We start from the raw sequence: 57,671 nt of genomic DNA, 5'->3' as shown, positions 1-57,671 counted from the left end.
GTCGACAATGGCCAGGATTACAATAGCTGGCGCACCAGCTTCTTTTCACCCATTGCGGCGCTGGCCAGCTCAGTGCCTCTGTACCCGGCTCCCGGCAATCATGAACGCGATACGCCCACTTACTTTAAATACTTCCGCCTGCCGGAAAACGGCACGCCGGGCTATGAAGAGCACTGGTGGTATCAGGATCATTCCAATATTCGAGTACTGTCGCTCGACACCAATACCAATTACCGCATTGATGAACAGCTCGTCTGGCTGGACAAGGTACTGGCCGAAACCTGCCTGCGTGCGCAAACCGATTTTGTCTTTGCCCAGATGCACCACCCGCATAAATCAGAAATGTGGATAGCCGGCGAGACCGACTACAGCGGTAAAATTGTTGAACGCCTGGAGGCCTTTTCAACACGCTGCAACAAACCGAGTATTCACTTTTTTGGTCACACACATGCCTATTCACGCGGCACCAGCCGGGATCACAATCACACTATGGTGAATGTGGCGTCCGCCGGGGGCAACCTGGATTATTTTGGTGAGTTTGCCCAGCGCGACTACACCGAGTTTTCGGTCAGTGAAGACGAATACGGCTTTGTGGTGGTCGATGTTACCGCAGGTGACGACCCGGCCTTTGAGCTCAAGCGCATTTCAATGGGCGATGAGCAGGTGCCACTGAACAGCCAAGTCAAGGACACCCTGACTGTAAGATTAAATAACACCGCACCGTTTACGCCTGAAATATTGGCCCCCGCAGGACAAATACCGGCCAGCTGTGCCAACGCAGTCGCCACCTTATTTGCCGATCCCGACAAAGACCTGTTTGGCGCTGCTCACTGGCAACTCAGTAACCACTGTGACGATTTCAGCCAGCCGCTGTTGGATACCTGGTATCAGCATGAAAATATCTGGGACGGCGTTGATACGCGAGCCGCTCTGGCACCCAACCGCTTTGCACTCGGTCAGCTGGCACCCGGCGCTCAATACTGCGTGCGCATGCGTATGCGGGACCGCTCACTGGCCTGGAGTGACTGGTCACAGCCACACCCATTTACCACCACAGACAGCACACACCTGACCGATAACCTGCTGCAAAACCCCGGTGCAGAGCTGGGCACCGACAGCTGGCAAGGCGCAGGACCGCTGGAAAGCCTGGCAGATAAAGCCTGTGGTTCCGTTTCTCCTTATCAGGGTGAACGCTTCTTTGCCGTCGGGGGCGTGTGTGACAATGAAGGCAAAAGTGGCCGCGCATATCAGCGTGTTGATGTCAGCAACTGGGCGGCCAGCATAGACAATGGCACACTCAAAGCCCTGTACGCAGGCTGGCTGCGTAGCTGGGGTGGCAGCGATATCCCTGCTTTTGCGCTCGAATTTCGCGATGCAGATCTGGCGCTGCTGAGCACCACCACCGAGGTCACAGGCGCTACGGCCAGCTGGCAACGCTATGCTAAGGGAACGGCGCTACCAGCTAATACCCGTTATATTGATTTTGTACTGACGGGCCTGCGCACCAGCGGCACCGACAACGACAGCTATTTTGACAATCTGGAGCTAAGACTGGCTGAGCAAAGCGACTGCGCCACAGTCTCAGACAGAGGGCCTGATGGCGTGGCGGACGACTTCATTACTCAGCAACCAGGCAATTCAGGCAATCTACTACAAAACCCGGGCGCAGAAGCCGGTATTCAGGGCTGGAGCGGCACCGGCCCGGTGGAGTCTTTAACTGATAAACAATGTGACTCTATTCCCCCGGCAACTGGTGAGCGGTTTTTCGCCGTCGGCGGTATCTGCAATGGAGAGTCGGCTCAGGGCCAGATAGGCCAAACAATCTCGGTGCAGCACTACAGCCGGTTAATTGCAGCGGGCCGGGTTAGCGCCCGTTATGGTGGCCAACTGCGTAACTACAGCGGCAAAGATATCCCCGCACTACAACTGCGCTACCTGGATAACCGTGGTCAGCTACTGGGTGAAAGTGAAAAGCTCAGCACCACAGCGGCACAGTGGACAACGCTATCCGGGCAAACACAACTGCCCAAAGACACAGCCTACATCGAGTTTGTTCTGCTGGGAACACGTAATCATGGCAGCGATAACGACAGCTATTTTGATGACTTGATATTGCAGATACTGGTGGATTAACCCAAGCGCCGCCGAGCCCATCGGCGGCATCTTGAACTTTTCGCATCATGACACTTTTTTGCTTGTTTTTTACACTCACCCGGTCCTATATCTGATACATTCAAACTGCACAAAGAACAACCAGGTTACATTCACCCACTGTTACAACATAAAAAAGGATGTGTTTATGAAACAAGACAAAAAGCAGTCAGGTATCAACCACGATGTCACTTCCAGACGTCAATTTCTCAAATCGTCTCTGGCAATCGGTGGTGCAATGGGTGCCGCCCCCTTAATGCTTAGCCATTCTGCCGCCGCTCACTCGCAGTATGATCAGTACCATAAAGTGTTTGCCGACGATCCCAGATATGATTCTATGCTGACGGGCTCTAACCTGCGGTTTCCCAACCAACCTGGTTATATTGCGGTGTGTAGTTCTGCTTATGAAGTTTATATGGCAGCCAGAGAAGCCATCGCAAACGACCATCGCATCACAGTGCGCTCTGGCGGTCACTGCTATGAAGGGTTTGTGGTTAATGACAAGGGTGTCGTTATCGATCTCAGCAACATGGATCGCATCTATCGCAGCAATGGCCACTATGTCGTCGAAGCGGGCGCTTCTTTAGGGCATACCTACAAAACCCTGTTTAAGGAATTTGGCGTGATCATGCCTGGTGGTTCCTGCTTTGGCGTGGGCGTTGGTGGCCACGTTTGTGGTGGCGGGTTTGGTATTCATTCCCGGCAATATGGCCTGAGTAGCGATTATCTGGTTGGTGTGGAGCTTATCACTTTTAACGAGTGGGGCGGACAGGCCAATTATCCGCGCACCTACTTTAAAGGCCAGTCGGCAATCGCAGATGAGATTATCTGGGCACACCAGGGCGGAGGGGGCGGTAACTTTGGGGTAGTCACTAAATACTTTTTCAGAGACTTACCTCAGGTACCTGAATCTCTGCACTTGCAGGAAATCGCCCTGCCCTGGCACCTGTTTGATTATGAGCAGTTTGCCAGCTTACTGCGCAACTATGGTGAGTTCTGGCAACAGCATAACGGCCCACATAGTCGCTTTAACGCGCTGCATTCATCAATGGCTATTCCTAACTCAGTGGGCGGCAGCGGTGAAATTCGACTCTCTCTTTATTGTAGCGGCGACCCCAATCTGATTGATGAGTTTATCGACGCCCTGTTCACCCCCGAACAACTTCAGGGTGCTAAAAAAGGCTTACGCACCACCAATCATATGGGCTTGCAGGAGCAGGAGAACGCGCCGCAGCGACCGGTACCGCCGGGCAGTTATTTCAGTATGCCCTGGTGGTATGGCACCCAGTATGGCGCGGGCACTTTAGTGGGAGCCCGGGGCAAAAATAAATCCGCATACATGAAACAGCCATTTCCGGAGGCGCAAATACAAACGCTCTGGCAGACACTGCGCCATGGCGACTATCTGAGCCCCGCCGGGATGCTGCAATTGTCCTCTTATGGCGGGCAGATAAACGCCCTGTCAGAATCCGATACCGCCGTGGCACATCGTGATTCGATCATGAAATTGCAATATCAAACCTACTGGTTTGAGGCCGTGCAGGACCCTTATCATATTGGCTGGATCAATGGCTTTTATCATGCCATGTATGGCGCACAAGGCCCGGTGCCCGATGAGGTGATGGATGGCTGTTATGTCAATTATGCCGATATCGATATCCCGAACTGGCAGCATTTATACTACAAACACAACTACAGCAGGCTTAAACAGGTGAAGCGTAGGCTGGATCCGCATAACCGACTTCATCATGCTCAATCTATCGAGCTGTAAGTCTTTCCACTTGCGTTCAAAGAGATCATAACCAACGTTATAATAACCAATGTTGAGCCCAGCTCCTCCCCATGGGCTCACTAAACAAATGATAAAAAGCCAACCAAAACATAAGCTTATATAAAAACCTCAAAAAGCTTAGTTGACTCACCCCCACCAGAATGTAAATATAAATACGCACTAGATGCAAAAATGATAAATAAGGAAATGAAAATGAAACTTAAAATATCTAAAAAGAAACTTAAAAGTTTATCGAAAGACCTGACAACTATCCCGGCGACAAAAACAGCCGAAATCGGCGGTGGTGACAAGTGGTCACATTACGGTTACTGTGAGCCCACACGCGTTGTATACTGTGGTTCGTTCGACTGTCCGTCGGACCCGAATGACACCAACTGTGGCACATATACCTGCCACTAAGTTTAAAGCAATGATGCGACTTCGTCGCATCATTTTAGTTCTCTCACATTGCTTGCCAGCCAACAAAAAACATTAGCCAGCATAGTGTTCGATATTAAACCCACAGCATTGCTAATGTGCCTGAGCCATATAATCCAGCGTAAACTCGGTCAACGCCCGCGTGCCTAATTTAAACGCCGATTCATCAGCAATAAAGTAGGGTGAATGGTTACTGGCCGCCTCTCTTGGGTCGCTCCCTTTGGCTGTGCCACCTAAAAACACGAATAACCCTGGCACTTCCATGGCGTAAAACGAGAAGTCCTCAGCGCCGGTCACTTTAGGCATTTCAATCATACCCTGTGCGCCGAATACCTTCTCCAGGGTGGGCAACATTTGCGCAGTCAGGGCCGGGTCGTTCACCGTCACCGGATAACCCTCAATGATCTTTACATCAGCCTTGTTGCCGGAAGCTAAAGCAATATGCTCGGCGGTATGGGTGATCTTTGCAAAGATCTGCGCACGGTTGTCCATATCAAAATTACGTATGGTACCGACCATATTTACCTCTTCGGGAATGATGTTGTTACGCACCCCTCCGGCAATTTTACCGAACGAGACTATCGCCGGCTCTTTGGTTATATTGATCTGACGACTAACAATGTGGTTTACCCCAGACACTATCTGCGCCGCAGCAGCAATTGGATCGGCGCCGGCCCAGGGCGTCGAGCCATGGGTTTGCTCGCCTTTAACACTGATCTCGAAGCGATCAGCACTGGCCATGGTTGGGCCACTGCGATATCCAAGCTGCCCCACATTGAGCTTAGAAGTAATGTGCAAACCAAACGCCACATCGGGCTGGTACTTTTTAAAGATCCCTTCTTTGAGCATTAACTCCGCACCGCCCTCTTCGCCTTCAGGTGCACCTTCTTCGGCAGGCTGGAAGACAAACATTACATTGCCTGCGAGCTCATCACGCATGCCAGCCAGCACCTCAGCCGCGCCCATCAACATGGCCACATGGGTATCATGACCACAGGCATGCATAATGCCCACATCCACTCCCCGGTAATTGGTGGTTTTGGTGGATTTAAACGGCAGGTCATTCTTCTCGGTCACCGGTAGCGCATCCATATCGGCACGCAGCATCACAGTTGGCCCAGGCTTAGCGCCTTTAAGCATGCCCACCACTCCGGTGTAAGCAATCCCGGTTTCCACTTCCATACCCAGCGCTTTAAGATGTTTAGCCACTTTAGCTGCGGTGCGCACCTCACGATTTCCCAGCTCAGGGTTTTGGTGAATATCCCGGCGCCACTCAATCACTTTAGGCTCCACCTGCTTAAGTAAACTGGCATGATCCGCCGCCTGAGCGCCTATAGTCACGGCTCCCAGAATCGATGCCAAACTCAGACTCAGTATAGATTTGTTCATACCCCTTCCTCTTATATTTGTTATTAGTCGTCAAACAAAATAACAGACAAAGTTATTAGAGAAAGGGATTTGCGACAGGGCAGGAATGAGCGCGATGAGCTAGGCTGAACAGGGAATTAAGCCATTTCAGTACATCATACAGGCTTTGGTTTGGGTGTCGCTGACGTGCTTCACTCGTTGCACAGTGTAATAGTTCGTAATGTTTATTTAGCCCTCATTATCGTAATTTTAACGATGCTAATGGCGATGCCAGTGCATACGGTGCACATTCAATTTCCAATCAGCGTGGCTGACTCACGGTATTCGTCTTTTATTCAATTACAACGGTAAGAGGACAAAACAATGGGTGTTTCTGAACAAGTAGCAAACTTTAAAACAGATTTTGCAGGTGAGTATATTGCTGAAGGACTGTTAGGAATGGGTGGCTTCCTATTCTATTATCTGGGCTGCCTATTCTTCGTCGATGATCCTGAAAATCCGACAGTGCGTTTTCATGCGGATGGCTTTGGGGATGACTTTGTCATTGACACCACTGAACTGGTCGGTGCATTTAACAAATCGCCGCAAGAATTAGTCAAACACGACAGCGGAAAATGTACCTACACACTCAAAGATGCTGAATTAGAGGAAGGCGTCATGATACTTAGTATTTTTCAAGACGATATCAAGGTCGGGGAATTTAAGGGAGAATCTGAAGGCGTGGGCGAAGCATTTAACACCCAAAGACCTGGAAAGCTGACCATACCAAAACCCAAAGAACACAAAAATAATTTCTATTTCAAAGGTTCAAGTGGCATTGAGTCCATCAACTTTTATTATGGCAACGTTAACTCAGTGACTCCCGGACAACCCTGGGGGGAGATAACTTCAACGCAAGAGAACCACAACAAAACGGTCAAGATCGTTGTAGACTCTGGTCGAAAAGCTGATAAAGCGAACGCAAAGTGGTTCAACGAAACCGTCAATAGTGATGGAAACAAGATGTTTCACACACGCGGTGGTGACAATGTACCAAGTAAACTCAATTTTGCAATCAAAGGAATACTGGAAATCAATGGTGAACAATTTAATGTTTGCCTGGGTCAGGGAACATCTGGTACTTACAATAACTGGCACCTTGCCTCTGAAGATATCACTTCACCTCACCCACATAAAGCAGGAGACATCGGAGACTTTCATTTGACACAAAGTGGCTCCGATGAGTTTATTGTGAGAAAGAAATAGTCAAAACATGCGGAGTGACACTGTGACTCCGCTTCTTTCGAACAAACAGGCAGACACTGCATGACCTTAGCTGTTCGTTTCTCTGGGCAATAACGGTGCACAGAAACGTGGCGCGAGCCACTTACAACTTAAACAACGGCTTGCCCTTGTCCCGATAGAGTCCAATGGGTGTCAGGCTGGTTTTGCCTTCTGCTACATTGAGCTGGTAGTAGTTCTGCGTGCATTCAAACGAAAACGCGTTGTTGGCTCTGGCGATGAGTTTACGTTTTTCGCCTTTCCCTTTTTGCCCGTACAGAATCCCCTCTTCAAATGTCACTGTCAGCTGCTGACCAGCTGACTGATACTCGCCAACTAAAGTTTTAGCAAAATGGCTCACCTTCACATCTGGTAATGGCTTTGGCGTAATATTCAGGTGCTGCGCAACCATGTCCAGAAGTGCAGGTCCCGGGTGCAAGGTGTCCTGGTTGCTGAGCGCAATGGCGAACAAGTCTGCCTCGGGAAAATACGCCGACATGGCCAGGAATCCGGGTACACCTCCCTCGTGGAAATAGCTTGTTTGTCCGGCCAGGGGACGAAGATAGAAGCCATAGCCATAAGTGGCTGGGGAGCCATCGTTCAGAATAGCACTGGTCACCATCGCCCGATATGAAGCAGGCTTGACGACTTTTCCAGTTTTCAAGCCATGATGCCAGCGGCTCATATCGGCCAGGGTTGTTTCTATGCCACCGGCAGAATAAATCCAACTGCGATCAACATGAAATGGAGCAACAGGTGCCCTTGTGCTGTCTACTGAGCTATAGCCTTTTACTTCATCGCCGCCCGTACCTTTGGTGAGCACCTGCGAGTGTTTCATGCCCAGTGGCGTAAAGATATGCTGTTGCAGGTAGTCTTTGTAGCTCAACCCGGATACCTGCTCAATGATTTTACCTAGCAGCAGGTAGCCGGTATTGGAATACGTATGGCCTTCACCCGAAGGGTACAATACGGGTGTCTGTACAATCTCTGTCAGGATCTGATCTAAACTACGATAGTGCGCCATTTTGGCACCAATCTCAGGGCCTTCGTTGTAATTTGGTAATCCTGCGGTATGCGACAATACCCGATCGATAGTCAGTTTGGCATAGTCAGGGCTCAGGGACGGGAGGTATTTTCCCAGCGGATCCTGTATTGACAGCTTTTTTATGTCAGCCAGTTGCAAAATGGCCGCGGCCGTAAATTGCTTGGTGATGGAGCCAATCTGAAAAACCTGCTCGGTATTGAGTGGCAACTTGCTCTTGATATCCGCCAGACCCGCAGCCCCGCTGTAAATCAGCTTGTTGCCCTGCTCCAGCCGCACGGCGATGCCGGGCTGCTGTGCTTGTGTATAGCACGCCAGCGTGGCGTCGAACTCTTGATTGCCAGCCTGTACACCGGTGCTCAGTGCATATAAAACGATACCTGCCTGAAGCGGTTTAACCGTCATAACGAATTCCTTGTGGTTGTTTTTATTTTTGGTCCGAACTAACACTAACAAAATGACCGAATGGTGACAATGTGCACTGATTTAATCGCCATTACCTTATGTGTACGATTTTTGCTTCGTATATCTAAGTTAAAGTGCCACCTATCACGTAAGGAAATGAGAGATGAAAGTCGACGGTTTAAATACCACATACGCCCAGCCTGCAAAGCAAAGCACCACTATGGAGGCGACAAACGGCAACGCGTTGCCACAGAGCGCAACACCACCACACAGTGAAGCCAGAGCTGTAGATATGAATCGCTTTGGCCTGAATGAGCTCAATGCACTGATCCAGGCAACCGGAGATGAGCGACTCCTCTTCAGACTGCCCCATAATACGTTTAAGTTAGTTGATGGTGAGCTTCAGGGCTCACAAAGCACAGGGTTTTTATCGCAAATTGAACGAGAGATTGCCTTTGAGCGCAGCATAGGCAAAGACACTCAGGAGTTAGAGAGTTTTTTGGATGTGTTAAAGGGCTATCAAGGTTACCCTCTCCAGCCTAACATTGATGCCAAAGCTTAAAGTTTATTTAATTGAAATCGCTCCAGTAACCAGATGGGGACACAATGGAGCTTGATGATACTGTTAACTGCTCACTTTGAGGTCCAAAGAAGTCGTAATAATATAGAAACCCTGTCACGGTCTGACCAGCACTACAGTTACTTAAGGTACTCAATGGACCACACAGTTATTTTTATAGGTCCACCCACGCCAACATACTGGCCAGGTACTCACAACGTTGTATTGTTTTTAACCGAGTAATTTGTTGTGAGGATGTCTTGAGGATAAACACCATGCCCAGGTATTGTCGTTCACAGGAACGCAGTGAGGCTTCTAAAACATATTCTGCCGTTAGCCTGTTCAACGAAAACAACACACAGGACGACTAAGTCCATGGGCAGAATTCACAGCGTATTTCAAAATTCAACTGGTCATCTTGACTTGAAGATAAATATCCGTTAAAAATGTTAATGAAGATCAAAACATAGATCTTTAGCTCTAAAAAACACTGCAAAGGAAATATTGCTATGAAATTAAAAAAAGTGAAACTCAAGAACCTCAGCCCGGCAGTACACAGTCTGCATAATGCCAACACTCCTCATATCGCAGGTGGTGCCGGTGGCTGGTCTAACCTTAACCGCTGCTATACTGATGTAGGTGATATCTGTAAGTTTCCAAAAACGGTGAAACGCTGTATGCCGATGGAATCAGATAATTCCAGATGTCCAGAATGCGATGATATGATGTAAAAAGTCACACACTGTTGCGAGCAACAGACACAAAAAACCCGGCCTATTTAAGCCGGGTTTTTCAGTTCAATAAGAAGCGTGAATTACTTCTTCTTGACTGCCTTTTTGTTAGGCAGGTCAGTGATTGAACCTTCGAAGATCTCAGCCGCCAGGCCGATTGACTCGTTCAGCGTTGGGTGAGCGTGGATAGTCAGTGCCACGTCTTCTGCGTCTGCACCCATCTCTACTGCCAGGCCGATCTCGCCCAGCATTTCACCGGCGTTGATACCAACCATTGCACCACCGATCACGCGACCAGTCTCTTTGTCGAAGATCATCTTAGTCTGACCTTCAGTACGTGCAGAAGCAATTGCACGGCCAGAAGCTGCCCACGGGAATACCGCAGTTTCAATGCTCAGACCTTGCTCTTTCGCTTCTTTCTCAGTCACACCAACCCATGCGATTTCTGGATCTGTGTAGGCGATTGAAGGAATGCACTTAGGATCGAAGTAGTGTTTCTTACCAGAGATCACTTCAGCCGCAACGTGTGCTTCGTGAACCGCTTTGTGCGCAAGCATAGGCTGACCTACGATGTCACCAATCGCGTAGATGTGGTTTACGTTAGTCTTCATTTGCTTGTCTGTGTTGATAAAGCCACGCTCATCAACCGCAACGCCCGCTTTGTCTGCGTCAAGCAGTTTACCGTTAGGTGTACGACCAACCGCAACCAATACTTTGTCGTAACGTACCTGGCCTTCTGGCGCTTGCTTGCCTTCGAATGAAACGTAGATACCGTCTTCTTTCGCTTCAACCGCAACAACCTTAGTAGACAGCATTACGTTGAACTTGTCTTTCACATACTTCTGGTAAATCTTGATTACGTCTTTGTCAGCCGCAGGAACCAGTTGGTCTGCAAACTCAACCACGTCGATTTGAGAACCCAGTGCACGGTACACAGTCCCCATCTCAAGACCGATGATACCACCACCCAGAACAAGTAGTTTTTCTGGTACGTCTTTGAGCTCAAGTGCGCCAGTTGAGTCAATGATACGCTCATCTTGTGGGATGAAAGGCAGGTTTACAGGCTGAGAGCCCGCTGCGATGATGGCGTTGTCGAAGTTGACAGTCGTTGTGCCGTCAGCACCTTCCACTGCGATAGAGTTAGAGCCGGTGAATTTACCGTAACCACTAACCACTTTCACTTTACGCATTTTCGCCATGCCAGACAGACCGCCTGTCAGCTGACCAATTACAGACTCTTTCCAGCTACGGATTTTGTCCAGGTCGATTTGAGGAGCACCGAAAGTTACACCGTGTGAAGCCATTTCAGCTGCGTCGTCGATTACCTTAGCCACGTGTAAAAGTGCTTTTGAAGGAATACAACCTACGTTCAAGCACACACCACCCAGGGTATCGCGAGATTCGATCAATGTAACTTCTAAACCTAGGTCTGCTGCACGGAATGCTGCAGAGTAACCACCAGGACCACCGCCTAGTACAACAACTTGAGTTTTGATTTCGTTGCTCATGTTATTACCTTAACTATTATTCGAACGGGACTCTACTCGAGTGAGTATCCGCACCCAATGTGCCTGATCATCGGCAAGCGCTGCCACCAACAACCAGAGAGAGTTTTTTGTTGCGCGAAAGTGTATCATTCGCACCCACAGATGTCCCGCCCAAATATCAGACAGGACAGTAAAAATATGACAAAACCGCACAACCTGGGGTCATGCGGTTTTGCTTTGGCTTACATTACCAGCTGACGAATGTCGCTCAGGTAATTGGCCAGGGTCACAGTAAAGCGGGCTGCCAGCGCACCGTCAATAACACGGTGGTCGTATGAGCAGCTCAGCGGCACCATCAGGCGCGGCTCAAACTCTTTACCATTCCACTTCGGCTTCATCTCAGACTTAGAGACACCTAAGATAGCCACTTCCGGAGCATTCACGATTGGCGTAAATGCCGTACCGCCGATGCCACCCAGGCTTGAGATAGTGAAACAGCCACCCTGCATGTCAGCCGCAGTCAGCTTGCCTTCACGGGCCTTCTTAGAGACGTCCATCAACTCGCGAGACAGCTCGATGATGCCTTTCTTGTTGACGTCTTTGAAGACAGGCACAACCAGGCCATTTGGCGTATCCACTGCCACACCGATGTTCACATACTTCTTCAGGATGAGGCTTTCACCGTCTTCTGACAGTGACGAGTTAAAGGTTGGGAACTCTTCCAGTGCTTTGGCCGCTGCTTTCATCACGAATACCAATGGAGTGATCTTCACGCCCATTTTCTTCTTCTCTGCCAGGACATTCTGCTCTTTACGGAATGCTTCCAGCGTGGTGATGTCAGCTTCATCGAACTGAGTAACGTGTGGGATCTGAACCCAGTTACGGTGCAGGTTAGCGCCTGAGATCTTCTGGATACGAGAGAGTTTCTTCTCTTCTACTTCACCAAACTTGCTGAAGTCGACTTTTGGCCAAGGGATCAGACCCAGCTCGCCGCCACCTGTACTGCCGCCTTTGCTGATCTCGCCAGACTCAACCTTACGAACCAGTTCTTTTACATAGTTCTGCACGTCTTCTTTCAGTACACGGTTCTTACGGCCAGTACCTTTAACGCGTGCCAGGTTAACGCCAAACTCGCGCGCCAGACGACGTACCACAGGCGAGGCATGGGCGTAATCATCATTGGCCACAAACTCGTCTTTTGCCGCACTTGGTGCAGGCGCTGCTGCCGGAGCCGCTTTTGCCGCTGGAGCCGGTGCAGGAGCAGACGCAGCAGGTGCTGGTGCAGCCTGAGCCGGCGCTGCCGCCGCAACGGTTTCGAATACAAAGATCAGTGAACCGGTTGATACTTTGTCGCCAGCCGCCACTTTGATTTCTTTAACAGTACCGGCAAATGGCGCTGGTACTTCCATTGACGCTTTGTCGCCTTCAACGGTGATCAAAGACTGCTCTTCTTCAACGCTGTCGCCTACTGCCACCATGATTTCAGTGACTTCAACTTCGTCACCACCGATATCCGGTACCTGTACTTCCTGCAGTGAGGGCGTTGCTTCAACCGGGGCTGCCGCTGGCGCAGTTTCTGCTGCAGCTGGTGCTGCTGCACCGGCTGTTTCAAAGACAAAAACTAAGCTGCCGGTGGCCACTTTGCCGCCAATCTCAACTTTGATTTCTTTCACTGTACCGGCAAATGGTGCTGGTACTTCCATTGATGCCTTGTCGCCTTCAACCGTGATCAAAGACTGCTCAGCTTCAACGCTGTCGCCAACTGCAACCAGAATTTCGGTGACTTCAACTTCGTCGCCGCCAATGTCTGGTACGTGGACTTCTTTCACTTCAGCAGTTGCCGGGGCAGGCGCCGCAGCAGCCGGAGCTGGTGCAGCCTCAGCAGCAGGCGCATCGCCCGCCGCTTCGAAGACCATGATCAGTGAGCCGGTCGACACTTTATCGCCTTCACTGATTTTGATTTCTTTAACCGTACCCGCTTGAGAAGCAGGCACTTCCATTGACGCTTTGTCGCCTTCAACGGTGATCAGCGACTGCTCTTCTTCTACCGTGTCGCCAACGCTGACCAAAATTTCGGTTACTTCAACCTCATCGGCGCCAATATCTGGTACATGAATTTCGATTGCCATCACTTAGCCTCTTATGCGTAAAGTGGGTTGGTTTTGGTTGTGTCGATATCAAATTTCTTGATAGCGTCTGTTACTACTGATTTTTCAACTTTGCCTTGCTTAACCAGCTCGCTCAGTGCAGCAACAACCACGTAGCCTGCATTTACTTCAAAGTGACGACGCAGGTTTTCACGGCTGTCTGAACGACCGTAACCGTCGGTGCCCAGCACTTTATAAGAAACGCTTGGCATGAAGGCACGAACCTGATCGGCATAGCTCTTCATGTAGTCAGTGGCCGCAATTGCCGGGGCTTCGCCCAGTACCGTGCTGATGTAAGATACTTTTTGTTCTGCATCCGGGTTCAGCATGTTGAAACGCTCAGCGTCCTGACCGTCACGTGCCAGTTCATTGAATGACGTGACAGAGAATACGTCAGATGCAATGCCGTAATCGTCGCTCAGGATCTGCGCCGCTTTACGTACTTCGTTCAGAATAGTACCTGAACCCATCAGCTGTACCTGAGCCTTATCACCGGTGTAGCTTTCCAGCTTGTAGATACCCTTACGAATACCCTCTTCGGCGCCTTCTGGCATGGCAGGCATATGATAGTTTTCGTTCATCAGTGTCAGGTAGTAGAACACGTTTTCCTGCTCAGGACCGTACATACGACGGATACCGTCTTGCAGAATAACCGCCACTTCAAACGCGAACGTTGGGTCGTAAGAAATACAGTTAGGGATCGTGCCCGCCTGAATGTGCGAGTGACCATCTTCGTGCTGCAGACCTTCACCGTTGAGCGTTGTACGACCTGCTGTTGCACCTAGCAAGAAGCCACGTGCCTGCTGGTCGCCCGCCATCCACGCCATGTCGCCAACACGTTGGAAACCGAACATAGAGTAGTAGATGTAGAACGGGATCATTGGCAGGTCATTGGTGCTGTAAGACGTTGCCGCAGCCACCCATGAAGACATTGCACCCAGCTCGTTGATACCTTCTTGCAGTACCTGACCAGACGTGGCTTCTTTATAGTAAGAAACAATGTCGCGATCCTGAGGCGTGTAGTTCTGACCGTGCGGGTTGTAAATACCAATCTGACGGAACAGACCTTCCATACCGAAAGTACGCGCTTCATCGGCAATGATAGGCACGATGTTTTTACCTACACCTTTGTCTTTCAGTAGGATGTTCAACGCACGAACATAGGCCATAGTGGTTGAAATATCACGCTTTTGCTCTTCCAGCAGTGGCTTGAATGCATCCAGCTCTGGCAGCGTCAGTGCTTGCGTGAAGTTAGGCAAACGCTGCGGCGTGTAACCATGCAGTGCTTTACGACGTGCGTGCAGGTATTCGTACTCTGCAGACCCTTCTTCCAGTGTCAGGTAAGGCAAGTCTTTGATTTGCTCGTCAGATACCAAATCTTCCAGGCCCAGACGCGAACGCAGGTGCTCAACGTGCGTCATGTCCATTTTCTTCACCTGGTGGGCGATGTTTTTACCTTCCGCCGCTTCACCCATGCCGTAACCTTTTACAGTCTTAGCCAGGATCACAGTAGGACGACCTTTGGTTTCTTGTGCCGCTTTAAACGCTGCGAACAGTTTAGACGGCTCATGACCACCACGCTTCAGCGCGAAGATCTCTTCGTCAGTCATGTCAGCAACCAGTGCCGCTGTCTCCGGGTAACGACCGAAGAAGTGCTCACGTACATACGCGCCATTTTTAGCTTTGTAGGTCTGGTAGTCACCGTCGATGGTTTCGTTCATCAGCTGCAGTAGCTTACCTGTGGTGTCTTTCGCCAGTAGCTTGTCCCAGCCTGAACCCCAGACAACTTTGATGACGTTCCAGCCAGCGCCTTTGAACAGACCTTCCAGCTCTTGGATGATCTTACCATTACCCATTACCGGGCCATCCAGACGCTGTAGGTTACAGTTGATCAGGTAACACAGGTTATCGAGCTTTTCACGGGCCGCGAAAGAAATCGCACCACGAGATTCCGGCTCATCCATTTCACCATCGCCCAGGAAGGCGTATACACGCTGCTCGGCAGTGTCTTTCAGACCACGGCCGTCAAGGTATTTCAGGAAACGTGCCTGATAGATAGACGCGATTGGACCTAGGCCCATAGATACGGTTGGGAACTGCCAGAATTCAGGCATCAGTTTAGGGTGCGGGTATGAAGACAGACCTTTACCGTCTACTTCCTGACGGAAGTTGTCCAGTTGCTCCGCAGTCAAACGACCTTCAACGAACGCACGGGCATAAATACCCGGTGAAATGTGGCCCTGATAGTAAACCAGGTCGCCGCCGTCTTTTTCATTTGGTGCGCGGAAGAAATGGTTAAAACACATTTCATAAAACGCTGCAGACGACTGGTACGACGCCATATGTCCGCCCAGTTCCAGATCTTTCTTAGAAGCGCGCAGTACGATCATGATCGCATTCCAGCGGATGATAGAGCGAATACGACGCTCCAGATTCACATCCCCCGGATAGGCAGGTTCCTGATCTGCCGGGATAGTGTTGACATAGTTGGTCGTAATACCGGTTGGCATATCAACGCCGTCCAGACGCGCCTGCTCAAGTACCTGCTCAAGCAGGAATTGCGCGCGCTCTACGCCTTCTTCTTTTACAACCGACTCAAGCGCCTGCAACCACTCTTGGGTTTCTAGCGCGTCTACGTCAAATTTATTGACTTCAGACATATGGAGTGTTCCTTATGTTTAAAATACGAATTTATTCTATAGCGTTAGCTTATGGCTCTGTTTGTGTACTACTGTGCTTTGGTGCGACGCAAGCTGCGCTCAATGCGCGACCGCTCCCGCCCGGCTTCCAGCAACGCCTCTTCAATAAAGGCTAAGTGCGCGTTACTGGCCAGTCTTGCCTGCTCTGGCTTACCTTCGATCACGGCGTTTTTTAACACCTCGCGATGATGGGCAAGCTGTGCGCTGGCATCCGGCTTTTGCACTAACACCGTTAAGTTCTGCAATACATTTTGTTCCAGTAAAGACTGCATGCCCCGCATCAGATGCAGCAACACCACATTGTGTGAGGCTTCTGCGACGGTAAAATGGAAGGTATTGATGGCTCTGGCCTTTTGCACCAAATCATCGCCAACACTGGCGATGTCATCAAAGCTTTGCTCCACTTTATCGAGATCCGTTTGCGTGCCACGCATGGCGGCGTAGTACGCTGCAATGCCCTCCAGGGCATGACGAAACTCCAGCAAATCAAACTGCGACTCGGGGTGTTTACTGATCAACTCGAATAAGGGATCAGTCAGACCTTCTTCAAGCTGATTTTTTACATAGGTACCGCCACCCTGACGTCGGGTAACCAGCCCTTTGGCTTCAAGCTTTTGAATGGCTTCGCGCAGCGATGGCCGCGACACTTCAAATTGCTTGGCCAGTTCACGCTCCGGCGGCAGCTTTTCCCCTGGCATCAACGACCCTTCTAGGATCATATTTTCCAGTTGTTCCAGAATGACATCTGATAGTTTCGCTGCTTTTATCTTTAAAGACATTGATTAAACGCCGAGTTTATAGGTGAAACCCCAAGCCAGCTGTCTCTGTTCCTGCCCGCCAAAACACCGGCAAGATACTGATCCAGCTCACTCTTTACTTAAACAGATCCGGTAAAGCCAACCCTAAAGGTAAATTGGTCATACCAAATTTGTGCACTACGTTATCAAAATCAAGCGCAACTGTCAAAATTCAGCGCTTTGCGGCTAAAAGTAATACAAAAAAAGCCATCACAAAGTGTCTAAACTTTATACAAGTTAAATGATTTAAAAAAGGAAAATAAAATGGTCAGACCAGATAGAAAAGCCAATCACCGGTTTACGTCATACTCACTTTGCTAACACACCTGTGAACTGCTGTAGATAAGTAGTAAAAAGACTGCCAATAGGAAATGGAACCTGTGTACCAGATACGCTTTGCATTCAATCGGGCAATATTTTACGTCAATGGTTGCCTGATAAATGTCGACGCCCTCTTATGCTGCGGACGTCGACACATCAGCTAGCTGATAAATTAACTTAAGGGTAAGTTACTGTCAGTGGTGCCAGCTTAAACGCGCCCTGCTTTGCCTCATTCAGGCCAGTCAGGGCGATAAAGCTGGTTTGGGAGTGACGCTGATACGCTTCCTCAGCAAACCCAAGCTGCTTGGCCTGCTCAGGGCTCCCAAGCGGGTTATGTTCAAACGCAAAGCTCATCAGCCAGTAAGTTTCGTAATCGCGGGCATAGGTATTGCGATTAAGAAATGCCCCATACTGCGAAGGAATATCCCAGGCAATTTTGGTCTGGATCTGTTCTGAGTCCGTTGCGCTTTGATAGCTTAAAGTAAAAAACGGTGCCAAAAAGGCTTTGGCATTGCCACGCAGCGCCCCCAGTTCGTAAACCGGGTTATCCCAATTCCAGACGCCAAAATCGGTTGCTGCGACGCTCAATCCGCCTTGCTCCACGTCTTCTTTAAACAGTAAGCGGGAGATATAACCATCCAATACTACCTCGCCCTTGATGGGCAAGATCAGATGATCAGGTTCATGGTAGCCTGGGTGGCTGTAGTCGCATTTCCCAAACCGTGAGTTGAGACAATACACAATATCATTGTCGGCCGAGGCTTGATTGAGGTCGCTGGGATGCTGCATTTTCAGAGCATAAGGCAGACGTGTTGCATCATGATGTTGTAATAACTTCAACAGTGCGGTACGACTATAAGATAAGTCGGTTACAAAATTTTGCAGCTTGCCATCAACCCAGCGCTCGCTATTTACCCATATGCCCAGCGTATTGCTGTCCTGTAGCCGCGCCAATGCCTCACGCACGGGCAAGTCTGCCGCCCAGGCCTGTCTGTCACTTTGCTGACGCTCGGGCATAAAGGTCCCACAATGCAAGTAGCTATGCTCTGTATAGACATCAAAATAGGCAAACCCCAGTTGGCTTGCAGCAAAGCGTGCCCGCAGATGGGGTTCGCCCTGTTTGTCTATGATATCGAAACCAAGAAATCGTAGCGAAGGGTCGGCTTTTAAACCGGCTTGACTGGCGGTGTGTGTACTTTGTAAGACGTGCTGTTCACTCAACGCGGTACTACAGGCGTTATCCACCAGTTGCGTGCTTGCCAGGCTTATCTGGCTATAGGAAAGTGCCGTAAAAAAGAAAAAACGCGATAATACTGTCATGATCTAGTCCTTGAAATGATCCAATGTTTTTCAGCAGCCATAGACTGCCCCTGTTATTGCAGCGCTATGTTACTACCCGGCTGAGATTAAACAGCACCGCACACACACCGCAAACCATTAAATTAACATTCAACCACCAAATTTAACAACAAAATTTCGTCAGGGCCGCTAATTTTTCAACTTGATAGGGAACAAGGCGAATAGAGTACAGCCTAGCCCAATTTGTTCTGGCTGTTATTACCCAGGCATGATTATTGGGGTACAAATGAATTGACAGGTCACCTAAATCCACCTCTATAACCTGATAATAAATTAGGGACAAATTGATTGAACATCAACATAAAATATGTTCTTATAAGCGCGGATAACCTAATAATATAAAAAGGAAAATTTTATGAAGTTAACTAAAGTAGCAGCATCAGTTTTCTCTCTGTGCGTACTGTCTTCAGCCAATGCAAACACCCATGATTTAACCCCAGCGGGTGACGTTGCGCGCTTTGCAGCTCCCAAGACTCTGACTCAATCAGTTCAAAAAGCACCACTTCGTCAGTTTAAAGCAGCCCCCCTTGCTCAAGCCCAGGCAGAGACCACGGAAGCAATTACCCCGGCCTGCCCGACATTGAACACCGGTAACTTGTATACATTGAGTGGCTTTAAGGCCGGTGATACCGATTGTTATCACTTTGAAATCACTGAGCGCAGCAAAACAACCGCACTTTTGGTGGGACAAACGGGGGCATCTAACATCAACCTGAGTGTACTCCGTCACAATGAAGACAACACCTATAGTGCCGTTGGCACCAGTGCAAACCCGGGTACGGATGACGAGGTGATTGTTGCCTTAACTGAGCCTGGACATTATTACTGGTTCTTTGAAGCGGTTGAATCTGATGGCTCCGCCTTTAATTTTGGTGCGGCTGTGGCAACCCAGCTGGACAGCTACGAATTCAATGACACGGTAACCACAGCCACTCAACTTTCAACCGGACAAAATGTCATTACGGCCAATATGGACAGCGTCAACGACATTGACCTGTATCAGTTTACCGCGGTTAATGGTCAGAACTTGGTACTTAACTTTGCCGATAATAAATCGGATGAGTTTATTTTTGAAATCTACAACAGTGGCTGGGTGCCTTTATCGGCCAATGAGTTAATTCCAATCTCTGGCCTGCAACCAAACCAAGTGCTCACGCTACGGGTCAGAGCCAACGACGCATTGCCGGTCAACCCAAGCAATCAATATACCCTGTCAGTGCAATCTATTGTAGCCTCCTTCAGTGATCACAGCGTGTCTGGCGAGCGCAATGTTAATCGTATCCCGCTGTCATCCTATCGCTACCTGACAACTCAGGCTTATCGTAAACTAAGCTGGTCTCTGACACTCAACGATTCTGCCGGTGCGCCCATTAAAAATGCCGAAGCGACACTGCGGATGCGAAAAGATATTAATGATATCAGCTCTGAACGTTCTTATACCGTTGTTACCGACGAAAATGGCAAAATAACGAACAATATTGAGTTAGGAGCTTGTAACCCTAATGTCAGAGATATCGTACATACTGAATACAGCTTTGGTTATAAAAATACCTGGCGCTCTGATGTTGAAGTTGGTTTGTGGCAAATTCGTATCCCGACCAACCTCGACAGTGACGGAAATGGAGAAATCGACTTTATTGGGATTGGCGGCAAAAACCACGCCTGGGTAACACTTGGCCATATTTGCGATCAGACCTTAATTTCCAGCGAAAAATCCTGATCCTAAACTCAATACACAGGGCTATGACCTTCTGAGGCCATAGCAGCCTAACGCATAACCCAATTGGGTTATGCGCCGTCATGAACATAATTAAATGGCTCATCCGCGAAAGCGACTTCGGCTTTACTCTTTAGCTGCTCGGCAACATTATCAACAAAATCCAACACACTCAGGTTTATACCTGCGGTCACTTTATATGCTTTCGACTCTACTCTTTCTTCCATCAGAGATTTCATATCAATGATGTCGGCAAAGTTCTCTTCATTGACATCATATTTTCCCCAATAACTGCTGGTACCACTCGGCCCACGCTCCATTTCGGTATACTTCAGGAAAGCCTCTTTTACCTCATTGGCATATTTGACCAACTCCTGATTATTGTTAAGCTTTGTCTCTAGCGTCGTGATTTCATCCTCGCTGAGGTCACCACTGACTTTCATCAGCCCCTGCTCGTCGACCGAAAACCGCCAATTTTTCTCTGCAAGCATAGGGTCTGTCAGTTCAAGCATGCCCATAAAATCATCGTAATGTTCAACCATTTTATTGGCTGCATGAAACATATCGCTACCAGCGTAAAGCTGAGAGTGGGCTTCACCGACTCGTTTTAAAGTTTCTTCAGCGGTTTCTAGCAATACCTGCCCTTCACCAATAACCACGGGCCTGCTATAAGTTGGGGTCTGATCTTGCTCACCAGAACGGTGATAAACATCGGGCGCTAGTGTAGCGTTCACCGTCTCTTTAGGTGGTGTTTTTGGTGCAGCAGGGCCACTCGGCTGCAGCTGTGGTTGTGCCAGTGCACTCGTATCCACTTTCATAAAAAATATCCTTTTAATACATGTGTTTTTTCTTTATCGGTCAGACAGCATAAAAGTTGAGTGTATTTTTTCACCCCTTTTTGTCAAGTCACTTCCGACCCGTTTACATAATGTCAACCTGACAATAACTGATTGCACGTATGTCCAGCAATGTCGGCACTAAGGTGGCGTCTTGTCACGCGGGCTCACTATTTATTCACGCAAAAAAGCGACTTCCGCTTTGCTCTTGAGCTGCTCCCCCATATTCTCGACAAAATCAAACAAACTTATTTTTTCGCCGAAATTGGGCATCTGCCCCCTTTTTCCGCCTCTCTCTTCCATCAAAGTTTTCATATCAATAATATCGGCAAAATTTTCGTTACTAACATCGTACTTACCCCACCCTTTACTGGAAGGGATCCCGGGTCCCCGCTCCATCTCTGTATACTTCAGGAAAGCCTCTTTTACCTCATTGGCATATTTGACCAACTCCTGGTTATTGTTAAGCTTTGTCTCTAGCGTCGTGATTTCATCCTCGCTGAGGTCGCCACTCACTTTCATCAGCCCCTGCTCATCGACCGAAAACCGCCAGTTTTTATTTGCAAGTTGCGGGTCAGTCAGTTCAAGCATGCCCATAAAGTCATCATAGTGCTCAGCCATTTTATCAGCTGCATGAAACATATCACCACCAAGATAAAGCTGAGACTCCGCATCAAGTATTCTGTGTATCGTTTCTTCGGCCGTTTCAACAACCGTTCGCCCTTCACCAATAACGACAGGCCTGCTATAGGTTGGGGTCTGATCTTGCTCACCAGAACGGTGGTAGACATCGGGCGCCAGTGAACCGTTCGCCGTCTCTTTGGGTGGTGTTTTTGGTGCTGCAGGGCCACTCGGCTGCCGCTGTAGTTGTGCCAGTGCACTCGTATCCACTTTCATAAAAAATATCCTTTTAATACATGTGTTTTTTCTTTATCGTTCTGGCCGCATAAAAGTTTGGCGTATTTTTTCCCCCTCCTTGTCAAGTCACTTCCGAGCCGTTTACATAATGTCAACCTGACAATAACAGGTTGCACGTATGTCCAGCAATGTCGGCACTAAGGTGGCGTCTCGTCACGCGGGCTCACTGTTTAGAGGGCGTATTTATCCATAAATGCCACTTCCGCTTTGCTCTTGAGCTGCTCCCCCATATTCTCGACAAAATCAAACAAACTTATTTTTTCGCCGAAATTGGGCATCTGCCCCCTTTTTCCGCCTCTTTCTTCCATCAAAGTTTTCATATCAATAATATCGGCAAAGTTCTCATTATTAACATTATACTTACCCCACCCAGAACTCGTTCCCCCTGGGCCACGTTCCATGTCTGTATACTTCAGGAAAGCCTCTTTTACCTCATTGGCATATTTAACCAATTCTTCGTTACTATTGAGCTTTTCTTCTAAAGCTGTTATTTCATCCTGACTCAAATTACCATCCACTTTCAGCAGCCCCTGCTCATCGACCGAAAACCGCCAGTTTTTATTTGCAAGTTGCGGGTCAGTCAGTTCAAGCGTGCCTATAAAGTCATCATAGTGCTCAGCCATTTTATCAGCTGCATGAAACATATCTCCACCAAGATAAAGCTGAGACTCCGCATCAAGTATTCTGTGTATCGTTTCTTCGGCCGTTTCAACAACCGTTCGCCCTTCACCAATAACGACAGGTCTGCTGTAGGTTGGGGTCTGATCTTGCTCACCAGAACGGTGGTAGACATCGGGCGCCAGTGAACCGTTCGCCGTCTCTTTGGGTGGTGTTTTTGGTGCTGCAGGGCCACTCGGCTGCAGCTGTGGTTGTGCCAGTGCACTCGTATCCACTTTCATAAAAAATATCCTTTTAACTTAGCGTGCTCGTTTACCTATATATCGGTCAAATGTTGAAGTTATTGAGTAGAAAGTAAAATTTTCTTTCACAGCGCTCAGGCGGGTGAATTTGAGGTTAGCTAAAAAAGCGTGCGAGTAGGACGAAACATAACGACTACGGGGGCTGGCAGCCCCCTGAGCGTTTGTAATTAGATTAAAAATCCAGATACTTTAAGCGATTCAACTCATCGGCGCGGAACTTAAGCGGATCCTGAATACGACACGCTTCACTTTGTCTGACATACGCCTTAATCTTGTCCGTATCATCGGGTTTAGCCGGGCACAGTGAGGGCATCATTTGCGCTTTGATGAATGCTGGTGAAAAGGCCCAGTTCTCGTCCTGCTGGCGCTGTACGCTTTGTATGTACACCGCATAAGAGGTTACGACAGGTGCTGCCCAGGATGCATGCAGCTCCCTTTCAGGAGCATAACGCATACCAAACACATCAGATTGCATTTTGGGTGTACTATTGTTCGCCTCCGGGTTAAGCCACCCTCCGATACCAAAATTGACAAACAGATCAATAAAATCGTGTCCTTCAAACTGCTCAGCGTAGTCATTTAGTACACTGCGCCAGTTAGCCTGTCCTGATATATCAAGTGGCGTATCCTGCTGTGCACTGGTATAGGTATATACGGTAGTACGATGAGGATATGAAAGCGCATCTAATGCATGCGAGTGCTCATTTGCCCCTTTTATTTTACGTATGCCTGACTGTACGCCCAGCGTATTCGGAGCTGCAAACATGGCATCATAAATTGGTTTTGCGGCCAGCAGCAATGCCTTACCCTCTTGCTCTGTGAGCTGGCCTTCACAATGCTTATTGAAAATATTGCGTACATGTCCCTGCGTATACCCGCCTGAAAAGTTGATAAACTCGACACCGTGCTGCTGGATCACATCGCTTGTCAAAGAATCGGCGGCTGTTTGCATCTTAGCCAGTAGAGCATTCACGGCTTTGTCGCACACCAAGTCTTTGTGCAATGCAAAGGGTAAAAATTGTCCTGTATCCAGTAACACAAATTCTGCTTTTGGGTTATGCTCTGCCAGATACCCAAGCACCATCGTCCCGTGCGAAACATGGGGTACCTGAGATTCATAGTCCACCGCATCATCAGGGACTTTGCTGGTATAAATCTTAGCCAAATCAGCAAGCCAGGCTGCTGGAACAAAGCCCGGGCGCGGCTCAGTTTGCTCAGGCGCCGTAAACGTAAACTGATCTAATTCGCTCAGCAGCTTTTTGCCAACTCCTGAGATTGCAATACTCGGATCCCCCTCAACAAACCGCTGAGTTTGCGCATCGTAACGATACGTTGCGCGGATCCTACTGCGATAGCGCAACACACTTTGCAGCGCCATCCCGGTGTCCAGCACCAGAATTGTTTGCTTAGAATCAACCCTTTGCTGCGAAAAGTGCCCATCTGAAAACTTAACCAGCACGGGTTCACACAAAGCATGCCTTTGCTCAACCTCAACGGTGCAATCAAGCTGTTGATCTGTAAACCATTGGGTGGTGTTGTCAATATAGTGCTCAACCTGCTGGTGCAGCGCTGTCATTTCGGGCACTGGTTTTACGACTGGAGGGGGCTCCACAACAGGGGGCTCGACGGGGGGCGGCTCTACGGAAGGTGGCTCAACTGCCACAGGAGGGACAACCACACCGGGTTTATCAGTAACCGGAGAACTACCTGACTCTGAACTGGAGCCACAGCCCGATAATGAAATAACGATCAGGGCACACGCCCCATAAACAGATGAACACTTTTTATATTCCATTTAAACACCATCCTTTGATTTAAAAATCATGTTAATCAGACCATACCATGACATAACGAACAACTTTTGACCACAAGCAATGACATTTTTAGCATGCCAGATAGCTTTACGAACTTAGCTGAGCGGATCGATATTTTTGAAGTCTCCAAGCCCGGACACAACAGAGTATGTTGACATCAATGCCATCCGCAGAGCCCAGTGATAATTTCGGTTAAGAGTTTATTGGCCCTATGGCACAGGTAGATACCGGCTCTGCAACCGCATTACCATATCTATCTGAGCTCCGGATACCTTAAGAAGTCACCCATAACGCTTGGCGATTAGCTGTTCAAGGGGTAAGTAAATCCGGGCATTACTTCACGCGCTTTGTCATCTCTATCTCGTAGCAAAATGGCTGTTACTCCTCCAACCTCTCCCCCTTCTCCATTATGTTTTCATAATTATGTATTACGGTTCAGTGTAATTATCATACTCGGGCATTGACTCTTGATTCATACACTCTCAGGCGGCACCAGCCCAAACCAGTTTCCAGCCATTTCAGCACAACAGCTGGGCGCCGCATCGTTTCGGCGCGACTATGGCGTTAAGTATGCCTATGCCAGCGGCGGCATGTACCGGGGCATTGCCTCGGCAAAGTTGGTTATCGCCATGGCACAGGCTGGCTTGCTGAGCTTTTTTGGCTCGGGCGGCTTGTCTGTCGATGTCGTTGACCAGGCATTGAGTGAAATACAAAACGCGCTCTCAAAAGAGTCAAGCTTTGGCCTCAACCTGGTCTGCAATCTGACCCAACCAGAGCAGGAGTTAGCACTGGTTGAGCTGTGCCTGAAACGCCAGGTTCGTTGCTTGGAAGCCGCGGCTTTTATTCGTATTACCCCGGCGCTGGTACTGTATCGCCTGCGTGGTCTGGTGCGAGATGAGCAGGGCCAGGTGGTGTCGACTAATAAGCTGATGGCCAAAGTGTCACGCCCGGAAGTGGCCAGTGCGTTTTTAAGTCCGGCCCCGGACAATATCGTTGCCCAACTGCTGGCAGATAAACAAATCTCTTTAGAGCAAGCTGAGCTAAGTAAGCAGATTGCCATGTGTGACGACCTGTGTGTAGAGGCCGACTCCGGCGGTCATACTGATCAGGGTATGCCGGCGGTGCTGCTGCCCGCCATGCAACTGCTGCGCGACACCCTCAGTGCGCAATATCAATTCAACAACGCGCCCCGCGTCGGCCTGGCCGGGGGCATTGGCACGCCAGCCTCGGCGGCGGCCGCGTTTATGATGGGCGCAGACTTTATCCTGACCGGTTCAATTAATCAATGTACGGTCGAAGCCGATACCTCTGCGGCAGCAAAAACCCTGCTACAAGACATTAATGTACAGGACACCGACTACGCCCCAGCCGGAGACATGTTTGAACTGGGTGCCAAAGTACAGGTACTGAAAAAAGGCGTGTTTTTTCCTGCCCGGGCGCAAAAGCTTTACCAGCTTTATCAGCACTACCCGTCACTGGATGCCATCCCCGCGGCGCAACGTAGCCAGCTTGAAAACAAAGTATTTAAAAAGACCTTTGCTGAGATATGGCAAGAGACCTGTCAGTACTTACATCAGCAAGGGCGCAGTGAGGAAGTCATGCGTGCAGAGCAGGACCCAAAATACAAGATGGCCCGCGTGTTTCGCTGGTACTTTGCCCACTCGATGAAACTGGCATTTGCCGGAACCACTCAGGAGCGGGTCAATTTTCAGGTGCATACGGGACCTGCACTAGGGGCATTTAATCAATGGGTGAAAGGCACTGACCTTGAGCCGTGGCAACAGCGCCACGTGGCCAATATTGCCCAGCTGCTAATGGCAGAGACCGCCACCGTGCTGACAACCCGAACCCGGCACTGGCTGGCGCCAGCACACGTCGATTAATCACAGGCGAGGCTACAATGAAAAGCTATTTATTTCCCGGACAGGGCGCGCAATACGTTGGCATGGGCAAGGCCTGGTTTGACTTGTTTCCCGAGCAAACTCAAACAGCCAGTGACATGCTGGGTTACTGCATTAAAACCTTGTGTCTGGACGACCCACATAACCAGCTGAACCAGACCGAGTACACTCAGCCTGCCCTGTATGTGGTCAGTGCGCTGGCATTTTTGGCACACCAGCAGCGCGACCCGGCGCCGGCAGACTTTATGGCCGGTCACAGCCTGGGAGAATACACCGCGTTGTTTGCCGCCGGTGCGCTGTCTTTTGAAGATGGCCTGCGACTGGTGCAACAGCGTGGCGCTCTGATGAGCCAGGTCCGTGGCGGTGCAATGGCCGCGGTATTGGCGTTAGACGAGGCCGCGATAAGAGCGACTCTGGCAGAGCACCAGCTGGATGCGCTGGACATTGCCAATCTGAACAGCCCGCAGCAAAGCGTGATCTCAGGCCTAAGCGATGACATCGGGCGCGCTCAGCATGCTATAGAGCAAACCGGTGGGCGGTTTATCCGACTTAACACCAGCGGCGCATTCCATTCCCGCTATATGGCTGATGTGCAGGCAGACTTTGCACGCTGCGTGGCAGAGGTTGAATTCAAAGCCCCCGCTGTCCCTGTGATTGCCAACGTCAGCGCGCTACCCCACCAGAGCAACACTATCCAGTCACAGCTGGTCGCTCAGCTGACCCACTCAGTACGCTGGACCGAAACAATTACCTACCTGCTGGCAAAGGGTGACATGACATTTTTCGAGCTGGGCCCGAAGAAGGTCCTCACTAAATTAGTGGCGGAGATCAAACAACACGCAGCTGACTACGCACAACGCGATACCCAAACGCCGGCACAGCAAGTTGAGCAGTGGAATCAAACGCATGGCGTCGGCACAACAATCAAAGTCGCCCATATTAGCGAGCCAATGCGCACCCGTACCCCAGCCATGTTGCTGTTTGGCCACCGACCCGCGGTGTATGTGGAAGGCGCGCAGGGCTATATCGCATTAGACGAAGCCACAGCGCTGTAACAGAGAAAGAATATGCCCCGGCCCAGGCCGGACACAGAATAATGACTCAACTTTTGGACTGAAACGATGAAATACTATATTGGCCTTGCCACCTCCTTTCATGATCCTGCCATTGCGATTGTCAATCAGCAGGGTGACGTGATTTTTGCCGAAGACGCCGAGCGTTTTCTGGGCTACAAACGGGGCCTGTACTGCCTACCGGATAACCCCTATTACATCGAGGAAGTCCTCAAGACCTATTGCAGTGACTGTACTGAACTGGTGATAGCCAAAACCTGGAGTAAAGGCCGCGAGAAAAGCACCAACATACTTGAAAACGTGGTGCTGAGTATTCTCGAAACCTTCTCGTTTAATATCGACGTCAACACCCGCGACATCAAAGATCAATTCTACTTTGCCAGAGCGTCACAGGCCGCTGCAGGGCGCACTCTGTCGCGCTTTTTTGAAGCCTCATGCCGTAACTTTATCGTGGGTAACTACCGCAATAAAAAGCCCACTGAAGTACGCTATTTTGACCATCACCTTACGCATGCCGCCAATGCCTGTTTTAACAGCCCATTCAGCGAAGCGTCCTGCCTGGTGGTAGACGGTATGGGCGAGAAAAGCAGTATCGACTACTTCACCTATAAAGATGGCAAGATCACCCCGGCGCCTATCAAGGTGAAGCGTTCATTCAAAAGTCTGGGCCTGTTTTACACCATTATTTGTGAAAACCTGGGCTTTGATCCGCTCAAGGGCGAAGAATGGAAAGTCATGGGCCTGGCACCTTATGGTAAAAAAGATCAGAAAATCTACGACCTGCTGCGCGCCTCTTTGCAGGTGAAAAATGGCAACTTCGTGGTACCGAAAAACCTCAATGCCATCATGAAAGAGATCAAAGCCATGGCACGCGAGCCCGGCGAATCCATCGAAGCCTACAAAGATTTTGCCTACACCGGACAACTGGTATTCAGTGAGATCTTTATGGATCTGATCGATGCCATCTATGAGCATGCTCCGTCGAAAAACCTCGCGATTTCCGGCGGCTGCGCACTGAACTCTTCTTTTATGGGTACCGCATTGGCGAAATCCAAATTTGACAACATTTTTGTGCCCTCGGCCCCGGCAGACGATGGTAATGCCATTGGTGCCGCCTTGCTGTGCTATCAGCAGGACAACCCAAGCTGGCAGCCTTCTGCGCAAATTCAAAGCCCCTATACCGGCTCTGAGGTGAAGCAAAAATCACTGGATAAACTGCACCGTTATAGCCACCTCAAAGCCACTGATTATGGCGAAGACGTCTATAAGAAAACCGCAGAGTTCCTGGCTGAAGGTAAAATCATCGGCTGGGCACAGGGCCGTGCTGAGTTTGGTCCGCGCTCTTTAGGCAACCGCTCAATCCTGGCTAACCCGTGTCTGGTCGACATTAAAGACACAGTGAACGCCCGGGTTAAGTTCCGCGAAGAATTCCGCCCCTTTGCGCCGTCTATCCTGCATGAATATGGCGACGAGTATTTTGAGGACTATCAGGAGTCTCCTTATATGGAGCGTACTTTGGTGTTTAAAGAGGCAGTGCGCGACAAAGTGCCGGGCGTGGTGCATGTCGACAACACCGGCCGTCTGCAAAGCGTGAAGAAAGAATGGAACGCGCCATACTATAAGCTGATCGACAGCTTCCGTGAAATCACAGGCGTGCCGGTGCTACTAAACACCAGCTTTAACATCATGGGTAAACCCATTGTCCACTCCGTTGAGGACATGCTGGCGGTGTTTTTGATGTCCGGCATTGATGTGCTGGTGATCAACAACACCATTTACGAGAAGTAACCCTGAGGCAGTCACGCCATAAACGTGGCTGCCCGATTGAGAAAGACCCGCGCGACGCTCAAGCAACAGCGTCCGCGCAGCCCGACTAGACGTTTATCGAGACAGATCATGACAAGCAAACACAACCCGCAGACTCCCTCTTTGCCAGACAAGACACCGGATATTGCCATCGTCGGCCTGTCTCTGCGTTTTCCGGGCGCCGATAACAAACATCAGTTCTGGCATAACCTCAGTCATAAAATCAGCAACATCAGCGAAGTGCCTGTTGAGCGCTGGGACTGGAAAAAATACTACGACCCAAAGCCTGATAAACAAGCACAAAAGAGCATCAGCAAATGGGGGGGATTTATTGGCGATATCGCCGGATTTGATGCCGGTTTTTTTGCTATCTCACCCAAAGAAGCGCAGAGTATGGATCCCCAGCAGCGCCTAAGTATGGAGCTGGCCTGGGCTTGTTTTGAAGATGCGGGCCTCACACCATCGCAGTTTAAAAATACCGCCACTGGCGTCTATCTGGGGTGCAGCAATACCGACTACCAGGAGTTTTCAACCGGTAATATCGACCCGCACTTTCTGACCGGCATGTCGACCGGTGTGTTTGCCAACCGCATCTCGCACTATTTTAATTTTCAGGGACCAAGTGAAACCGTCGATACCGCCTGCTCTTCGTCTTTGGTGGCCATTCACAAAGCCATGAATGACTTTCGCTCAGGCGAAATAAGTGCCGCGCTGGTTGGTGGCGTCAACTTACTGATCACCAAAAACCGCTATGTCAGCTTTAGTAAGCTGGGCGTGCTGTCACCTCAGGGGCGCTGTAAAACCCTGGATGCCGAAGCCGACGGCTATGTCCGTGGTGAAGGCGTGGGCATGGTGTTGTTGCTGCCAGTAGAGACCGCCAAAGCGCTGAATGCGACCATCTATGGCATCATCAAAGGCAGCAGTGTGGGACACTCAGGTAAAACCAATACCCTAACCTCACCGAGCCCGTTTTCACAATCGCGAGTGATCCAGCAAGCCATCGACAATGCCCGGGTTGGCTCTGATCAGATTGGCTTTGTCGAATTACATGGCACCGGCACTGTGCTGGGGGATCCACTGGAGATCCAGGGCCTGAAACGCGCGTTTCGCGCCAGTAAACAGCAAGCGCCCGATGCACCTTGCTATCTCAGCACCGTAAAAACCAATATCGGCCATTTAGAGTCGGCCGCTGGTATTGCCGGAGTGATCAAAACCTTGCTGGCCTTTGAACATGAGCAGGTGCCACCGCTGCAAAACTTCGAGACGCTGAATCCGAAAATCTCTCTGGAGAAATCGCCGTTTAAGTTAGCGACCGAATGTATGCCCTGGGCAGGCGAGCAGCGTCTTGCCGGAATATCCTCCTTTGGTTTTGCCGGGGTGAACGCCCATGTGATCTTAGAATCACCACAACGCCTCAACCCACAGCGCCCAGCGTTAGACACCGCCGTGCCTATACTGCTGTCGGCCAGAACCCAGACCGCGCTCACCCAGCGTGCGGCAGACTTGCTTGCCTACCTTGAGACGGATAACTCGGTTGAGCTGCAGGATTTAAGTTATACGCTCACGGTGGGCCGGGAGTCTATGAAACATCGGATGGGGTTTACGGCAGACTCGCTGGCTTCTGTCAAAGTGCAACTGAGCAAGTTTGTTACCGGTGAGGCTGGCGACTGGCACTATAGTAAAGTTGCCGCCACTACAGAGCAGAGCGAAGTCACCCACGATACACTCGCTGCGCGCATAACTGGCTGGGTACAGGGCGATATCATCGACTGGCAAACCTGCTATGGCGAGCTCTGCCCGCAGCGCATTAGTTTGCCTGCCTATCCGTTTGAGCATAAGCCTTACTGGCTCGATGCAGAAGATGAAGCACAGCCCTCACAGCTGCACCCACTCCTGCATCGCAGTATACCGGCGCTGGGTGAGCTGCTCTTTGCCAGTGACTTTACAGGCAATGAGTACTTTTTACGTGACCATCAGGTGCAGGGCCAGGCTATGCTGCCCGGCGTCTGTACGCTTGAAATGGTCCATGCCGCCATGACTTTGTCGGGCCAGCTAAAGGATAGTCAGTCACTGCGACTGAATCAGGTGAACTGGCGCAGACCGGTAACCGTCAACGCGCAAAGCGGCCCGGTTTATTTGTCGCTAAAACAAACCGGTGATCGGGTAACATTTGAGTTATACCGTGAAGCACATGATGCGCGCCAGGTGTATGCCAGCGGTCAGGCAGAGGTCGCCGAGCACAGCGTCACAACGCGCGCCATCGAAGCACTGTCTGACGCCCGTGCAGTCGCAGCCTCTGAGTTATATCAGCAATTTAGCGCCACAGGCGTTGACTACGGCCCGGCTTTTCAGCGCATCACCATATTATCTGTGGCAGACCAACAGGCACAAGGCGAACTCAACCCGGTTATTGCCCCCGACTTTGCCTTTGCCCCAGAGCTACTCGACAGCGCCCTGCATATCCTGTTGGGTTTTGCACAAGATCCCCGCCCGGGATTGCCCTTTGCACTGGAACAGGCTGAATTACTCACACCGCTGCCATCGGGTAAAACACTGATAGCCTGTGCGACCCAAACCACCCATGCTGATGCCAGCAGCCAGAAGTTTGATGTCGATATCTGCGATGAACAAGGTGCGGTATATGCGCGTTTGCGAGGTTTTTCGACCCGCTCAATGGCGCACGATACCGATGCGACTCAGCTGTTTACGGTACTCCCTGGCTGGCAGCATCTGACAGCACTGCCACCTGCTGAAACAACTCAATACCGCTTTGATTATCAGGGGCCCGCGTCGCTCAAACCAGCCTGGTGTGCAGACTCAGCAGAACCTGCTGATCACCTGTTGTGGGTAGCCAGGGACGAGTACGCAGAGTCACTAAAACTGTTTACTCACCTAAAAACCTTACTAGAACAAGGTAAAGGCACAGAGCCGCTGGCCATCACTTTACTTACCTTCCAGACACAGCAAGTGTATGACGAAACCGTTGAGGCACACGGCGCCGGGCTGACTGGATTGCTACAAAGCGTGGCTCAGGAATATCCACGCTGGCACGTGCGCATTGTCGATTTGAGTGCTGAATGCAAAGAAGACACAAGTAACTGGCAACAGGCTACGCGCTTGCCAGCGGGCTTCTATGCACACCGCGACCACATTTGGCATACCTTCAGCGCCTGCGAGCACACCTACCTGGATTCAGGAGAGTCAGCCTATCGCCAGGATGGCGTCTATCTGGTGCTGGGCGGCGCAGGCGGCCTGGGTCAGGTCTGGAGTGAATGGATGATCCGCCAATCTCAGGCACAAGTTGTCTGGGTTGGCCGCCGTGCGCTGAATGAAGACATTGAGCTGGCCATCAGCCGTTTGGGTGAATTGGGCCCTGCACCGCAGTATATTCAGGCCGATGCCTGCGATGAAGCAGCCATGCGTGCCGTAATGCACACCATTAAGCAAGACTATGGGCAGCTCCATGGCGTGGTGCATTCTGTGTTACATCTGGAAGATCAGAGCCTGGCCAACATGGACGATGCTCAGTTTCTGAGAGCTTATCAGGCCAAACAAGCCAGTGGCGAAACCTTACTGAGTGTGTGTAAAGACCAGTCGCTCGACTTCGTCCTGCTGTTCTCTTCAATGCAGTCTTTCTCGCCTGCCCCTGGCCAAAGTAACTATGCTGCGGGCTGTCAGTATCTGGATAGTCTGGCCCGCTCCGCCAGTACTGAACTGCCCATCAAAGTGGTTAACTGGGGTTACTGGGGCGACGTTGGCCGGGTCAGCGACCCGTATTATCAGCGTAAAATGCGCCAGGCCGGGATTGGCTCTGTCGATGCGCAAGCAGGCATGGCGGCGCTGGCAAAGTTCATGTCTTCATCGCTGACGCAGGTCGGTGTAGTGAAAATGACACCAGAGCGGGCACAGGCGGCGCTGGTGCGTAGCAGTTATTCTTCAGAGTGCAGCTATAACGTATTTCAGTCTGAACAAACTGCTCCTGCGCTGGCACTCGATACCCAACCTGCTGACACCGAGATCTTGTATGCGTTGTGTCAGGCGCTCATTAGTGCAGGCTGGCAGCAACCGGCTGAGCGCACCGAGGCGCTATCAGCCTTGCCGGATTACTTTGAATTATGGTGGCAGGAAACCGCGCGCTACCTGAACGAGGCCGGGTTACTACAAGACGACGAGCTTACTCTGCCGGAGCCTCCAGCCGAGCAAACTGTGCTGGAACAGGATGACTATGCCCTGCTCAACGCGGCGCTGTCGGCACTGCCCGAAATTTTATCCGGCCAGCGTAAAGCCACTGATGTGCTGTTTCCCGGTGGCTCACTGGCGCTGGTTGAATCGGTATATCGGGATAACCCGGTTGCCATACACGCCAATCAGGCGCTGGTTACTCAGCTTACCCACTATCTGGCAAGTTTAGGTGAGCAGCCCATTAGAATTCTGGAGATTGGCGCAGGCACCGGCGGCACCACGCGCACAGTGCTGCCCGAGTTGCGCAATTTTACCGTCACTGAATACGCTTACACCGACTTGTCGCAGGCCTTTTTCAGCCATGCCAAAGCACAATTTCAGCCAGACTACCCCTTTGTACAGACCGCCTATTTTGACGTCAGCAAGCCTCTCACTGAGCAACATATTGACTTAGCCAGCTATGACGTGGTGATTGCCACCAATGTGCTGCACGCCACCGCCGACATGCTAACCACACTGAACAATGCCAAGGCCTGCCTGAAGCGCGGCGGACTGTTATTAATCAACGAAGTGACTCAGCCGTCGCTGTTTACCCAGCTGACCTTTGGCCTGCTCGAAGGTTGGTGGCTGAGCAAAGACACCACGCTGCGCCTGCCAGGCTCACCTTTATTGTCGCAGCCACGCTGGCAACAGTTACTGAGCAGCAATGGCTTTGCGCTGGCAGCCTCTGCCACAGACGCTCAATCGCCGCAGCAAGTGCTGTGCGCGCAAAGCAATGGCCGTTTGGTGCAACAACGCGCAAAACCGGCTCAACAAACAACACCAATTTCAAACCACAATACGGCAATGCAACAACCCGAACAGACACAGACCGACTCGCAGCCTGCAACAGACAACGCAACCCTGAGCGAATTCGTCGCCCAAACCCTCGCGGGGATCGCCAGCCAGGCGCTGAGCATGACGGCGGATGAATTAGACCCGGATGACTCGTTTGCCGATTACGGCGTGGATTCAATCCTGGCCATTCAGATCCTCGATGAGATCAATGCCCACTTCAACCTAAGCCTGCCGCCAACCTTGTTGTTCGATTTTCCGTCCATCGCGACGCTGAGCGCGCACATAGTGGCTGAGCACCGAGATAAGGCAATGGCAATAATGCATGCTCTCATGCACAAAACGCAGCCTGCAATGGCGACTACACAACAGGCTGCGCCAAAGTCGATTCAACCCGCTACAGATGAAGTAAAACCGGCTCACAAAACCAATCATAACAATACAGACAAAATTGCCATCGTGGGTATGAGTGGTCAGTTTGGTGATGCCAGCAATGTCGACGAGTTCTGGGAGATGCTGAGCAACAAGCGTACCTCGGTGCGTGCGCAGCAGCGCTGGGATTTAAGCGACTTATCATCCGACGCACAAAACTGGTGTCGCTACGCCAGCTTGCTGGATGACATTGCCAGCTTTGACGCGCCGTTTTTCTCCATCACACCACAAGAAGCGGAGGTGATGGATCCACAGCAGCGACTGTTTTTGCAAGAAGCCTACCGGGCGCTGGAAGACGCTAACATGATCACTCGCGCTGCCGGCAGCAATACCGGCGTTTATCTGGGCTGCGCGCAGGGCGATTATGCCTCGCTGGCACCCCAGGATGCTCCGGCGCAGCTGTTCTGGGGCAATGCAGGCTCGGTGATCCCGGCGCGGGTTTCTTATTATCTGAACCTCAAGGGGCCGGCGCTGGCCATAGATACCGCCTGCTCGTCGTCATTGGTGGCCATGCACAGTGCCTGTCAGGCGCTGAAAAACGGCGAAATAGACGCGGCACTGGCCGGGGGCGTTGCCACCTTATGCACGCCGCAGTTCTCACAACATGCCGGTAAGGCCGGCATGCTCAGTGCCGATGGCACCTGCTATACCTTTGACGACAGAGCCAATGGCTTTGTGCCCGGTGAAGGTGTCGGTGTGGTGGTGTTAAAACGCCTGAGTGATGCAGAGCGTGAGGGCGATCATATTCTGGGGGTTATTTTAGCCTCAGCCACCAATCAGGACGGCACCACCAGCGGGATCACAGCGCCCAGCTCAGTTTCTCAGCAACAGTTACATAGCCGTATTTATGAGCAATTTGATATTGCCCCGGATTCACTGAGCCTGATTGAAGCCCATGGCACCGGGACCAAGCTGGGTGACCCCATTGAATTTCAGGCCCTGACCCGGGCATTTCGTACAGCGACCCAGCGCAGCCAGTTCTGTGCTCTGGGGTCGGTCAAAACCAATATAGGTCACTGCCTGACCGCCGCAGGCGTCGCCGGTGTGATCAAAACCATCCTCGCCATGCAGCACAAAACCATTCCGGCTTCACTGCATTATCAGCAGGGTAACAGCCATATCGACTGGCAGGATACGCCGTTTTATGTCGCCCAGGAGGCGCAACCCTGGAGCGTGCCGGATGGCCAGCCACGGCGCGCCGGTGTCAGTTCGTTTGGTTTCAGTGGCACCAATGCACACCTGATCCTCGAAGAATATCAGCCGACAAAAACCGCAGTGCAAGCAGGCAGCGCACAGCCGGTGATCATAGCTCTGTCGGCCAAATCCCCCGAGGTGCTGCGCGACAAAGCCCGTAAACTGGCGGACTGGCTCGCTCAGGCGCAACTGAATGACAGCGCGCTTGAAGCCCTGGCGTATACGCTGCAAAGTGCGCGCGAAGCCATGGACTGTCGTATGGCCTTTGTTGCCGAAACGCTGGCCCAGGTACACACCCAGCTGAGTGACTTTGCTAACCAACAAGCCGGCACCTATAAACAGGGCAACAGTAAACAAGGCAAAGCCATTTTGGCAGCGCTGGATAAAGACGATTTTAACCGCTGGACACAAGCCGGTGAGCTCAGCAAGCTGCTCGCCTTATGGGTGGTCGGCGCGCAGCTTGACTGGTCTGCATTTTACCCAGCTAAGCCAACCTTACTGCGCTTGCCGACCTATCCGTTTGCCCGCACACCACACTGGCTCAGCGGGGCACCTGAGCTCATACAAAAAAACACCCAGGTGAACCCGCAACCAGCCCCGACTGCCATAGCAGAAGACTCGCTGTTACACCTTATCCCGCAGTGGCAAGCGCTGGATGTGACTTCTCAGGCAAACTGGTCTGGCAAACGCCAGGTCATCGCGCTGGCTCCACACAACGACATGCCAGATGCCATTGTGCTGCAGGATACATCAGGTGACACAGCACAGCGTATTGAGGCGCTGACCATCGCCCTGATTGCACACATCAAACAGCTTGCCAGCACCACTGAGCCTTTGCTTATCCAGCTGCTCGTGCCAGCAAACGAACCGCTGCTGATGGCGCTGGCAGGGGTGCTGAAAACCGCCGCACTGGAACACCACTTGCTGAGTGTGCAGCTGATACAAAGCGATACGCCTGCACAATCTGCGGAACAACTTGTTCAGGCAAGCCAGTTTACCCAACACAAAGTACTGCGTTTTATTCAGGGTCAGTGCGAGATACAAACGCTGACGCCACAACACAGCGATGTGCCCGCTTTGATGCCGTGGAAAGAAAATGGCTTGTATCTGATCACCGGCGGCCTTGGCCAGCTGGGTCAGTGCTTTGCCAAAGAGATCCTGACTCAAACCCGCCATGCTCAGGTGATTATCACAGGTCGTCGCACCGCGCCTGAATCGCTCGGGATGCCAGGAGATACAAGCCGAATTCATTATTACCAAACCGATATCAGCACTCAAACCCAGTGTGCTGAGCTGCTTAACCGCATTGGTGCGCAGCACGGTGCCCTGACCGGGATTTTGCACAGCGCTGGTGTGATTGACGACCAACTGATTGCAAGCAAAACTCCGCAGGCAGTCCAGCGCGTGCTGGCGCCCAAAGTCTCGGGGGTGATGGCACTGGATGAGGCCTGCAAAGCAGTGCCGCTGGACTTCTTTATCTGTTTTTCGTCTATCGCTGCGTGCTTTGGTAACCCAGGTCAGGCCGATTATGCCACTGCCAATGCTTTCCTGGATGCCTATATGCTCAAGCGCCAGCAATGGGGTGAGCAAGGTCAGCGCCATGGTCTAAGCCTGTCCGTAAACTGGCCGCTGTGGGCACAAGGTGGCATGCAAATGGACGCCGTTAAGCAGAATTTGCTGCGCTCGCAGGGCCTTGCTGCTATGCCTGATGAGCTGGGCCTGAAGGCCTTTTATCAGCTGTTTGCCAAGCCCCACGCACAACAGTGCTTTTTATACGGTAACCCGGACAAGCTCACTCGCTGGATAACCCCGCAAGCCAGGACTCAAACTTCGAGCACCGCGCCACAGGGCGCAACCATGCTGAGTGATAGCGCTTTAATGGACCACCTTAAAGCCGTGGTGGCGCAAGTCAGTAAACTACCGGTGGAAGAACTCGACAGCGACCTCGACTTCCGGGATATAGGCTTTGATTCCATTATGCTGATGTCCGTGGTACAGCAGCTTGAGGCCGATCCCCAACTTGGCCTGGACGCCCTGCCACCTGCATTGTTATTTGAGGTGAAGACCCTCAACCAGTTGCATGCATATCTTGTTAAACAGCAACCCAGTATCGCCACTGTGCAGGTAACAAAAGCGGAACCGATCACCCAACAAACGCCATTAGGGCAACTGCCACTATCAAAAGCCCAGCAGGGTCTGTGGCTGCTGCACAAGCAAAATCCGGCGCTGAGCAGCTACAACATCCCGCTGGTATTCGAGCTTGCCAGTCTGGATGTCGCCCGCATGCAACAAGCGCTGGACAGCCTTTGTCAGCGCCACCCGGTGCTGCGCCTGCGTATTCACGAAACGGATGGCCGACCCACGCAACAGATCCACTCGGACACAATCCGGGTTGAGCAAACGTCTCTGGCACCAACCTCTAAGGCGGCCCTGACTGATGCAATACAACAGACTATTGCAGTGCCTTTTGATCTGTCAGGTCCATTGCTACGCGCAAGCGCCTGGCAAGTGGCGCCGGGCGCTCAGTCACGCCATGTGATGGTGATTGTGCTGCACCATCTGATCATTGATGGGGTCTCCGCCACCCAGCTGCTGTCTCAGCTATGGCAGGCCTATCATGAAGGCGCACCAACGGCAGCGCCCGACCAGGGCTTTTTCGACTACCTTGACTGGGAGCAGCAGCTGCTGGCCAGCCCAAGTGCAGACACGCTGAAACAATTCTGGCAGCAATCTTTGAATCCTGTGCAGACACCGCTGGTCCTGCCCGGCAAACGCACAACGCAAGTAAGCCCGGACGAGCCAAACAGTGCGCGCGTGACGCTCAGCTTGCCAGCCAGCACGCAGCAGCAACTCGAACAGTTTTTAGCCCGTCACAAGCTTAGCACCTCGGTGTTTTTCTTAACCGTGTTTCAGGCGTTACTGAGCCGTCTCACTGGTCGCAATGAGCTGATACTGGGTACGCCTGTGATGCAGCGACCAAAAGCCAGTATGGCGCAGTCACTGGGCCTGTTTGTGAATCAATTGCCACTGCCACTGACACGCAATGCCAGCACAAATTTTGTCAGCCAGGCACGGGCGAATCAGACACAACTGGACGCCGTGATCAGTCACAGCGCCCTGCCTTTGTCTGAGCTGCTCAGCGCTGTTAATGCGCCGCGTATACCGGGTGTTCACCCGCTGTTTCAGATAGGCTATGCCTGCCATAATTTTATTCAGGCCGACTGGGTAGAAGACAATCAGGCGCTACTGGGCGCACTGTGGCAGGAATTCCAGCAAGATGCCGAACTGGACCTGAGCCTGGAGGTTACCCCGCTGGGTGGTACCCATCAGCTGGCCTTTAAATTTGCGACCCGCGCTTATGAGCGCCATACCGTGCAAACCCTGGCAGATAATTATCTGCAACTACTGGAAGACGTGCTGCTTAGCGGTGACTTACCACCCGATGGCCTGCCACAGGCACCAGTTGCAAAAGCCACCACTTTGGTTGACAGCTTTACCTTACAGGCCGCGCAATACCCGACCCAGACGGCACTCTCGTTTGCAGGTAGCACGTTGAGTTATCAGGTACTGGAGCAGCAGGCAAACCAGCTGGCCCATACCTTAATTGCCAGAGGTGCGCGGCCCGGCAGCCGGGTTGCCCTATTGTTGCGCCCAAGTGTGGAAATGATAATCGCTATGCTGGCGGTGCTGAAAACCGGCAGTGCCTACGTACCTGTGGACCCCAGCTCACCAGAGGACAGAGCCCGCTTTATTTTGGCCGATGCCGATCCGGCGCTGGTACTGATGAGCGACGACCTGGCGCTGCCTGTCGCGCACAGCCAGACATATCGCCTCAGTGACTGCCTGCAAAGCAGCACTATGGCACCCGTTACCGCTCCGGGCATAGCTCTGGCACCTCAGGCGCTGGCCTATATCATCTATACCTCGGGCTCGACGGGTCAACCCAAAGGCGTGCTGGTTGAGCATAGCAACATTACCGCTTTGCTGAACAACACCCAGCCTGGGTTTGGGTTTAATGCGCAGGATACCTGGTGCCTGTTCCACTCCTTTGCGTTTGATTTCTCCGTATGGGAGATCTGGGGCGCACTGGCCCATGGTGGCAAACTGGTAATCGTGGACGACGCCTGCAAAAAAGACAGTGCTGCATTCGCACGCTTTATTCACGACAATCAGGTAAGCATTTTAAATCAGACGCCATCGGCGTTTTATCCGCTGATGACGCACTTGCTGGCACAACCTATGCTGACACGCTCTCTGCGCACCGTGATCTTTGGCGGTGAAGCGCTGGAGCTGAGTAAACTCATGCCCTGGTTTGAAGCAGCACAGCCGCGACCAAAATTGGTCAACATGTATGGCATCACAGAGACCACTGTGCACGTTACCGAGATAGAAATTACCCGCGAGCTGGTCGAACAGAACCCGGGCAAGAGCATTATAGGAAAGCCGCTGCCCGGCTATCGCCTGTACTTACTGGATGAACAGCAAAGTCCTGTCGCGGCGGGTCAGTCCGGCGAGTTGTATGTTGGAGGCTGCGGCGTCAGTCGGGGATATCATCAAAGAGCGGTCCTGACCGCAGAGCGCTTTATGCCTAATCCGCTTGCCGGGCAAAACGAGGAGCGCCTCTATCGTACTGGCGATCTGGCGCGTCTGAATGCACAGGGCCAATATGAATACCTGGGCCGCTGCGACGATCAGGTTCAGATCCGCGGACACCGCATTGAGCTTGGCGAAGTACAGCATGCCCTGCTAACCAACCCGGCAATTCAGGATGCCTGCGTGCTGGCTGCCAGCAAACGTCATGGTGACGTGCTGGTGGCCTACCTGGTCACCCAGGTGCCGCTATCCGATGAAGCGATCCGTAGCGAGTTGTTAAAGGGTGTGCCCGAGTACATGGTGCCGGCGTATTTTGTCTCCGTGCCCGCGATGCCGCTGACCAACAATGGCAAAGTGGATAAACAGGCGCTGCTCGGCCAGCTGCCGTTTAACTCACACACCGCGCAGGCCGCCATCTCAGCTTTGGAAACAAACCTCAGCGCAACCGCACCAGAGCGAAACTTACAGGCCGAGATTTCGGCTGTCTGGTGCGATGTGCTGGACGTGAGTCAGGTTGCGCCGGATGCGCCCTTTTTCACGGTTGGGGGCGACTCCCTGCTGGCCAATGTACTGGCCACCAAACTGAGCGCCAGGTTCAATATCGACCTGCCGCTGACGGAGGTGTTTCAGTACAGCACCATTAACGCCCAGTGCGATTATTTATCTGCCAAAGTCACCAGTCCGATTTCAGTGCCTGTACAAGCGCCAGAGCCGGTCCATCCTGCAAAGCCGACAACCGCCAGTCAGGCCATTGCAATGATAGGCTTATCCTGTCATTACCCGGACTCCCCCGACGCGCAGACATTCTGGCAAAACCTCATTGAAGGCAACAACCTGGTTCGCCACAGCCAGCGAGCCGAGTCAGACCCTGCTATGATCTGGCTCGATACCTGGGTTGAAGGCCAGGATGAATTCGACCCCGGCTTTTTTAATCTCTCGGAAAAACAAGCCCGCACCATGAGCTATGCACAGCGCCAGCTGTTACTGCATGCCTGGAAAGCGGTGGAAGACGCCGGTTATCGCTGTGGCCAAATGCCCAACACCGGCGTGTATATTTCCGCCTCAGGCGGCGACCTGACCGATCTCAACCTGCACGATAAGTTCAGTAACGGGGAGTTTGTCCTCAATGCCGAGGACTATGTCGCGTCAACGCTGAATCAGCCAGGCACGCTGGCAACCAGTATTTCCTATCATCTCGGTCTGACCGGCCCAAGTCTGTTTGTGCACTCCAATTGCTCTTCATCCCTGAGCGCACTGGCACTGGCCTGTTCGGCACTCAAAGCCGGTGACATTGACTATGCCATTGTTGGCGCAGCCTGTTTATTCCCGCAGCGCAGCACAGGATACAAAATAGAAAAAGGCCTCAACTTTGCCCCCGATGCGCGCTGCAAAGTCTTTGATGCCCAAGCCGATGGCATGATAGGCGGCAATGGCGTCTCTGTGGTGGTGCTCAAACGGGCCGATGAGGCAACCCAGGATAGCGATCACATTTACAGCCTGATTAAGGCGGTGAAGGTGAACAACGATGGCAACAACAAGGCCGGTTTCTTTGCCCCGGGCACGGAAGGCCAGATGCAGGTGATCACCCAGGCACTAGAAAGCGCCGACGTCTCACCGGCGAGTATCAGTTATGTCGAAGCCCATGGCACCGGCACCGCGCTGGGCGACCCCATTGAATTTGCTGCGCTGCAACAGGTTTATCAGCCGCATAGCGAAGCAAAACAATATTGTGGGCTGGGTGCCGTGAAATCGAACCTGGGTCATACAGACACCCTGGCAGGGCTCACCGGGTTGGTGAAAACCAGCTTGTCGCTGCACCACAAACTGCTGCCCGGTACCTTGCACTATAATGAGCCGAATCCACACCTGGACCTGGCTAACTCGCCGTTTTATGTCGTCGACAGCACACGCTTGTGGGAAACCCCTTTGTTACCAAGACGAGCCGCGGTCAGCTCATTTGGGATTGGCGGCACCAATGCCCATGCCATTTTGGAAGAAGCCCCGGTGGCGCAAACACAGAATGCATTGAGCAGTCAGCCTTCAATCGTGGTGCTATCGGCAGCCACACCAGAAGTACTGCAACGTCAGATCAGTGAGCTGCTGAACTGGCTTGAGCGCACCCTGTGCGATGATGCGCTGAGAGTCAGCCTGGCCTACACCCTGCAAACCGGTCGCCAGGTGATGGCGCATCGCGCAGGCTTTGTGGTGTCTTCTTTGAACGAGCTTAAAACCCAGTTGACGCATTACCAGGCAAGGAGTGAGCAAGCACCTTTGAACCCAGTTCCCACTGGCACACCGGCCAGCTGGCTGGCACAGGGCAATTATCAGGCTATTCTAAGCCACTGGCTGGACAGCGGCTTTGAGGACTGGGACTTCTTGTATCAGGGAGAGCAGGTCGGCAAACTGAGCCTGCCGACTTATCCTTTTGATCTAAAACCATACACGCTCGGCCTGAGCCAGACTCAATCAGAAGAGCTGGTCCCATGCACGCTGAGTGTACCAAAATGGCGCACCCAGCCTGTGGTTACAGACAGTGAGACAGCTGCGCCCGACAGCACGGCGTCGCACTGTGTGGTGCTGTGCGACCTGCCGGAGTTGGAAGTCGCCGGTGCCATCACCCAAGTGCTTAGCTCAAGCCATTACGCACCTGAGCAGCAGGTCAGTGACTACGGGACTCAGCTGCTCGACATTATACAGTCGCTCGCGAAAACCAGACAGCCGACCCTGTTACAGCTGGTGATAGGCAACACTCAGGCCGAGCCGCTGGCTAATCTCAACAGTTGCCTGCACGGCCTGTTGAAAACCGCCAGCATTGAACACCCTATGCTGCGCACACAGCTGTTGCTGGTAGACCCGACGCTGAGCTCAGATACGCTGCACACTCTGCTCACCGATAACCGCAATGCGCCCGACTCCGTCATTGCTTATCAGGGCACGAGCCGCACAGTACTGGGCTATCAGCCGGTGAGCGATGTGAAACCGGTCAGTGCGTGGCAGCCCGATGGCGTTTATCTCATCACCGGCGGGCTCGGTGGCATTGGTCGTCACTTTATTGCCGAACTGGCCACTTTGCCGTTTGCCACCACAGTGGTCGTGACAGGTCGCCGAGCCGCTGATGACACTCAGGTAGAGTCGCAGCTGCGCAACCTTAAACAAGGTCAGGTACAACTGGTTTATCGTCAGCTGGACGTGGCTCAGAAGATGAATACCTTGTTGCTGGTGCGCGACATAGTGCGCGAATTCGGTGCGCTCCATGGCGTGATCCATGCCGCTGGCATAGTGCAGGATACTTTGCTGTGCAACAAAACCCCGACCTCCTTTGCCCAAGTGCTGGCGCCCAAGGTCACGGGCGTGGTGGCGCTGGATGAGGCCACAGCAGATCTGCCGCTGCGCTTCTTCGCCTGTTTTGCCGGGCTCAGTGGCGTACAGGGCGCTGCCTCTCAGGGCGACTATGCCATGGCCAATGCGTTTCTCGACAGCTATATGCAGCAGCGTCATGCCCTGGTTGCCAGCGGTAAGCGCCATGGCCTGAGCGCCAGTATCGACTGGCCTTTCTGGCAAGACGGCGGTATGCAGCGCAATGCCCAGTTTGCCCATACGAATGCGGCCATGCCCACCAACAGTGGCATAGAGGCATTTTACCGGGCACTGCAACAACCTCAGACGCTGGTGCAATATACCCCGACCCACCCAAACCATGAGCAAGTCAGTGACACCGCTAAACCAGTAGCCCAGTTTAGCAGTGAAGCCACGCTGGACGCTGCGCTGACAGAGCAGCTGAGCACTATGGTCGCGGCTTTACTTGGCGTGCAACCGGATACACTGGACGGAGATACCGATCTGGGCGAGTTTGGCGCGGATTCCATCGCTTTCATTACCTTTATCAATCAGCTCAACAGCCGCTATCAGCTTGAGCTCTCGCCCAGCGTGCTGTTTATGCACTCGACCCTGAACAGCCTCAGAGCCCATATTATCGCCGAGTATGGCGATGTGCTGATCGCCACGACTAACGAGACGCAAACAAGCTCAACGGATACAGCAGCAGAGCAAGCCCCGGTGAATGCCTCAAATGATGAAGCAATTGCCATTATTGGGATCAGTGCTGCCTTCCCCGAGGCAAGTAACCTTGACGAATTCTGGCACAACCTGAGCACAGGCAAAGACTGTGTGACCCGCCACAGCTGGCCACAGCCGCAAGACAGCGAGCTCAGCTGGCCCGGTGAAATTAACTGGTTGGGCCGCCTGCGACGCGACACCGAGTTCGACCCTTTATTCTTCAATATTGCGCCGGCAGAGTGTGAGCGCATTCAGTTGCAGGAAAGCCTGCTGATGATGCATGTCTGGCAGTGTATTGAGAATGCCGGATACGACCCAAAATCGCTGGCAGGCACCAGCACCGGGTTATTTATTGGCTGTCAGTCTGGATATCACGAAGGGCTGATCACCTCCCCGGCATTTGCGCCAAACCGCATGAGCTACTTCCTCGACCTGCACGGCCCGAGCGAAGGGGTAGATACCACCTGCTCATCATCACTGGTGGCCGTACACAAGGCCATAGCAGCCATTCGTATGGGTGAGTGTGAGCAGGCCATTGTTGGCGGCGTCAATATCATAGACACTCCCACCGCCTCTGTGGCCATGCAGGAGATAGGTGCACTGTCGCCGGATGGGCGATGCAAAACCTTTGCTGCCGATGCCGATGGCATAGTGCGGGGCGAAGGCGTTGGCATGATCATGCTGAAAAAGCGCTCGGCAGCCGAGCGCTCCCAGGACGCCATTTACGCCACCTTGTTGGGGTCGGCGGTTAACCATGGCGGTAAGTCACAGGGCTTTACCGTGCCCAATGCCAGGGCACAAACTCAGCTACTGGATAAAGCCTGGCGTAACGCCAACATCGACCCGGCCACACTCAGCTACATCGAATGCCATGGTACCGGCACCACACTCGGCGATCCGGTTGAACTGGATGCGCTCAAGGCAGCCTTTAATACACATCAGTGGCCAGCCCACTGTGCACTGGGTTCAGTGAAAAGCAACATAGGTCATACCGAAATTGCCGCGGGTATCGCCGGGCTTATCAAGGTTGTGTTGCAACTTAAGCATCAGACTCTGGTGCCATCGCTCCATGTGCAGGCACTTAACCCCTATCTGGCGCTCGAGGATACGCCGCTTGCGGTACAAACCCAGGCGCAGCCCTGGGAGCACGGCGATACGCCGCGCAGAGCTGCCGTCAGCGCCTTTGGGATCAGTGGCGTGAATGCTCATGTGGTGCTCGAAGAGTATCAGCCGAACATCACTGAGCAACACACAGCTTTGCCAGACGCCCCGGCGATGGTGGTGCTCTCGGCCACCAGCAAAGCAGCACTGGCACAAAAAGTCACTGAGCTTGCCAATCATGTTGCGACTTTACCTGACACGCCGCAAATACTGGCGCAACTGGCCGCGACCTTAGCGCTGGGCCGCACGGCGCAGGCATACAGACTCGGCTGGGTAGTGTCCTCACTGAACGAGTTGCGCACAGCCCTGAGGGAGGCCGCGCCTGATCAGGCTTCCAAGGTCAGCAATAACACCCGCGAGCAGCTAACAGCAGAGCAGTTGCTGACCCTGCACCAAACCCAGGAATATGCCGCCATAGTACGCCTGTGGCAATCCGGCAAAGTCGCGAACTGGCAGCCGCTTTACCCAACTCCTCTGCCAAAACTGCACCTGCCTGGTACATCTTTTATCAGCAAAAAGGCGGTTGAGGCTGAACAAACAAGCCCCTGGCTGCTGCTCGACAACCAATTGCAACCGGCTGCACTGACTCTGCCTGAGGACTGGCTGGCATCACTGACTGCACAGCTGGCACACAGGCATATTTTGTTGGTATCAGACACCCAGGCGCAGCTTGAAACCCTCAGTAAGCCGCTACAAGCAAGCGGCTGTAAGGTGACTGCGCTGTGCTTTGAACAACTGGACAACGCAGCGCTGGATCCAGAAGTTCTGCCGGATACCATTTTTGTGCTGGGCAGTGGTTCATTGCTTGAGCCGCAGCAGCAGATCAAACCCCTGTTCGAGCTGATGCAACTCACCGCCCGTCACGACAATCACGCGATGCAGCTGTTTTATGCCACTCAGACCGACTCGCAAATTGACACCCGGGACGACCTGAGTGCTCTGCTGCGTTGCTACAACCTGCGCAATCCGCAGCACAGCTGGACGTTAGTCGAGCAACTCGATGAGGCTGCTTGTCTGGGCGAATTATTGTTACAGGAGTTCGCCTGTACCTTACTGAACGCAACCGAGCATCAGCCAAATCAGGTGCAATACCGCGATGGTGCGCGCTTTGCACTGCAACTGACGCAACTGCCGGACGCAAACGACACAACTCAGCCTGAGTATGAAATACGTCACGGTGGTACTTATCTGGTAGCAGGGGCACTGGGCGAACTGGGTATGGCACTGAGCCAGCGCTTGCTGGAAGATTTTGATGCCACTCTCATTTTGCTGGGCAGGCGCGATGAGCAAACCGTACAGCCACAACTGACCCAGCTCAGCGAAACCGGCAAAGGGTCCGTTCATTACTTAGCGTGTGATATTGCCGACGCCCAACAGCTGAAACAGCTCAGTGCCTTACTGAGCGACAAGTCACTAGAGCTCAACGGCGTGTTCCACCTGGGCACCACCTACACGGAAGAAGAAAACAGCTGGGCCGACTTTGTCCGCTCAATGCAGGTCAAAGTGCAGGGCACGCAGCAGCTGGACTCCATGTTGAGAGGCTGTGAGCTGGACTTTTTTGTGCTGTTCTCTTCCATGGCTGTGTTTGGCAGCCTGAATCATCTGTCGTATTCATACGCCAACGGCTTTCAGAACGCCTTTGCCCGAGCCCGAAATCAGCAAGTGGATAAGCGGCAGCGTTATGGTCAGACCCTGGCCATTAACTGGGGTTACTGGCACTCAGATGATCCGCTGAAAAGTATTGAAAACAGCTTTGCCGAGAAAAAGGGCTATCAGCTGATCCAGATGTCGGATGCCTTTGCACAACTACCCAAACTACTCAGCACCAAGCGCAGTACCCTGGCGGCCATCTGCACCACAGAGCCCGAACGCATCATGCACAACACAGCGGCACTATTGCAGCGCAAGCGCCTGACGCATACACGTCTGGAGCAAGTATCGGAAGATTTATCTGACGCGTCTCAGGATATTGCTGGCACTGTGGTAAGCATTGTTGGCCAGGTGCTGGGAATAGCTCCCGATGAGCTGGATCTGAATTGCGATCTGTATGATTACGGCTTTGACTCCATCTCATTGCTGAAAACCTTCCAGCAACTCAAAGCCCGGCTCAATATTGATATTCAGGCCGATGCCTTTAAGAACATGAATACCATTCAGGCACTGATCGACGAAATCGACAAGGCCCATGGCCAGGTTCAGCATGAGGACGATGCATCGTTACCTGAGTTTATTGTCGATGCGGGCATTGACTTGCCGACGCTGCCCGATGAGATAGTGCATGCCTATGAGGGCGACGTCCGCCATGTGCTGCTCACCGGAGCAACGGGCTTTTTAGGCAGTCACCTGCTGGCAGAGCTGCTGGCCACCACCAAGGCAAAAATATACTGCCTGGTGCGCGCCGACAGTGCAGAGCAGGCACTGACTCGCATTGCCGATAATGCCAAACAGTATGCGCTGACTCTGGACCTGGAACGCATCGTGCCTGTCCCGGGAGATATGGAGCAATCCCGCCTAGGCGTGTCCGACGAGCACTGGACACTGCTATGCCGGGACATCCAGCATGTGATGCATACCGCGTCGTATGTGAATCATATCCAGCCCTACTTTGCCTTTAAAAAGTCGGTGGCTGGTACCAATGCCCTGCTAACACTGTGCTGCACAGACACACTGAAGATGATCCACTTTGTCTCCAGCACCACCGCCAGCACCCAGATAAAAGACTCCCACTTCTCGGTTAACCCGCGTGAATCCTTTATTCCAACAGACGAAGCGGCCTTGCTGTGCAGCGGGTATGGTCAGTCGAAATGGGTGCAGGAAGAAAACATTCGCCAGGCATCACACACAGGTGTGCCCTACACGGTTTATCGTTTTTCGGAAATCTCGGGGTCATCTAAAACCGGGATTGGCAACACGGATGATGTCTTCCACCGTATTCTGAAAATGATGCTCAGCATAGAGGTGCGTCCGACTGAAAGCCCCTACATGCTGGATATTATTCCGGTTGACCGCGCAGCTACCTGTATCGTAGCAGGCATGAGTGACCCGCAAAAACGCAATCAGGTCTATCATGTGGCAAACCCAGCGCCACTGAGCATTGCGGCCTTTTATGACTTTGCCGCTGAGCGGGGTTTGCGCTTTACGCAAACCGATAAAGCAGGGTTTATTGGTGCCTGTGAAGCCTACGCGGCCCAGCGTGAAGGCAAAGACAGGGTGATTATGCAGGGCTTGTTGTCATCACGCCCTGGCTATGACGAATACCTGTTTGAAGCCTATTTTATGCCGATGGACCCATACGATAAGGACAACTTTATCGTACTGACAGAGCGCTATGACATCACGTTGGGTGACTGGGAGCGTTTGTTTGACACTTACTTTACCCAGTGGCTGGAAGACAGACACTATCGGGAGATCTGGCAGGAGAGTTAAGTAGACAATAAAGCGGGCGTAATAGCCCGCTTTGCTTTTATTAGCTCACAACTAGACCGGGACACTCAGCAAATAAAGCAGCTGAGTCAAAGACCCTTGGGTAATGGCGGCATCCGCCTGCTCGACTACCTTAGGTTTGCCATGCACAGCCACGCCTAAGCCCGCAGCGGCCATCATAATTAAATCGTTGGCACCATCACCCATAGCCACGGTTTGATTGGCCGAAATATCAAACTGCTCAGCCAAAGTGTTGAGCACTTCGGCTTTTTTATTGCCATCAACCACTTCTCCCAACACTTTACCGGTGAGCTTGTTATCGGCAATTTCCAGTGTATTGGCAAACACAGCATCCAGCTGCAACGGCGCTTTGAGCGCCTCGGCAAACCAGGTAAACCCCCCAGAGGCAATCGCCAGACGCCAGTGATGGGCCTTCAGTACCGCACACAGCTGGGCAACACCTTCCATCAGCGGCAGGTTATCTTTGAGTTGCTGAATAAGCGGCAACTCGACACCGGACAGCTTAGCAACACGCTGATACAGACTGTCGTTAAACGCCAGCTGCCCGGCCATCGCCTGTGCGGTGACGGCAGCCACCTCATCATACACCCCGGCCAGTCTGGCAATTTCATCAATGCACTCAATTTTGATTGCCGTGGAGTCCATATCCATCACCAGTAAACCGGGCTTTTGCAAGCTTGGCGGCTGGCTGATAGCGGCGCCTTGCAGACCCCACTGCGCCGCCAACGCGCGAACCGATGCACGCACATCGCGTGTCGATTGGGTAGACAAAACCAGTCCGGGTGTCATGTCAGCCGTGGGCTGATACAGTGCCAGTTGGGTAACTTCGATATCTGCCTGGCGGCACAACTTCAGGAGCTCCAGAACCGTGGCACCGCTGAGCTCAGCACCGAAGAAACACAGATACTGGGCCGCTTGCGATACAGAACTGGCGCACGGCGTTAGTTGATCATCGTTTTCAATCTGGTACCAGTTTGCTAAGGTAAGAAACTGCCCGGCGGGCTCAGCACAGGCACGCAACTGGATTGACGCGAGTGACTTTGACATGGATACTCCTGATTAGGGTCATACCCGGCTCATTGAGCCTAAGTGTGAATGCTTGATTGGTAACGGTATGGGCCCTTTGTAACATCTTAATCATGGCATGTCAGCAGGCAAACAAGATCTATGAAAAATACACAAGCCCTTGAAACCCTTTCTTCTTCACGCAGCCGACGGTTACTGCGTCTGCTGATCGCGGCCATGTGCTTTTTAACCATTACCTGGCTGGCCTTTAACACCAGCTTTCGCTCTCATCAGCTGTTGCACACCAATGCCGACCACACAGGTCGCAGCCTGACTAAACAGCTGGCACTCAACGCTGCTCTGCCACTGAGTCGTATGGATACCCCGCAGCTCAGAGCCTTGAGCAATCACCTTGCCAGTGACGAATTTGTGCTGTCGGTCAGGCTTTATAATCATCAGGGCCAGTTTATTATCGGCAACGATGGCCAGGATACCCCACCCGAGATCACTGACTTGCCCCGCCATTTGGCCGGGCTAACGCAGTCCAAGCAACCCATTGTCGAGCCCATTTATGATTCAGAGCAACAGCCCATTGGCTTTGTCAGTGTCGAGTACTTAACCGAAGCGGCCATGGCGCAAAGCCACCGCCATTTTCATGAGCTGGGTCGGGTGGTACTGCTAATGCTGGGCATTGCCTGTATTTTTACCTGGCAGATTGGGCGCGCACTAAAGCGCTGGGAAGTAAAACGTCAGATCCGAAATAGCGTTGCCGATGAGGAATAGCATTGCCAGTTACCCCAAAAACCTGCATGAGTTATAAACTATTCAAAAGAAACAAAAAGTTAAAACCATTGACGATAGGTAAAAATTAAAATAACATTTTATCTGTAAGTTACCATAATGGGTAATTAGCATACCGCGCTGAGCAATCAATTCAGCGTTGGCTCAATTTCAAGTTTAAGGAAAATAAAATGAAATTACAGATCAAAAAGAAAAATATGAAGGTGCTGTCTAATCTACGTAATTTAGATGCTCAGGCAACGCCAAATGTAGCTGGCGGTCGAATTGAAACTCGCCCTGTTTCTTGCCGATACTGGTGTGGTGATAGACTTACTAACTTTAACTGTAACACTGTTGACGGTATGCACTGTGTTACAGACTGAACCATGCTATAAAGTTTCTTAAGAGGGCCACCCCCTCTTTGCAATTCCAAGCCTATCAGCATTTTGTTCTGCCATATTACCAATGTTAGTACGGTAATTTGTCTATCCATGCTGTTACCTACTAAATAGTGACAGCGACGTAACATATACTACCTCAGCAATTTGTTGCTGCGACTCTTCTCGAATAGCGCACAAATGTTCAAATACCTCGACCACCCGTTTAGGTAGATTTGGCTGGCCCTGATAGCCTGCCAACGGCATAGAAGGCGCATCGGTTTCCAGCACCAGTGCATCCAGTGGCACTTGTGCCAGTGTGGTGCGGGTTTTCGCCGCCCGCGGATAGCTGATGGTCCCCCCTACACCGAGTTTAAACCCCAGTTTCAGATACGTGTTGGCATCTTGCAATGAGCCGGAAAAGGCATGAATAACGCCGCCGTTTTGAGGGGGCAGCTGTTTAAACGCCGCCGCCAGCAGATGGTGGCTTTTGCGGTGATGGACAATCAGCGGCAACTTAAGTGCATTGGCCAGCGCAATATGTTCAATAAACAATTTCTGCTGCGCGGGGATATCCTCCACCATGGCATCAATCCCACATTCACCTATGGCCACCAGCTCTGAGCTATGCTGGTGTGCAAGTTCGGCCAGTTGCGCCATATCATCCGCTTGATGCTGCGTCATAAAGTACGGATGCAGGCCAAAGGCGATTTTGACGCCTGGGTACTGCTGCGCAAAAGCAGGTAAAGTAAGACTCTGCGCCAAGGTCACACCCGGCACCACACAGCGCTCAACGCCCAGCGCCTGCGCATCAGCCAGATGCTGTGGCAACTGGTCTCTGAGCTCATCAAAGTCCAGGTGGCAGTGGGTATCAATAAAGCGCATAAGGCACTAAGGATTCAGACGCTCAACCTGCCACTGTCCGCTTGGGTCTTTACGGTACATAAAACGGTCGTGCAGACGGTGCTCTCCCCCTTGCCAGAACTCAATCTGGTGCGGCTTAACACAGTAACCACCCCAGAAATCCGGCAGCGGAATATCGCCTTTGGCAAACTTGGCTTTCATGCTGTTAAAGGTTTGCATCAGGGCCTGACGCGAAGACACCGGACGCGACTGTTGTGATGCCCAGGCGGCCAGCTGGCTTTCCTTGGGACGAGACAGAAAGTACTTCGCCACTGCGGTGGTTGGCAACGGCTCGGCCTCACCGTACACAATGACCTGACGCTCCAGATTGTGCCAGGGAAAGTGCAATGAAATTTTGTTATTACCTTTGAGCTCCTGTGCCTTACGCGATCCGGTGTTAGTAAAAAACACAAAGCCGTTATCGTCCACCTGCTTGAGCAACACAATACGCTGCGACGGCTGGCCGTGTTCATCTACCGTGGCCACGACCATGGCGGTCGGATCGCTGAGGTTGGCATCCACCGCCTGTTGCAGCCAGTGTTCAAACTGCACAATTGGGTTGTCATCCAGCTTCTCGCGGGAGAGGCCGTCTTTGGTATATTCGCGACGAATATCATCAAGTTTCATGGTGGTCATTCCTTATATAACACAAAAGGCCGCAATATTGCGGCCTTAGTCTAGCATGTAATGGACTGGGTGAGTTGCATGATCTCACCCGGAGCTTACATCTGCTCCATCACCTCAATGCCCAGCAGCTCCAGACCTGTGTGCAGTGTTCTGGCAACCAGATTACACAGCAACAGTCGGCTTTCGCGCACCTCAGCAGCCACATCGTCTTTGAGGATTGGACAGGCTTCGTAGAAGGTCATGTACAGACTTGCCAGCTCGTACAGATAACCACACAATACGTGCGGTGTTGCTTCGCCGATCATCAAATCTAACACTTCTTCCAGTTGCAGAAGCTTGAGCGCCAGCGCCTTTTCCTGTGGCTCAACAATGCTGATGCTGCCACTGAGTGCGGCACTGTCTACTCCGGCTTTACGGAAGATACTGCGCACACGGGTATAAGCATACTGCAAATAAGGGGCCGTAGCGCCTTCAAAGCTCAGCATGGTATCCCAGTTGAAGATGTAATCACTGGTACGGTGCTTCGACAAGTCCGCGTATTTTACCGCACCAATGCCCACTTTACGGGCGATTTCAGCACGGGCTTCTTCGCTTAGCTCAGACGCGCGGTCGGCCAGTTTTTCGCTGGCGCGGCTCACCGCTTCATCAAGTAGCTCCGCCAGCTTCACTGTACCGCCGGTACGGGTCTTGAATGGCTTACCATCGCTGCCCATCATAGTACCGAACGGGCAGAACTCATAGCTGGTTTCGTCGCGCAGCAGACCCGCTTTGCGGGCAGTCAATTCAACCTGATTAAAGTGCAGACTCTGACGCGCATCGACGAAGATCAGGATACGCTCGGCCCCCAGCTCATTGGAACGATAGTCACAGGCTGCCAGATCGGTTGTGGCATACAGGAAACCACCGCCCGATTTTTGCACGATAAACACCGACGGCTCGCCGTCTTTGTTCGCCAGCTCATCCAGGAACACCACCTGTGCGCCCTGATCTTCAACCGCAATGTTTTTCTCTTTTAGCAGCTCGATAATACCGGCCAGGCGATCGTTGTAGGCACTTTCGGCCATAATGTCGTCGCGAGTCAGCGTCACATTGAGCTTTTTGTACACTTCTTCAGAGTGCTTAACAGAAGTGTCGATAAACAGCTGCCACAACTTCTGACAGTGCGCATCGCCGCCTTGCAGCTTAACCACGTAATCACGTGCTTTGTCTGAGAAGCCTTCTTCGTCGTCAAAACGCTTCTTGGCATCACGATAGAAGGTTTCTAAATCAGCCAGGGCCACATTTTCCAGGTCAATGCCTTGTGCCAGCATGTCTTCCAGATGGGCGATCAGCATACCAAACTGAGTACCCCAGTCGCCCACATGGTTCTGACGCGTGACTTTGTCACCACGGAACTCAAGGGCGCGTACCACCGCATCACCAATGATGGTTGAGCGCAGGTGACCTACGTGCATTTCTTTGGCCAGGTTTGGCGATGAAAAGTCCACTACCACGTTTTGCGCCTGAGCGTGTTCAGCTACGCCCAGCTTGGCATCCTGATTAGCCGCTTCCAGGCTGGTTGCCAGGAACTCAGGCTTCAGGTGGATATTGATAAAACCCGGGCCGGCGATTTCGGTTTTTGCAGCCAGGTCGCTGACATCCAGATTGTCGATGATCTTCTGTGCCAGCTCACGCGGGTTAGTTTTCAGTGCTTTCGCGGCGCCCATTGCGCCGTTGATCTGATAGTCACCAAACTGTGCGCGGGTGCTTTGCGTCACCGCCGGGTTGGTGCCTTCAGGGATCCCTGCCGCGGCCATCGCAGACAGAGCTTTTTCAATCAGAATACTTTTAATGTTCATTGTGTTTCCTTTGGGTCAGTGCCTGCGTGTGCACTGAGCAAACATCATCGGCGCCCTCTGGCGCCGGCATAAAACGCGGCTCGTTCAGTTAAGCGAACGGGCGGGCCGGATTCACCAGCTTAAAGTAAGCTTGTGACTCGAATCAACCCACCCCCTCACTTTTACGGGCATTTAACAGCCCACAGTGTTTAGTGTTCGCGCGTCTGGTGGAACTGCACGTCCGGATAGCGCTCCATCGACAGGTTCAGGTTAACGCGACTTGGCGCGATATAGGTCAGGTTATCGCCTCCATCCAGCGCCAGATTCTGCTCACACTTACGGCGGAACTCCGCCAGCTTCTTCTCATCATCACAATTAACCCAGCGCGCTGTCTGTACGCTAATGCTTTCATAAATGGCATCGACGTTGTACTCAGATTTCAGACGAGCCACAACCACATCAAACTGCAGCACACCAACGGCGCCGACAATCAGGTCGTTGTTGATCAGCGGACGGAACACCTGCACCGCGCCTTCTTCCGACAACTGTACCAGGCCTTTCAGTAACTGCTTTTGCTTGAGTGGATCTTTAAGACGAATACGACGGAACAGCTCAGGGGCAAAGTTCGGAATACCGCTGAACTTGAGTTTTTCACCCTGGGTGAAGGTATCACCAATCTGGATCGTACCATGGTTGTGCAAACCAATAATGTCACCGGCAAAAGCTTCCTGTGCGCGCTCACGATCACCGGCCATAAAGGTCACAGCATCGGAAATGCTCACCTGCTTGCCAAGGCGCACATGGTTCATTTTCATGCCCTGCGTGTATTTACCCGACACGATACGCATAAAGGCGATACGGTCGCGGTGTTTTGGGTCCATGTTGGCCTGAATTTTAAATACGAAGCCGGTGAACTTCTCATCGTCGGCGCTCACTTCACGCTCATCCGTCTGACGCGGCAGCGGCGACGGCGCCCATTCTGTCAGACCATCCAGCATATGGTCTACACCAAAGTTACCCAATGCAGTACCAAAATATACCGGTGTGAGTTCGCCGCTCAGGAATAGTTCTTTATCGAATTCATGTGAGGCACCAATCACCAGCTCCAGTTCTTCACGCAGCTGCTCGGCCAGGCTTTCACCGATGGCGGCATCTAAGTCGGCGTTGTCGAGTCCCTTAATGGTGCGGACGTCCTGAATGGTATGACCCTGACCTGTTTGGTACAAAATGGTCTCGTCGCGATGGATGTGGTAAACCCCTTTAAACTCTTTACCACAGCCAATTGGCCAGGTAATGGGCGCGCACATGATGTTCAGTTCAGTCTCAACCTCATCCAGCAACTCCATCGGGTCACGGATATCGCGGTCCAATTTGTTCATAAAGGTCACGATAGGCGTATCACGCAAACGGGTGACTTCCATCAGCTTACGAGTACGATCCTCAACACCCTTAGCGGCGTCGATAACCATCAAACAAGAGTCCACAGCAGTCAGGGTACGATAGGTATCTTCCGAGAAGTCTTCGTGTCCCGGCGTATCCAGCAGATTTACCAGGCTATCGTTGTAAGGAAACTGCATCACAGACGTGGTTACCGAGATACCCCGTTCTTTTTCCATGTCCATCCAGTCTGATTTCGCATGCTGGTTAGAGCCACGACCTTTAACTGTACCGGCTTGTTGCAGGGCCTTACCGAACAACAATACTTTTTCGGTGATGGTGGTTTTACCCGCATCCGGGTGCGAGATGATAGCGAAAGTACGTCGCTTATTTATTTCATTGAGGAAAGTCTGATCTGCCATTAGTCAATTCTTTTGGTTATACGCGGATCCACACACGCTACGCAAAGTGTGCGCATGACACTTTGCAGGGTCATCCGGCGGGTTCATTTTTAATCATCCTCTATTTTCGCCGATCTTGGCACTTTTAACAATCAATGAAACCCAGTTCAGTCAGGATTTCACGCCACAACAGGCCAATTCTGCCCTGCGCCTCTCAAAACCTGGGGGTTATGTGAATATTTATTGAATAAAATGACTTGCTTGCAGCGGGTCTGATAGGATAGTTCCAATTCCAGAAAAAGGCATAACGATATGAACAACAAGCTTTTTGTAATACCTAAACCCAATCCCAATGCCAAACTCAGATTATTCTGTTTTCCTTATGCTGGCGGCTCTCCGGCCATTTATATGCCCTGGAGTAGCGAGCTTCACCCCGAGGTAGAGCTGGTGCTGCTACAGTTCCCGGGTCGCGGTGCGCGCATGGGTGAACCTGCGTATGTTGAGATGCAACACAAAGTAAATGAATTATTAGCTCACCAGGCTTTCTTGACTGAGAAACCCTATGTGCTGATGGGCCACAGCCTGGGTAGCCGGGTCATTTTTGAAGTGACTAAACACCTGGTGGAGAACAATGCGCCGCTACCGCGTCACCTTATCGCATCGGGAAGCCGTGCGCCCCACACCGCCTCGGCGAAAGAACGTATTTACGACCTGCCCCATGATGCCTTTGTTGAGGAACTATACAAACTGAATGGCACGCCAAAAGAGCTGCTCGAGCACAAAGAGTTAATGGAATTACTGCTGCCCTTGCTGAGAGCCGATTTTCAGATTGCCGAATGCTATCGCGCTCAGGCAACCGCACTGCCATGCCCAATCACAGTGTTCCATGGTCATGATGATATCGAGATCAGCGCCGAGCAGCTGCACGGCTGGCAGGATTTAAGTGCACATAAGATTGATATTCATTA

The 57,671-nt window shown here is 51.9% G+C and carries 31 protein-coding genes (2 of these 31 running past the window's edge); 14 read left to right on the top strand and 17 right to left on the bottom strand.

Annotation, left to right across the window (positions count from 1 at the left end; translation table 11 throughout):
- From L1285_RS08875 to L1285_RS08865, 3 genes are all read left to right on the top strand, one after another.
- Window positions 1-2,133 carry the 3' portion of a purple acid phosphatase family protein gene (locus L1285_RS08875; RefSeq protein WP_235412012.1) on the top strand. It extends 516 nt beyond the left edge of the window, so only the last 2,133 of its 2,649 coding nucleotides appear in the window; the start codon falls outside the window, past its left edge; it ends in the stop codon at window positions 2,131-2,133.
- Between the two features lie 166 nt (window positions 2,134-2,299).
- A complete protein-coding gene (locus tag L1285_RS08870; RefSeq protein WP_235412011.1) occupies window positions 2,300-3,922 on the top strand; it encodes an FAD-binding protein in 1,623 nt (540 codons plus the stop codon).
- A 213-nt stretch (window positions 3,923-4,135) separates the two neighbouring features.
- A complete protein-coding gene (locus L1285_RS08865; protein ID WP_235412010.1) occupies window positions 4,136-4,342 on the top strand; it encodes a hypothetical protein in 207 nt (68 codons plus the stop codon).
- A gap of 111 nt (window positions 4,343-4,453) precedes the next feature.
- Here L1285_RS08865 and L1285_RS08860 read toward each other — a convergent pair whose 3' ends face one another.
- Window positions 4,454-5,749, bottom strand: a complete 1,296-nt coding sequence (locus L1285_RS08860) for an amidohydrolase (RefSeq protein WP_235412009.1) — start codon at window positions 5,747-5,749, stop codon at window positions 4,454-4,456.
- A gap of 342 nt (window positions 5,750-6,091) precedes the next feature.
- Here L1285_RS08860 and L1285_RS08855 point away from each other — a divergent pair, with 342 nt between their 5' ends.
- On the top strand, window positions 6,092-6,973 hold the full coding sequence (locus L1285_RS08855; protein ID WP_235412008.1) for a hypothetical protein: 882 nt from the start codon (window positions 6,092-6,094) through the stop codon (window positions 6,971-6,973).
- Between the two features lie 121 nt (window positions 6,974-7,094).
- Here L1285_RS08855 and L1285_RS08850 read toward each other — a convergent pair whose 3' ends face one another.
- A complete protein-coding gene (locus L1285_RS08850; protein ID WP_235412007.1) occupies window positions 7,095-8,435 on the bottom strand; it encodes a serine hydrolase domain-containing protein in 1,341 nt (446 codons plus the stop codon).
- A 163-nt stretch (window positions 8,436-8,598) separates the two neighbouring features.
- Between L1285_RS08850 and L1285_RS08845 the strand changes: the two genes are divergently transcribed.
- Window positions 8,599-8,997, top strand: a complete 399-nt coding sequence (locus L1285_RS08845; protein WP_235412006.1) for a hypothetical protein — start codon at window positions 8,599-8,601, stop codon at window positions 8,995-8,997.
- Between the two features lie 7 nt (window positions 8,998-9,004).
- Here L1285_RS08845 and L1285_RS23960 read toward each other — a convergent pair whose 3' ends face one another.
- Complete coding sequence (locus L1285_RS23960; protein ID WP_442960484.1) at window positions 9,005-9,151, bottom strand: DUF4879 domain-containing protein; 147 nt, start codon at window positions 9,149-9,151, stop codon at window positions 9,005-9,007.
- A 352-nt stretch (window positions 9,152-9,503) separates the two neighbouring features.
- Between L1285_RS23960 and L1285_RS08840 the strand changes: the two genes are divergently transcribed.
- Window positions 9,504-9,725 (top strand): hypothetical protein, encoded by a 222-nt coding sequence (locus L1285_RS08840; RefSeq protein WP_235412005.1) that lies wholly within the window; start codon window positions 9,504-9,506, stop codon window positions 9,723-9,725.
- Window positions 9,726-9,808: 83 nt separating this feature from the next.
- Here the strand turns inward: L1285_RS08840 and lpdA are convergent, their stop codons facing one another.
- From lpdA to L1285_RS08815, 5 genes are all read right to left on the bottom strand, one after another.
- Window positions 9,809-11,233, bottom strand: a complete 1,425-nt coding sequence (gene lpdA, locus L1285_RS08835) for a dihydrolipoyl dehydrogenase (RefSeq protein ID WP_010384093.1) — start codon at window positions 11,231-11,233, stop codon at window positions 9,809-9,811.
- Window positions 11,234-11,454: 221 nt separating this feature from the next.
- Window positions 11,455-13,341 (bottom strand): pyruvate dehydrogenase complex dihydrolipoyllysine-residue acetyltransferase, encoded by a 1,887-nt coding sequence (gene aceF / locus L1285_RS08830; RefSeq protein WP_235412004.1) that lies wholly within the window; start codon window positions 13,339-13,341, stop codon window positions 11,455-11,457.
- Window positions 13,342-13,352: 11 nt separating this feature from the next.
- Complete coding sequence (gene aceE / locus L1285_RS08825) at window positions 13,353-16,019, bottom strand: pyruvate dehydrogenase (acetyl-transferring), homodimeric type (protein ID WP_235412003.1); 2,667 nt, start codon at window positions 16,017-16,019, stop codon at window positions 13,353-13,355.
- Between the two features lie 68 nt (window positions 16,020-16,087).
- Window positions 16,088-16,837, bottom strand: a complete 750-nt coding sequence (gene pdhR / locus L1285_RS08820; protein ID WP_046003630.1) for a pyruvate dehydrogenase complex transcriptional repressor PdhR — start codon at window positions 16,835-16,837, stop codon at window positions 16,088-16,090.
- Between the two features lie 516 nt (window positions 16,838-17,353).
- Window positions 17,354-18,496 carry a hypothetical protein gene (locus tag L1285_RS08815; RefSeq protein ID WP_235412002.1) on the bottom strand — a complete coding sequence of 381 codons (1,143 nt, stop codon included), beginning with the start codon at window positions 18,494-18,496 and terminating at the stop codon, window positions 17,354-17,356.
- 394 nt (window positions 18,497-18,890) lie between these two features.
- Between L1285_RS08815 and L1285_RS08810 the strand changes: the two genes are divergently transcribed.
- Window positions 18,891-20,255: a PPC domain-containing protein gene (locus L1285_RS08810; RefSeq protein ID WP_235412001.1), complete on the top strand. Its 1,365-nt coding sequence runs from the start codon at window positions 18,891-18,893 to the stop codon at window positions 20,253-20,255.
- A 68-nt stretch (window positions 20,256-20,323) separates the two neighbouring features.
- On the opposite strand, the gene L1285_RS08805 is transcribed toward L1285_RS08810, so the two are convergent.
- The 4 genes from L1285_RS08805 to L1285_RS08790 all read right to left on the bottom strand — a co-directional run bounded on the left by L1285_RS08805 (window position 20,324) and on the right by L1285_RS08790 (window position 24,721).
- The gene (locus L1285_RS08805; RefSeq protein ID WP_235412000.1) at window positions 20,324-21,070 is read right to left on the bottom strand and encodes a hypothetical protein; all 747 of its coding nucleotides are present in this window, start codon (window positions 21,068-21,070) and stop codon (window positions 20,324-20,326) included.
- A 192-nt stretch (window positions 21,071-21,262) separates the two neighbouring features.
- Complete coding sequence (locus L1285_RS08800) at window positions 21,263-21,985, bottom strand: hypothetical protein (protein WP_235411999.1); 723 nt, start codon at window positions 21,983-21,985, stop codon at window positions 21,263-21,265.
- Between the two features lie 191 nt (window positions 21,986-22,176).
- On the bottom strand, window positions 22,177-22,905 hold the full coding sequence (locus tag L1285_RS08795) for a hypothetical protein (RefSeq protein WP_235411997.1): 729 nt from the start codon (window positions 22,903-22,905) through the stop codon (window positions 22,177-22,179).
- A 193-nt stretch (window positions 22,906-23,098) separates the two neighbouring features.
- Entirely contained in the window at window positions 23,099-24,721 is a 1,623-nt protein-coding gene (locus L1285_RS08790; protein WP_235411995.1) for a hypothetical protein, read from the bottom strand.
- Window positions 24,722-25,207: 486 nt separating this feature from the next.
- On the opposite strand from L1285_RS08790, the gene L1285_RS08785 reads away from it, so the two are divergent.
- The 4 genes from L1285_RS08785 to L1285_RS08770 all read left to right on the top strand — a co-directional run bounded on the left by L1285_RS08785 (window position 25,208) and on the right by L1285_RS08770 (window position 49,398).
- Complete coding sequence (locus tag L1285_RS08785; protein ID WP_235411993.1) at window positions 25,208-26,623, top strand: PfaD family polyunsaturated fatty acid/polyketide biosynthesis protein; 1,416 nt, start codon at window positions 25,208-25,210, stop codon at window positions 26,621-26,623.
- A gap of 17 nt (window positions 26,624-26,640) precedes the next feature.
- Window positions 26,641-27,696 (top strand): ACP S-malonyltransferase, encoded by a 1,056-nt coding sequence (gene fabD / locus L1285_RS08780; RefSeq protein ID WP_235411991.1) that lies wholly within the window; start codon window positions 26,641-26,643, stop codon window positions 27,694-27,696.
- A 66-nt stretch (window positions 27,697-27,762) separates the two neighbouring features.
- On the top strand, window positions 27,763-29,502 hold the full coding sequence (locus L1285_RS08775; protein ID WP_235411989.1) for a carbamoyltransferase family protein: 1,740 nt from the start codon (window positions 27,763-27,765) through the stop codon (window positions 29,500-29,502).
- A gap of 108 nt (window positions 29,503-29,610) precedes the next feature.
- Window positions 29,611-49,398: a non-ribosomal peptide synthetase gene (locus tag L1285_RS08770; RefSeq protein ID WP_235411987.1), complete on the top strand. Its 19,788-nt coding sequence runs from the start codon at window positions 29,611-29,613 to the stop codon at window positions 49,396-49,398.
- A 51-nt stretch (window positions 49,399-49,449) separates the two neighbouring features.
- Here L1285_RS08770 and serB read toward each other — a convergent pair whose 3' ends face one another.
- Window positions 49,450-50,463: a phosphoserine phosphatase SerB gene (gene serB, locus L1285_RS08765; protein WP_235411985.1), complete on the bottom strand. Its 1,014-nt coding sequence runs from the start codon at window positions 50,461-50,463 to the stop codon at window positions 49,450-49,452.
- A 120-nt stretch (window positions 50,464-50,583) separates the two neighbouring features.
- Here serB and L1285_RS08760 point away from each other — a divergent pair, with 120 nt between their 5' ends.
- Window positions 50,584-51,204: an AhpA/YtjB family protein gene (locus tag L1285_RS08760; protein WP_235411982.1), complete on the top strand. Its 621-nt coding sequence runs from the start codon at window positions 50,584-50,586 to the stop codon at window positions 51,202-51,204.
- Window positions 51,205-51,392: 188 nt separating this feature from the next.
- Window positions 51,393-51,584, top strand: a complete 192-nt coding sequence (locus tag L1285_RS08755; RefSeq protein WP_235411981.1) for a hypothetical protein — start codon at window positions 51,393-51,395, stop codon at window positions 51,582-51,584.
- A 114-nt stretch (window positions 51,585-51,698) separates the two neighbouring features.
- Here the strand turns inward: L1285_RS08755 and L1285_RS08750 are convergent, their stop codons facing one another.
- The 4 genes from L1285_RS08750 to prfC all read right to left on the bottom strand — a co-directional run bounded on the left by L1285_RS08750 (window position 51,699) and on the right by prfC (window position 56,724).
- The gene (locus L1285_RS08750; protein WP_235411979.1) at window positions 51,699-52,463 is read right to left on the bottom strand and encodes a TatD family hydrolase; all 765 of its coding nucleotides are present in this window, start codon (window positions 52,461-52,463) and stop codon (window positions 51,699-51,701) included.
- 6 nt (window positions 52,464-52,469) lie between these two features.
- The gene (gene pdxH, locus L1285_RS08745) at window positions 52,470-53,108 is read right to left on the bottom strand and encodes a pyridoxamine 5'-phosphate oxidase (protein ID WP_046003643.1); all 639 of its coding nucleotides are present in this window, start codon (window positions 53,106-53,108) and stop codon (window positions 52,470-52,472) included.
- Between the two features lie 95 nt (window positions 53,109-53,203).
- Window positions 53,204-54,946 (bottom strand): arginine--tRNA ligase, encoded by a 1,743-nt coding sequence (argS, locus tag L1285_RS08740; protein WP_130244295.1) that lies wholly within the window; start codon window positions 54,944-54,946, stop codon window positions 53,204-53,206.
- Between the two features lie 188 nt (window positions 54,947-55,134).
- Window positions 55,135-56,724 (bottom strand): peptide chain release factor 3, encoded by a 1,590-nt coding sequence (prfC, locus tag L1285_RS08735; RefSeq protein ID WP_138551097.1) that lies wholly within the window; start codon window positions 56,722-56,724, stop codon window positions 55,135-55,137.
- 291 nt (window positions 56,725-57,015) lie between these two features.
- On the opposite strand from prfC, the gene L1285_RS08730 reads away from it, so the two are divergent.
- Window positions 57,016-57,671, top strand: partial view of a thioesterase II family protein gene (locus L1285_RS08730; RefSeq protein ID WP_235411977.1) — the 5' portion only. It continues 85 nt past the right edge of the window; 656 of the gene's 741 nt are visible here — the first part of the coding sequence; it begins with the start codon at window positions 57,016-57,018; its stop codon lies beyond the right edge, outside the window.

This window comes from Pseudoalteromonas sp. DL2-H2.2 (assembly GCF_021532535.1).
GTDB classification, from domain to species: domain Bacteria; phylum Pseudomonadota; class Gammaproteobacteria; order Enterobacterales; family Alteromonadaceae; genus Pseudoalteromonas; species Pseudoalteromonas rubra_A.
Note: the sequence above shows the minus strand (reverse complement) of the source record. Positions and strands in the feature narration are given on the sequence as shown.

What these genes read in the sequence shown, in the direction of transcription:
- L1285_RS08870 (WP_235412011.1), top strand. Translation starts at nt 2,300, where the DNA reads ATGAAACAAGACAAAAAGCAGTCAGGTATCAACCACGATGTCACTTCC.
- L1285_RS08865 (WP_235412010.1), top strand. Translation starts at nt 4,136, where the DNA reads ATGAAACTTAAAATATCTAAAAAGAAACTTAAAAGTTTATCGAAAGAC.
- L1285_RS08860 (WP_235412009.1), bottom strand. Translation starts at nt 5,749, where the DNA reads ATGAACAAATCTATACTGAGTCTGAGTTTGGCATCGATTCTGGGAGCC.
- L1285_RS08855 (WP_235412008.1), top strand. Translation starts at nt 6,092, where the DNA reads ATGGGTGTTTCTGAACAAGTAGCAAACTTTAAAACAGATTTTGCAGGT.
- L1285_RS08850 (WP_235412007.1), bottom strand. Translation starts at nt 8,435, where the DNA reads ATGACGGTTAAACCGCTTCAGGCAGGTATCGTTTTATATGCACTGAGC.
- L1285_RS08845 (WP_235412006.1), top strand. Translation starts at nt 8,599, where the DNA reads ATGAAAGTCGACGGTTTAAATACCACATACGCCCAGCCTGCAAAGCAA.
- L1285_RS08840 (WP_235412005.1), top strand. Translation starts at nt 9,504, where the DNA reads ATGAAATTAAAAAAAGTGAAACTCAAGAACCTCAGCCCGGCAGTACAC.
- lpdA (WP_010384093.1), bottom strand. Translation starts at nt 11,233, where the DNA reads ATGAGCAACGAAATCAAAACTCAAGTTGTTGTACTAGGCGGTGGTCCT.
- aceF (WP_235412004.1), bottom strand. Translation starts at nt 13,341, where the DNA reads ATGGCAATCGAAATTCATGTACCAGATATTGGCGCCGATGAGGTTGAA.
- aceE (WP_235412003.1), bottom strand. Translation starts at nt 16,019, where the DNA reads ATGTCTGAAGTCAATAAATTTGACGTAGACGCGCTAGAAACCCAAGAG.
- pdhR (WP_046003630.1), bottom strand. Translation starts at nt 16,837, where the DNA reads ATGTCTTTAAAGATAAAAGCAGCGAAACTATCAGATGTCATTCTGGAA.
- L1285_RS08815 (WP_235412002.1), bottom strand. Translation starts at nt 18,496, where the DNA reads ATGACAGTATTATCGCGTTTTTTCTTTTTTACGGCACTTTCCTATAGC.
- L1285_RS08810 (WP_235412001.1), top strand. Translation starts at nt 18,891, where the DNA reads ATGAAGTTAACTAAAGTAGCAGCATCAGTTTTCTCTCTGTGCGTACTG.
- L1285_RS08805 (WP_235412000.1), bottom strand. Translation starts at nt 21,070, where the DNA reads ATGAAAGTGGATACGAGTGCACTGGCACAACCACAGCTGCAGCCGAGT.
- L1285_RS08800 (WP_235411999.1), bottom strand. Translation starts at nt 21,985, where the DNA reads ATGAAAGTGGATACGAGTGCACTGGCACAACTACAGCGGCAGCCGAGT.
- L1285_RS08795 (WP_235411997.1), bottom strand. Translation starts at nt 22,905, where the DNA reads ATGAAAGTGGATACGAGTGCACTGGCACAACCACAGCTGCAGCCGAGT.
- L1285_RS08790 (WP_235411995.1), bottom strand. Translation starts at nt 24,721, where the DNA reads ATGGAATATAAAAAGTGTTCATCTGTTTATGGGGCGTGTGCCCTGATC.
- fabD (WP_235411991.1), top strand. Translation starts at nt 26,641, where the DNA reads ATGAAAAGCTATTTATTTCCCGGACAGGGCGCGCAATACGTTGGCATG.
- L1285_RS08775 (WP_235411989.1), top strand. Translation starts at nt 27,763, where the DNA reads ATGAAATACTATATTGGCCTTGCCACCTCCTTTCATGATCCTGCCATT.
- L1285_RS08770 (WP_235411987.1), top strand. Translation starts at nt 29,611, where the DNA reads ATGACAAGCAAACACAACCCGCAGACTCCCTCTTTGCCAGACAAGACA.
- serB (WP_235411985.1), bottom strand. Translation starts at nt 50,463, where the DNA reads ATGTCAAAGTCACTCGCGTCAATCCAGTTGCGTGCCTGTGCTGAGCCC.
- L1285_RS08760 (WP_235411982.1), top strand. Translation starts at nt 50,584, where the DNA reads ATGAAAAATACACAAGCCCTTGAAACCCTTTCTTCTTCACGCAGCCGA.
- L1285_RS08755 (WP_235411981.1), top strand. Translation starts at nt 51,393, where the DNA reads ATGAAATTACAGATCAAAAAGAAAAATATGAAGGTGCTGTCTAATCTA.
- L1285_RS08750 (WP_235411979.1), bottom strand. Translation starts at nt 52,463, where the DNA reads ATGCGCTTTATTGATACCCACTGCCACCTGGACTTTGATGAGCTCAGA.
- pdxH (WP_046003643.1), bottom strand. Translation starts at nt 53,108, where the DNA reads ATGAAACTTGATGATATTCGTCGCGAATATACCAAAGACGGCCTCTCC.
- argS (WP_130244295.1), bottom strand. Translation starts at nt 54,946, where the DNA reads ATGAACATTAAAAGTATTCTGATTGAAAAAGCTCTGTCTGCGATGGCC.
- prfC (WP_138551097.1), bottom strand. Translation starts at nt 56,724, where the DNA reads ATGGCAGATCAGACTTTCCTCAATGAAATAAATAAGCGACGTACTTTC.